General features: G+C 72.7%; 50 protein-coding genes and 1 pseudogene (1 of these 51 cut by a window edge). 21 read left to right on the plus strand and 30 right to left on the minus strand.

The genetic code is table 11. From position 1 onward, the window contains the following. Positions 1-252: 252 nt before the first annotated feature. The gene (locus ACFYR0_RS06800; protein ID WP_389322621.1) at positions 253-750 is read left to right on the plus strand and encodes a hypothetical protein; all 498 of its coding nucleotides are present in this window, start codon (positions 253-255) and stop codon (positions 748-750) included. A 53-nt stretch (positions 751-803) separates the two neighbouring features. Here the strand turns inward: ACFYR0_RS06800 and ACFYR0_RS06805 are convergent, their stop codons facing one another. Then, positions 804-2,789, minus strand: a complete 1,986-nt coding sequence (locus tag ACFYR0_RS06805) for an N-acetylmuramoyl-L-alanine amidase (protein ID WP_389322623.1) — start codon at positions 2,787-2,789, stop codon at positions 804-806. Between the two features lie 289 nt (positions 2,790-3,078). After that, the gene (locus ACFYR0_RS06810; protein WP_389322625.1) at positions 3,079-4,257 is read right to left on the minus strand and encodes an aminoglycoside phosphotransferase family protein; all 1,179 of its coding nucleotides are present in this window, start codon (positions 4,255-4,257) and stop codon (positions 3,079-3,081) included. Between the two features lie 243 nt (positions 4,258-4,500). On the opposite strand from ACFYR0_RS06810, the gene ACFYR0_RS06815 reads away from it, so the two are divergent. Then, a complete protein-coding gene (locus ACFYR0_RS06815) occupies positions 4,501-5,997 on the plus strand; it encodes a hypothetical protein (protein WP_389322627.1) in 1,497 nt (498 codons plus the stop codon). Between the two features lie 125 nt (positions 5,998-6,122). Here ACFYR0_RS06815 and ACFYR0_RS06820 read toward each other — a convergent pair whose 3' ends face one another. Beyond that, positions 6,123-7,544 (minus strand): PP2C family protein-serine/threonine phosphatase, encoded by a 1,422-nt coding sequence (locus ACFYR0_RS06820; RefSeq protein ID WP_389322629.1) that lies wholly within the window; start codon positions 7,542-7,544, stop codon positions 6,123-6,125. Positions 7,545-7,952: 408 nt separating this feature from the next. On the opposite strand from ACFYR0_RS06820, the gene ACFYR0_RS06825 reads away from it, so the two are divergent. Next, positions 7,953-8,366: an SsgA family sporulation/cell division regulator gene (locus ACFYR0_RS06825; protein WP_389322631.1), complete on the plus strand. Its 414-nt coding sequence runs from the start codon at positions 7,953-7,955 to the stop codon at positions 8,364-8,366. Between the two features lie 28 nt (positions 8,367-8,394). Here ACFYR0_RS06825 and ACFYR0_RS06830 read toward each other — a convergent pair whose 3' ends face one another. From ACFYR0_RS06830 to ACFYR0_RS06840, 3 genes are all read right to left on the minus strand, one after another. Further along, positions 8,395-9,408, minus strand: a complete 1,014-nt coding sequence (locus tag ACFYR0_RS06830) for a Gfo/Idh/MocA family protein (protein WP_389322633.1) — start codon at positions 9,406-9,408, stop codon at positions 8,395-8,397. A gap of 94 nt (positions 9,409-9,502) precedes the next feature. Further along, the gene (locus ACFYR0_RS06835; RefSeq protein WP_389322635.1) at positions 9,503-10,597 is read right to left on the minus strand and encodes a chemotaxis protein; all 1,095 of its coding nucleotides are present in this window, start codon (positions 10,595-10,597) and stop codon (positions 9,503-9,505) included. Between the two features lie 76 nt (positions 10,598-10,673). Next, positions 10,674-12,281 (minus strand): alpha/beta hydrolase, encoded by a 1,608-nt coding sequence (locus ACFYR0_RS06840; RefSeq protein WP_389322637.1) that lies wholly within the window; start codon positions 12,279-12,281, stop codon positions 10,674-10,676. 354 nt (positions 12,282-12,635) lie between these two features. On the opposite strand from ACFYR0_RS06840, the gene ACFYR0_RS06845 reads away from it, so the two are divergent. Together ACFYR0_RS06845 and ACFYR0_RS06850 are read left to right on the plus strand one after the other, a co-directional pair. Then, positions 12,636-13,310: a chaplin family protein gene (locus ACFYR0_RS06845; RefSeq protein WP_389322640.1), complete on the plus strand. Its 675-nt coding sequence runs from the start codon at positions 12,636-12,638 to the stop codon at positions 13,308-13,310. 123 nt (positions 13,311-13,433) lie between these two features. Beyond that, complete coding sequence (locus ACFYR0_RS06850) at positions 13,434-15,332, plus strand: glycoside hydrolase family 15 protein (RefSeq protein ID WP_389322642.1); 1,899 nt, start codon at positions 13,434-13,436, stop codon at positions 15,330-15,332. Here ACFYR0_RS06850 and ACFYR0_RS06855 read toward each other — a convergent pair. The 5 genes and pseudogenes from ACFYR0_RS06855 to ACFYR0_RS06875 all read right to left on the minus strand — a co-directional run bounded on the left by ACFYR0_RS06855 (position 15,292) and on the right by ACFYR0_RS06875 (position 23,255). Next, on the minus strand, positions 15,292-16,038 hold the full coding sequence (locus ACFYR0_RS06855; protein WP_389322644.1) for a class I SAM-dependent methyltransferase: 747 nt from the start codon (positions 16,036-16,038) through the stop codon (positions 15,292-15,294). The genes ACFYR0_RS06850 and ACFYR0_RS06855 overlap by 41 nt on opposite strands. Positions 16,039-16,107: 69 nt before the next feature. Then, a complete protein-coding gene (locus ACFYR0_RS06860; protein ID WP_389322646.1) occupies positions 16,108-20,625 on the minus strand; it encodes an aminotransferase class I/II-fold pyridoxal phosphate-dependent enzyme in 4,518 nt (1,505 codons plus the stop codon). Positions 20,626-20,794: 169 nt separating this feature from the next. Then, positions 20,795-21,886 carry a UDP-glucose 4-epimerase GalE gene (galE, locus tag ACFYR0_RS06865; protein WP_389322648.1) on the minus strand — a complete coding sequence of 364 codons (1,092 nt, stop codon included), beginning with the start codon at positions 21,884-21,886 and terminating at the stop codon, positions 20,795-20,797. A gap of 299 nt (positions 21,887-22,185) precedes the next feature. Beyond that, a pseudogene (locus ACFYR0_RS06870) lies at positions 22,186-22,697 on the minus strand (nucleoside deaminase). Between the two features lie 117 nt (positions 22,698-22,814). After that, a complete protein-coding gene (locus tag ACFYR0_RS06875; protein ID WP_389322650.1) occupies positions 22,815-23,255 on the minus strand; it encodes an SPW repeat protein in 441 nt (146 codons plus the stop codon). Positions 23,256-23,509: 254 nt separating this feature from the next. Between ACFYR0_RS06875 and ACFYR0_RS06880 the strand changes: the two genes are divergently transcribed. Continuing rightward, positions 23,510-23,677 (plus strand): hypothetical protein, encoded by a 168-nt coding sequence (locus ACFYR0_RS06880; protein WP_389322652.1) that lies wholly within the window; start codon positions 23,510-23,512, stop codon positions 23,675-23,677. A 36-nt stretch (positions 23,678-23,713) separates the two neighbouring features. Here the strand turns inward: ACFYR0_RS06880 and urtE are convergent, their stop codons facing one another. From urtE to ACFYR0_RS06910, 6 genes are all read right to left on the minus strand, one after another. After that, positions 23,714-24,406 (minus strand): urea ABC transporter ATP-binding subunit UrtE, encoded by a 693-nt coding sequence (gene urtE, locus ACFYR0_RS06885; protein ID WP_389322654.1) that lies wholly within the window; start codon positions 24,404-24,406, stop codon positions 23,714-23,716. Next, positions 24,406-25,200: an urea ABC transporter ATP-binding protein UrtD gene (gene urtD / locus ACFYR0_RS06890; RefSeq protein ID WP_389322656.1), complete on the minus strand. Its 795-nt coding sequence runs from the start codon at positions 25,198-25,200 to the stop codon at positions 24,406-24,408. Before urtD ends, urtE begins: the two co-directional genes overlap by 1 nt. After that, positions 25,197-26,297: an urea ABC transporter permease subunit UrtC gene (urtC, locus tag ACFYR0_RS06895; RefSeq protein WP_389322658.1), complete on the minus strand. Its 1,101-nt coding sequence runs from the start codon at positions 26,295-26,297 to the stop codon at positions 25,197-25,199. The genes urtD and urtC overlap by 4 nt, the downstream gene beginning before the upstream one ends. After that, positions 26,294-27,190, minus strand: a complete 897-nt coding sequence (gene urtB, locus ACFYR0_RS06900) for an urea ABC transporter permease subunit UrtB (RefSeq protein WP_389322660.1) — start codon at positions 27,188-27,190, stop codon at positions 26,294-26,296. The genes urtC and urtB overlap by 4 nt, the downstream gene beginning before the upstream one ends. A gap of 14 nt (positions 27,191-27,204) precedes the next feature. Further along, complete coding sequence (urtA, locus tag ACFYR0_RS06905; RefSeq protein WP_389322801.1) at positions 27,205-28,461, minus strand: urea ABC transporter substrate-binding protein; 1,257 nt, start codon at positions 28,459-28,461, stop codon at positions 27,205-27,207. Between the two features lie 236 nt (positions 28,462-28,697). Continuing rightward, positions 28,698-29,813, minus strand: coding sequence for a substrate-binding domain-containing protein (locus tag ACFYR0_RS06910; protein WP_389322662.1), 1,116 nt, complete (start codon positions 29,811-29,813; stop codon positions 28,698-28,700). Between the two features lie 100 nt (positions 29,814-29,913). On the opposite strand from ACFYR0_RS06910, the gene ACFYR0_RS06915 reads away from it, so the two are divergent. Further along, positions 29,914-30,366: a MarR family winged helix-turn-helix transcriptional regulator gene (locus ACFYR0_RS06915; protein ID WP_389322663.1), complete on the plus strand. Its 453-nt coding sequence runs from the start codon at positions 29,914-29,916 to the stop codon at positions 30,364-30,366. 61 nt (positions 30,367-30,427) lie between these two features. Here the strand turns inward: ACFYR0_RS06915 and sph are convergent, their stop codons facing one another. After that, on the minus strand, positions 30,428-31,414 hold the full coding sequence (gene sph / locus ACFYR0_RS06920; protein ID WP_389322664.1) for a sphingomyelin phosphodiesterase: 987 nt from the start codon (positions 31,412-31,414) through the stop codon (positions 30,428-30,430). Positions 31,415-31,919: 505 nt separating this feature from the next. On the opposite strand from sph, the gene ACFYR0_RS06925 reads away from it, so the two are divergent. Both ACFYR0_RS06925 and ACFYR0_RS06930 read left to right on the plus strand, forming a co-directional pair. Beyond that, entirely contained in the window at positions 31,920-32,312 is a 393-nt protein-coding gene (locus tag ACFYR0_RS06925; protein WP_389322665.1) for a VOC family protein, read from the plus strand. Positions 32,313-32,480: 168 nt separating this feature from the next. Then, positions 32,481-33,545 (plus strand): adenosine deaminase, encoded by a 1,065-nt coding sequence (locus ACFYR0_RS06930; RefSeq protein WP_389322666.1) that lies wholly within the window; start codon positions 32,481-32,483, stop codon positions 33,543-33,545. A gap of 87 nt (positions 33,546-33,632) precedes the next feature. On the opposite strand, the gene ACFYR0_RS06935 is transcribed toward ACFYR0_RS06930, so the two are convergent. Together ACFYR0_RS06935 and ACFYR0_RS06940 are read right to left on the minus strand one after the other, a co-directional pair. Next, positions 33,633-34,142, minus strand: coding sequence for a DinB family protein (locus ACFYR0_RS06935; RefSeq protein ID WP_389322668.1), 510 nt, complete (start codon positions 34,140-34,142; stop codon positions 33,633-33,635). Positions 34,143-34,159: 17 nt separating this feature from the next. Next, positions 34,160-35,071 (minus strand): LysR family transcriptional regulator, encoded by a 912-nt coding sequence (locus ACFYR0_RS06940; protein WP_389322670.1) that lies wholly within the window; start codon positions 35,069-35,071, stop codon positions 34,160-34,162. A 120-nt stretch (positions 35,072-35,191) separates the two neighbouring features. Here ACFYR0_RS06940 and mgrA point away from each other — a divergent pair, with 120 nt between their 5' ends. After that, positions 35,192-36,184 carry an L-glyceraldehyde 3-phosphate reductase gene (mgrA, locus tag ACFYR0_RS06945; RefSeq protein WP_389322672.1) on the plus strand — a complete coding sequence of 331 codons (993 nt, stop codon included), beginning with the start codon at positions 35,192-35,194 and terminating at the stop codon, positions 36,182-36,184. Between the two features lie 9 nt (positions 36,185-36,193). On the opposite strand, the gene ACFYR0_RS06950 is transcribed toward mgrA, so the two are convergent. Further along, on the minus strand, positions 36,194-36,481 hold the full coding sequence (locus ACFYR0_RS06950; protein ID WP_389322674.1) for a DUF1905 domain-containing protein: 288 nt from the start codon (positions 36,479-36,481) through the stop codon (positions 36,194-36,196). Positions 36,482-36,658: 177 nt separating this feature from the next. Further along, on the minus strand, positions 36,659-37,042 hold the full coding sequence (locus tag ACFYR0_RS06955) for a nuclear transport factor 2 family protein (RefSeq protein ID WP_389322676.1): 384 nt from the start codon (positions 37,040-37,042) through the stop codon (positions 36,659-36,661). A 342-nt stretch (positions 37,043-37,384) separates the two neighbouring features. Here ACFYR0_RS06955 and ACFYR0_RS06960 point away from each other — a divergent pair, with 342 nt between their 5' ends. The 4 genes from ACFYR0_RS06960 (at position 37,385) to ACFYR0_RS06975 (ending at position 41,774) form a co-directional block, all read left to right on the plus strand. Further along, positions 37,385-37,795 carry a hypothetical protein gene (locus ACFYR0_RS06960; RefSeq protein WP_389322678.1) on the plus strand — a complete coding sequence of 137 codons (411 nt, stop codon included), beginning with the start codon at positions 37,385-37,387 and terminating at the stop codon, positions 37,793-37,795. A 105-nt stretch (positions 37,796-37,900) separates the two neighbouring features. Next, a complete protein-coding gene (locus ACFYR0_RS06965; RefSeq protein WP_389322680.1) occupies positions 37,901-40,255 on the plus strand; it encodes an FHA domain-containing protein in 2,355 nt (784 codons plus the stop codon). Between the two features lie 6 nt (positions 40,256-40,261). Next, on the plus strand, positions 40,262-40,807 hold the full coding sequence (locus ACFYR0_RS06970) for a hypothetical protein (protein ID WP_389322682.1): 546 nt from the start codon (positions 40,262-40,264) through the stop codon (positions 40,805-40,807). Further along, a complete protein-coding gene (locus tag ACFYR0_RS06975) occupies positions 40,797-41,774 on the plus strand; it encodes a serine/threonine-protein kinase (protein WP_389322684.1) in 978 nt (325 codons plus the stop codon). The genes ACFYR0_RS06970 and ACFYR0_RS06975 overlap by 11 nt, the downstream gene beginning before the upstream one ends. Positions 41,775-41,832: 58 nt before the next feature. Here the strand turns inward: ACFYR0_RS06975 and ACFYR0_RS06980 are convergent, their stop codons facing one another. Further along, positions 41,833-43,098, minus strand: coding sequence for a streptophobe family protein (locus ACFYR0_RS06980; RefSeq protein ID WP_389322686.1), 1,266 nt, complete (start codon positions 43,096-43,098; stop codon positions 41,833-41,835). 171 nt (positions 43,099-43,269) lie between these two features. On the opposite strand from ACFYR0_RS06980, the gene ACFYR0_RS06985 reads away from it, so the two are divergent. The 3 genes from ACFYR0_RS06985 (at position 43,270) to ACFYR0_RS06995 (ending at position 45,520) form a co-directional block, all read left to right on the plus strand. Beyond that, positions 43,270-44,499 (plus strand): DUF6777 domain-containing protein, encoded by a 1,230-nt coding sequence (locus tag ACFYR0_RS06985; protein WP_389322688.1) that lies wholly within the window; start codon positions 43,270-43,272, stop codon positions 44,497-44,499. 86 nt (positions 44,500-44,585) lie between these two features. Then, positions 44,586-45,059 carry an ATP-binding protein gene (locus ACFYR0_RS06990; RefSeq protein ID WP_389322690.1) on the plus strand — a complete coding sequence of 158 codons (474 nt, stop codon included), beginning with the start codon at positions 44,586-44,588 and terminating at the stop codon, positions 45,057-45,059. 86 nt (positions 45,060-45,145) lie between these two features. Beyond that, positions 45,146-45,520: a helix-turn-helix domain-containing protein gene (locus tag ACFYR0_RS06995; RefSeq protein ID WP_389322692.1), complete on the plus strand. Its 375-nt coding sequence runs from the start codon at positions 45,146-45,148 to the stop codon at positions 45,518-45,520. 7 nt (positions 45,521-45,527) lie between these two features. On the opposite strand, the gene ACFYR0_RS07000 is transcribed toward ACFYR0_RS06995, so the two are convergent. Beyond that, positions 45,528-46,130, minus strand: coding sequence for a ClpP family protease (locus tag ACFYR0_RS07000; protein ID WP_386379940.1), 603 nt, complete (start codon positions 46,128-46,130; stop codon positions 45,528-45,530). A gap of 2 nt (positions 46,131-46,132) precedes the next feature. Beyond that, positions 46,133-46,771, minus strand: a complete 639-nt coding sequence (locus ACFYR0_RS07005) for an ATP-dependent Clp protease proteolytic subunit (RefSeq protein ID WP_389322694.1) — start codon at positions 46,769-46,771, stop codon at positions 46,133-46,135. A 212-nt stretch (positions 46,772-46,983) separates the two neighbouring features. On the opposite strand from ACFYR0_RS07005, the gene ACFYR0_RS07010 reads away from it, so the two are divergent. Beyond that, positions 46,984-47,466: a VOC family protein gene (locus ACFYR0_RS07010; protein ID WP_389322696.1), complete on the plus strand. Its 483-nt coding sequence runs from the start codon at positions 46,984-46,986 to the stop codon at positions 47,464-47,466. A 7-nt stretch (positions 47,467-47,473) separates the two neighbouring features. Here the strand turns inward: ACFYR0_RS07010 and ACFYR0_RS07015 are convergent, their stop codons facing one another. After that, on the minus strand, positions 47,474-48,379 hold the full coding sequence (locus tag ACFYR0_RS07015; RefSeq protein ID WP_389322698.1) for an SGNH/GDSL hydrolase family protein: 906 nt from the start codon (positions 48,377-48,379) through the stop codon (positions 47,474-47,476). 166 nt (positions 48,380-48,545) lie between these two features. Between ACFYR0_RS07015 and ACFYR0_RS07020 the strand changes: the two genes are divergently transcribed. Continuing rightward, the gene (locus tag ACFYR0_RS07020; protein ID WP_389322700.1) at positions 48,546-49,745 is read left to right on the plus strand and encodes an esterase-like activity of phytase family protein; all 1,200 of its coding nucleotides are present in this window, start codon (positions 48,546-48,548) and stop codon (positions 49,743-49,745) included. A 10-nt stretch (positions 49,746-49,755) separates the two neighbouring features. Here the strand turns inward: ACFYR0_RS07020 and ACFYR0_RS07025 are convergent, their stop codons facing one another. From ACFYR0_RS07025 to ACFYR0_RS07035, 3 genes are all read right to left on the minus strand, one after another. Further along, complete coding sequence (locus ACFYR0_RS07025; protein ID WP_389322702.1) at positions 49,756-50,628, minus strand: geranyl diphosphate 2-C-methyltransferase; 873 nt, start codon at positions 50,626-50,628, stop codon at positions 49,756-49,758. A 62-nt stretch (positions 50,629-50,690) separates the two neighbouring features. Continuing rightward, complete coding sequence (locus tag ACFYR0_RS07030; RefSeq protein ID WP_389322803.1) at positions 50,691-51,710, minus strand: family 2 encapsulin nanocompartment cargo protein terpene cyclase; 1,020 nt, start codon at positions 51,708-51,710, stop codon at positions 50,691-50,693. Positions 51,711-52,239: 529 nt separating this feature from the next. After that, a complete protein-coding gene (locus ACFYR0_RS07035) occupies positions 52,240-53,676 on the minus strand; it encodes a family 2B encapsulin nanocompartment shell protein (protein WP_389322704.1) in 1,437 nt (478 codons plus the stop codon). Between the two features lie 607 nt (positions 53,677-54,283). Between ACFYR0_RS07035 and ACFYR0_RS07040 the strand changes: the two genes are divergently transcribed. Together ACFYR0_RS07040 and ACFYR0_RS07045 are read left to right on the plus strand one after the other, a co-directional pair. Next, the gene (locus ACFYR0_RS07040) at positions 54,284-55,081 is read left to right on the plus strand and encodes a VOC family protein (protein ID WP_389322706.1); all 798 of its coding nucleotides are present in this window, start codon (positions 54,284-54,286) and stop codon (positions 55,079-55,081) included. A gap of 87 nt (positions 55,082-55,168) precedes the next feature. Then, on the plus strand, positions 55,169-55,888 hold the full coding sequence (locus ACFYR0_RS07045) for a ribonuclease H (protein ID WP_389322708.1): 720 nt from the start codon (positions 55,169-55,171) through the stop codon (positions 55,886-55,888). Positions 55,889-55,912: 24 nt separating this feature from the next. Here ACFYR0_RS07045 and ACFYR0_RS07050 read toward each other — a convergent pair whose 3' ends face one another. After that, positions 55,913-56,206: the 3' end of a tyrosinase family protein gene (locus tag ACFYR0_RS07050; protein WP_389322710.1), read on the minus strand. Its footprint extends 531 nt past the window's final position; the window shows 294 of its 825 coding nt (coding positions 532-825); the start codon falls outside the window, past its right edge — the gene reads right to left on this strand; its stop codon occupies positions 55,913-55,915.

Consider the following 56,206-nt stretch of genomic DNA (forward strand, 5'->3'; position numbering starts at 1 on the left):
CCGTCGCCGCCCGCCCGCGCAGTTCCCCGCGCCCCGTGGGGGCGTCCGTGGCACCCCTTCGCCCAGTCCCAGGGCTCCCGAGCAATCGGCCGAGCAGCACAGGGCCCACCCGAAGGGGCGCGTGGCTGTGTTCGATGTGCGGCTGCCGCCGCGCGGGCGCGAGCGACCACGGGCGAGCCGCGGCCGAAAGGCGGCACAGGCCAAGCCCTCTCCTCGGCTGAACCGCCGGACGGCAAGCCGTACCATGGCGACATGTCGTTCCTCCGCCGCCGCAGCGCCACCCCCGCCGGGCCCGACTTCGACGTACTGGCCATGGACCCGGGCGACTGGCCCGGCAACCTCGGCGCCGGGCTGCTGCCCGCCCCCGACGGCTCCTGCCAGGGCGTCTTCCTGCGCTACGACCTGTTCGGCGGCCGCGGCCCCGCGATGATCATCGGCAACCTCCCCCAGGGCTCCCCGGCCCGCGAGGTCACCGAGGACCAGATCCCCTTCGAGGTGGCCCAGCTCCTCGTCGCCCTGGAGAACGACGAGGAGGTCACCGTCACCGGCGTCGAGGACGTGCCGGTCATGCAGGGCGACAACCTCCTCATCGTGCGCCGCCTCAAGCTCTCCGAGAGCCGTATCGCCTGTGTGCAGTTCGACCGCAGCGACAACGTCCTGGTGACCATCGCCGCCTGGGACCGCCCCATCACAGACGACCTGTACGCACTGCTGAAGCCGCTCCCCGCGGAGCTGTTCCAGCAGGGCTGAAGCCCGCGAGGGGCCAGGCCGGGCCGCCAGCACGGCGACCCGGCCCGTCCCTGTCAGGACGTCGACGGCCCCACGTTCACATCGGCCGACCGGACGAACGCCACCCGGTGGCCGAACTGGATCTCGTAGTAGAGGTCCTTGCCCCGCACCACACGATGGGACGTGGTGTCGAAGGTGACGGCGTAGTAGTACTCGCCCGCCACCAGATCGCCCGCCACGTACTTCTGCCCCGCGAGCAGCTTGTACGGCAGCGGGGACACGGCCTGCGCCGGGACCCCGGCCGGGTACGCGGCCGCCTCCGGGTAGGCACGGCCGTAGACCGGGACGCTCTCCAGGCCGGCCTTGGGCGTGATCACCAGCCCCTTGGCGGACACGGCCGTCGGCTTCCGCGCCGGGTTCTCGAACCAGGCCTTCTGGCCCAGGTACCAGATCGCCGTCCAGTCGCCCTCACGGCCCGCCACCGCGTACTGCTGGCCCGTGGACACCCGCGACCCGATGTCGTTGACGTCGATCGTGGAGTCCTGGCCGCCCGGCCGCAGCCCGATGTCCTTGACCAGCGGATACGTCGCCCCCGGCCCGGTGTGCAGCCGTACCGCGCTCGAGCCGTGGACCGCGCACGGCTCACCGGAGGCGGCGCACCCCGTGTAGACGGGCCGGTTCCCGGCGTAGTCGGGCCGGATGGTCACCAGCCCGCCGTCCGGACCCGCGGTCGGCTCCAGGGGCCGACCCAGGAGCTGGAAGTAGTGCGCCCAGTCCCAGTACGGGCCCGGGTCGGTGTGCATACCGCGGACCGTCGCCGTGGTCGGCCCCGGCACGGTGTCGTGGCCGAGGATGTGCTGCCGGTCCAGCGGGATGTCGTACCTGCGCGCCAGATAGCGCACCAGCCGGGCCGAGGAACGGTACATCGCCTCCGTGTACCAGGAGTCCGGGTAGGCCAGGAAGCCCTCGTGCTCCAGGCCCACCGACTTGGCGTTGACGTACCAGTTGCCCGCGTGCCAGGCCACGTCCTTCGCCTTGACGTGCTGGGCGATGTGCCCGTCCGTGGAACGCAGCGAGTAGTTCCAGGACACGTACGTCGGGTCCTGCACCAGCCTCAGGACGCCCTCCCAGCCGCCCTCCGTGTCGTGCACGACGATGTACCGGATGCGCTGCGAGGCCGGCCGGTCGGCGAGGTCGTGGTTGCCGTAGTCGTTGTCGCCGAACGTCTCGTACGGAGCCGGGATCCACTCGCAGGACACGTTCGAGGGGCACTCCGTGCCCGCGGCCGAGGCCTCGCGCAGACCGGTGCGGGCCAGCTGGGAGGTGTCGGGGGCCAGGTCCGGGCGGGCCGCGAGGGCGACGCGCTGCCCGGCGTCGGTGAACCGCTCGGCGCCGGTGCGCAGCACGTCGTACACGTCGTTCGCGTACGCGGCGGCCGTCGACGTGTCGTCTGCGCCCGAGAAGCGCGCCACCGCGCCGTACCAGTCCGCCGGGTCAGCGCTCAGTGGTTCGCCCAGGTCCCGCTGCGCGGCCGCGAGCAGCGCCGCGCCGCCCGCCACGTTCGCGGCCGGGTCGGTGCGCAGGGCCTCGGGGCTCAGCCCGGTCAGGGCAGCGGCCTCGGGCAGTGTGCGCAGCCGGGCCGGGAGCCGTGCCGGGTCCGGCGGTGCCGCCTCGGGCAGCAGGGCGGGACGGGCGCTGTCGCCCCGGGCGTCCTCGGTGCCCTCGCCGTGGTGCGGCGCGTTCGCCAGAGCCGTACGCGCGTCCGTCAGGTGCATCGGGCCGTAGCCGCCGGTCACGCTCGGGGACCCGGCGTGCGCGTCCCAGCGGGACTGGAGGTAGGACACCGCCAGCAGCACGCTCTGCGGCACCCGGTGTTCTGCGGCCGCCGAGGCGAAGGCCAGCTGGAGACGGTCCGCGGACCCCGCCTCCGCCGGTGTCCCGGAGGGCGCCGCGCCCAGCAGGGGCAGCAGCAGCGCGGCGGTCGCGAGGGTGCCCGTCGCGGCCCTTCGCCTCCGTCCGGGTCCTGCGGCGGTACGGGGATCGGTGACGGGTCGTCGCAAAGCAGCCTCCTGGGACGGTCGGGCGCGATGAGCCGTGCGGGGTCGGTACCGGTGACGGCCCCTGTGACAGGGGCGTGTCAGTGGTATCGGCTCTCCGACGATCCGTCAATCATGCCCACAGAAGGGCGATTTCCCATGTCAGCGTGGTCTGCGCGGAGTTTCGCGGCGGCGGCCGACGGGCCTGCGCGGCGTCAGTGGGCTACACCTATGGTCCCGGTTGCGGGCCCGCACACGGTGAGGTCCGTGGTGCCCCGCCCGTCCTCGGGCGCACCACGGACCACCGTCCCCGTCAGCGAGTGCCGACCGCCGCGCGGACGGCCCGGCGGGCCATCTGGCAGTCGTCGTGCAGCCGCCTGAGCAGCAGCCGCTGTTCCTCGCCGGACGGCGCGGCAGCCGGGGGAGCCGTACCCGGTGCCGCCGGGGTCGTGTCCTGCATCGCTCGCTGCACGGCCGTCTCGTAGGTCCGGATCTCCCGCGTGAGGACGAGCATCAGGTTCACCAGGAAGGCGTCGCGCGAGGCCGGGCCCGCCGACTGCGCGATCTGGCTGATCTGCCGCCGGGCCACGGGCGCGTCGCCGAGCACCGACCACAGGGTGGCGAGGTCGTAGCCGGGCAGGTACCAGCCCGCGTGCTCCCAGTCGACCAGCACCGGACCGGCCGGGGACAGCAGCACGTTGTTCAGCAGCGCGTCACCGTGGCAGAACTGGCCCATGCCCTGCCGGCCCGCGCTGGCGGCGATGCCGTGCAGCAGCTTCTGGAGGTCGCCCATGTCCCGGTCGGTGAGCAGCCCCAGTTCATGGAACCGGGAGATGCGGGCCGCGTAGTCCAGGGGGGCGTCGAAGGTGCCCGCGGGCGGCCGCCAGGAGTTGAGCCGGCAGATCGCGCCCAGCGCCGCCCGGATGTCGGCGCGTGGCGGGGTCTCGGCGGGGTGGCGCTGAAGGGCCGCCACCCGGCCCGGCGTCCGCTCGACGACCAGGGTGCAGTTGTCCGGGTCCGCCGCGATCAGCCGGGGCACCCGCACGGGCGGGCGGTGCCGGACGAACGAGCGGTAAGCAGCTATTTCGTGCCGGATGCGCTCGGCCCAGGCGGGCGAGTGGTCCAGTAAACACTTGGCGACGGCGGTGCTGCGACCGGTCGTGCCGACCAGGAGCACCGCCCGGCTGTTGCGGCGCAGCACCTGCACCGGAGTGAACTCCGGGCAGATCCGGTGCACCGCGGCGATCGCCGCGCGCAGCTGGGCGCCCTGGGGGCCGGACAAGTCGAGTCTCCCGCTGAGCGGTTGGCCGCCCGGTCCCGCGCCACGCCGCGCCCTGCCCGCGCCGAGCACGGGGGCGGCCGATCGCTGGGGGGCGAGGTAGGGGCCGCCGCCCGGCAGGGGGACTTCCCCCACTCGGGCCGTGCCCGGCGTCTGGGGACGCGGACGGAGCGACCGGGGCGGGGCGGACACGGAGGACGATGCTGCGTACATGGGCGATACAGATCCCTTCGTGAGCCCTACGACAACGCGCTGCCCGACCCGGTCGCGCGGGTGCACCCTGGGGAGTGCACCAGTTCCGGGGAACCGGCGACCGGGTCGGGGTGGCGCGTTCCTACCCGACACCCGGCGGCCCGTGGCACACCATCTGGCGCACCCTGGCGAACCCTGGCGAATAGTCGCCCGGCAACTCTCCAAGGGCTACGGTCAACTCAGCCGAGAACCTGGGGGCTTGACGTGAGCGGACAACCCAACACCCGCCTTTCGGACCTGTTCGGCCTGGCCGGCTGGTCCAAAGGCGAACTCGCGAGGCTGGTGAACCGGCAGGCGGTGGCCATGGGCCACCCGCAGCTGTCGACCGACACTTCGCGAGTGCGGCGGTGGATCGACATGGGAGAGATCCCGCGCGATCCCGTACCGCGGGTGCTGGCGGCCCTGTTCACCGAGCGTCTCGGCCGTGTCGTGACCATCGAGGACCTCGGTCTGGTCAGGCACGGGCGCGCGGGGAAACGGCAGGGCGGCGGGATTCAGGAACATCCCGACGGTGTGCCGTGGGCGCCCGAGCGAACCGCCGCGGTCCTCACCGAATTCACGGGAATGGACCTCATGCTCAACCGACGCGGCTTGGTGGGCGCGGGTGCCGCGCTCGCCGCGGGATCCGCCCTCAGCAGCGCCATGCACAACTGGCTGCACACCGATCCGGCCCTGTCCGCCGACGCTCCCGTCCTCGACAACCCCCTGCACGCCGACCCCGCCGGGTTCGACCGCTACGAGGCAGCCCCCATCGGGTCGCAGGAGATCGAGGAGCTCGAGCGCTCGGTGGAGGTGTTCCGGGCCTGGGACGCCGCCCGCGGTGGCGGGCTTCAGCGCAAGGCGGTGGTGGGCCAGCTCAACGAGGTGGGCGGCATGCTCGCCTACCACCACCCTCCTCATCTCCAGCGGCGCCTGTGGGGCGTCGCCGCCAACCTGGCCGTCCTCGCGGGCTGGATGTCCCACGACGTCGGCCTCGAACCCACGGCCCAGAAGTACTTCGTCATCGCCGCCCACGCCGCGCGCGAGGGCGGAGACCGACCCCGGGCCGGCGAGGCGCTCTCCCGGGCGGCCCGTCAGATGGTGCACCTGGGCCGGCCGGGCGACGCGCTCGATCTGATGAAGCTGGCCCAGTCCGGCTCCGGCGAGCGGGTGCTGCCGCGCACCAAGGCCATGTTCCACACCATCGAGGCCTGGGCGCAGGCGTCGATGGGCAAGGGACAGGCGATGCGGCGCACCCTCGGCCGGGCGGAGGACCTCTTCGTCTCCGACAAGGCCGACGAGGCACCGCCGTCCTGGATGCAGTTGTTCAACGAGGCCGACCTGTACGGCATGCAGGCCCTGGCCTACCGGACGCTGGCGGAGTTCGAACCGGAGGCCGCCGTCCACGCCCGGCACTACGCGGACAAGGCGCTGGCCCTGCGGGTCGACGCACAGGAGCGCTCGAAGATCTTCGACTTCCTCTCCATGGCCTCGGCCTGCTTCATCGCCGACGACCCCGAGCAGGCGGACAGCTTCGCCCGGCTCGCCCTGGTGTCGATGGGGCAGAACTCCTCCCGCCGCACCTGGGACCGGCTGCGCCAGATGTACCGGCTCACCGCCGAGTACGCCGAGTACCCGAAGATCCAGGACCTGCGCGAGGAGATCCGGCTGGCGCTGCCGAGGACGCCCAAGGGCAGGGGAGGCGCCACGGCACCGGTGTAGGGGCCCCGCCGGGGCGTTCCCCGGCCTCTCTCAAGGCTGTTGTACGAGGCGCCGTACGGTCACGCGCCGACGCACGCGGCACGGCTCACCGTGCCGGTCTCACGCGCGGTCCGGCAACTCCGGTGTCACGTCTCGACCTTGGCGAGCAGCACGCAGGCGTCGTCCTCGCGCGCGCCCTCGCCGAACTCCTCCACGACCTCCCGCACACAGTCCTGCGCGGTGGCCGCCGCGTCCAGGCGCGGGGCCAGGCCGAGGAGACGTCGCACGGAGGCGTCCCCGTCCTCGCCCGGCACCAGTCCGGCGGTGTGCAGCAGCAGGACGTCGCCCGGTTCCAGGGTCACCTCGGCCTCGCCGTAGGAGGCACCCGGGGTGGCGCCGAGCAGGACTCCGTCCGGTGCGTCCAGCCGGCGTCCCGTCCCGCCGCGGAACAGCAGCGGGGCGGGGTGTCCGGCCCGCGCCCACACCAGCGTGCGGGTCGCGGGACGGTAGCGGCAGCACACGGCGCTGCCCATGGCGGGCTGCACGGTGGCGTCCAGGAGCTGGTTCAGCCAGGACAGCAGCGGGCCCGGGCCGGTGCCGGCCATCGCCATGCCGCGCACCGCGCCGAGCAGCATCGCCACGCCCGAGGCGGCGGCGACGCCGTGCCCGGTGAGGTCACCGACGCTCAGCAGGGTCTCGCCGTCGGCGAGTTCGAGGGTGTCGTACCAGTCGCCCCCGAGCGGTGTCCGGGCGGCGGGCGGCAGCCGGTGCGCGGCCAGGTCCAGGGCGGGCCGTCCCCGGTGCGGGAGCCGCAGGGCGCCGCGCCACGGGGGGAGCACGGCCTCCTGCAGCTCGACCGCCAGCCGGTGCTCGGTCTGCGCCCGGTGCCGCTGGCGCTGGAGCGAGTCACGGGTCTCGCTCACGGCGCGCTGGCTGCGGCGCAGCGCGCTGACGTCGCGCAGCACGGCCCACATCGAGGCGGTGCCGCCGTCCCCGTCGAGCACCGGCTCGCCCATCATGTGCACCGTCCGGACGTCGCCGTCCGGGCGCACGATCCGGAACTCCCCGTCGATGCGCCGGGCGTCGACCAGGCAGTCCGTGACCATCGTGGTCAGCAGCGGCCGGTCCTCGTCGTGCACCAGGGACGGCAGTTCGTCGAGGGTGAGCGGGGGAGCGGCGGGGTCGCGGCCGAGGATCTCGTACAGCTCGCCGGACCACCTGGCCACGTCCGTCAGGAGGTTCCACTCCGCGCTGCCGACCCGGCTGAGCAGCGAATCGCCCCCCGGTTCGGCGGCGGGCGCCGGCGCGGGCGCGGTCTCCTCGGCGGGGGCCTCGGGTCCGTCGCGCAGTTGCGCGAGATGCTCGTCGAGGTCGTGGAGCTGGTGCAGGGCGAGGTCGTACAGCGCGCGCTGCCAGCGGTCCTCAGGGTCCGATCCGTCACCCGGTACCTCCCGCCGCACCGCGTCCACGTCGCCCCGCAACCGCCGGGTCTGCGTGATCAGCGCATCGACCGTGCCGCGTCCTGGCGGCTGGGCGGCTGGGCGGTCCGCGGAGAGATGGGGTGACATGACGCACTCCGGAAGGGCGGGACGGTACGGCCAGGGCTGTGGGGGAGGGACCGCTACGACTGTTGCACAGCCCGCCACGCCCTGTAAGGGATTTGGCAACACACGGTACGGTGGTGCTTCTGGCATATGCCAGGGTCTACCCGGAGGGGTCCCCGCACGCCTTTCGCCTACCTCGCCCGAAGGGGTAAGTCGTAGGAGACGTACGCGACTTGACGCAGTGTCGGGCGTCCGTCCGAGGGGTCTGTCCATGAGTTCGACGCCCCTTTGTTCTAGGTGGCGGGGATGTCGGGGCGCCTGTGACGCAGGTCACATCAATTCTTCGTGTGAGGGGCGTAATGCAAACGCCCCCTGCGAGGTCGTAACTGCGTGCCGGAACACCGGCCGAGTCCCGCCCGCAGGAGGCCGCCCATGGACATCACCCTCGAACAGCCCGCCCGTGCCCGGCTGATCACCGCCGACGAACTGGAGGTGCCGGTACCCGCCACCCTGCGGTACGACTCGGGCGACCCGCTGGCGGTCCAGATCGACTTCCCGCCCGAGGTGTCCCTGGAGGGCGAGGGCGTCACCTGGACCTTCGCCCGCGCACTGCTGGCCGACGGTCTGGAGGGCCCGGCCGGCAGCGGGGACGTGCACATCTGGCCCTGCGGCCGGGCCCGTACGGTGCTGGAGTTCCACTCGCCCTACGGCATGGCCCTGCTCCAGTTCGACACCGCCGCCCTCGGCCGGTTCCTGGTGCGCACCTACGCGGTCGTGGGCGCGGGGTGCGAGGACCTCGGCACGGCCGTCGACCGCGGCCTGGACGCGCTGTTCGACGAGGTGTGAAGGGCTTTTCGGCGGCCCGCGCGGCCGGTCACCCGTACAGCGCCGGACGCGGGGCCAGGCCGACGGCCACCCGGGTCCCGCTCTCCTGCGCCCGTACCCCGGCCTCGGCGACCACGGAGGCCGCGTAGCCGTCCCAGGCGCTGGGTCCCGTGACCCGGCCCCGCCGGGTGGCGTCCACCCAGGCCTGCACCTCACGGTCGTAGGCGTCGGCGAAGCGCACCAGGTAGTCCTGCGCCACCTCCTCGCGCGCGGTGCCCGCCGAGGTGACCAGCACGCCGTGGCCCTCGCCGATCCGGGCGCTGCCCGCCTCGCACACGGCCTCGCAGCGCACCTGGTAGCCGAAGCCGCAGTTGACGAACACCTCCACGTCCACCAGGGCGCCGCCCTCGGTCTCGAAGAGTACGAACTGCGGGTCCAGCAGCCCCTCGGGAGCACCGGACGAGGGGCGCGGGCGCAGCACGGTCACCGCGGTCAGCTCCTGGCCGAGCAGCCAGCGCGCGGCGTCGATCTCGTGCGTGACGGAGCTGTCGATCAGCATCGCGGAGGTGAAGTCCGGCGGCGATGACACGTTGCGGTGTACACAGTGCAGCATCAGCGGCCGCCCGAGCCGCCCCTCGTCCAGCACGGCCTTGAGCCGCCGGTACTCGGCGTCGTAGCGCCGCATGAACCCGATCTGCACCAGCCGCCGCCCGAGCCGGGCCTCGGCCTCCAGCACCCTGAGCGCGCCCTCGGAGCCCGGCACCATCGGCTTCTCGCAGAGCACCGGCAGCCCGCGCGCGAACGCGGCCAGCAGGGCCTTCTCGTGGGCCTCGCCCGGTGAGGCGATCAGCACCGCCCGCACCCCGGGCGCGTCGAGCGCGGCCTCGGCCTCCGCGTGGACCTCGGCCCCGGAGATGCCCGCGAGGGCCTGTTCGGCGCGGTCCACGTCCGGGTCGGCCACCGCGGCGACCCTGGCGCCGCTCACCACCCGGTCCAGGCGTCGTATGTGGTCGGCTCCCATGTGTCCGGCGCCCAGTACCGCCACACCCAGCAGGTCACTCACGTCCGCACTCCCTCGTCGCAGCCCGTCCCGCCGTAGCGTAGGCCGCGGCGGGACGGGCGGGGGGCGAGGGTCCGCCCGAGGGCGGGATGGGCGGTCAGTAGCGCAGCACGCCGGCGATACCGCCGGCCTCGCCGAGGGTGCCGTCCGGGACGAAGCGGACCTCGGCGCCGGTCTCCAGGCACTGCTCGACGATCTCGTCGACGATGTCCTCGCGGGCGTCCAGGTCGCCGCTGAGCGCCGGGATCAGGTGGTCGCCGTCGTCGCGCACGGTGATCCGGTAGTTCTCCTCGACCGCGAGGAGCCGGACACGGGCCTCCCGGGCGTTCTGCCAGAGCTCGTCGACACCGGCCGCGAACTCCCTGCGCCCGCGCGCCGATTCCAGTTCCCCGGCGATCCGGTCGGTGCCGCGCTTGGCCTCCTCCTCGAGCACCGGGTGCAGTGCCTGCCAGACCGCCTCCGCGCCGGCGTGCGCAAGGCCGCCGCGCGGGACCTGGACGGCGTCGCGGGTGTGCAGGCCCATCTCGTCGAGCGCGGACAGCGCCGCCGGCTCGCCGGTGACGTAGACCGGGCGCGGGGCCGCGCGCAGGATCGCGCCGAGGGCCGTGTCCGCGTCGCGCAGGAAGCGCCGGGTGGCCTCGTCGCGGAAGGTGCTCGGATGGTCGCCGATGCGCTCGCGGCGCTCGGGGTCGAAGTTCTCCTCCGCCCGGACGAGCGGGAAGCCTCCGGCGTGCTCCTCGACGACCCGGTCGGCCCCGCCGTTCCACAGCGTGACGCGGTCGGCGGCGACGGACAGCGCCCAGAAGGGCTGTTCGGCCGCCTTCGCGGAGACCAGGTTGCGGGTGAGGAAGGTGTCGGAGAGCACCACGCGTTCGGGCACCTCCCGGGCGAGCGACCACACCTGGTGCTCTCCCGGAGCCGCGAAGATCACCAGGCCGTCCTCGGCGTGGGCGAGGTCGACCTCGGCGAGGGCCCGGTCGAGATGGGCCACCACGTCGTTGCGGCGCTCCCGGGTGACCGAGGGATCGGCCTCCAGCTGGCGCTTGGCCTCGGCCACCACGTTGCGCAGCCGGACCGGGTCCTGGGCGTTCTCGGGCTCGCGGCGATGCGTCGGGGTGAGCACCGACACCGCGGGGTAGGGGCGCGGGCGCCGCAGTTCGCTGAGGATCGTGGGGGTGAGTGCGTGCTCCATGACAGCACCATAGGTCCAATTCTCTTGTCGGGCATTCGGGGCAATCCGCCTACGCTGTCACGGCTGTTGCGGCCACTCAGCGGTCCTCGTCGGAGCCGCAGGAGCTGCCGTCGGCCGGCAGGGAGCCGTGGAGCAGGAAGTCGTCGACCTTGCGGTGCACGCAGGTGGAGGAGCCGTAGCCGGTGTGCCCCTCGGAGCGGTTGTCGAGCACCACCGCCGAGGAGCCGAGCCGTTCGGCGGTCTCCACCGTCCAGCGGTACGGCGTCGCGGGATCGCCGCGCGTGCCCACCAGCAGCATCTTGGGCGTGTCGACGTCCTTGACCTGCTCGCGGATGAAGTCGGTGCCCTTGGGGCGGCCGTGGCACATCAGCACCTGGGTGAGCCGGTAGGTGCCGAAGACCGGTGAGGCACGCTCGTAGTCGGCGCGCAGCCGGGCCAGGTCACGGGTGACCTGCTCGGCCGTCGGGCGGTCGGGATCGTCCGCGCAATTGACCGCCATCAGCGCCGCGGGGAGGTTGTCCAACGGGATGTCCTCCTCGTTCACGAGCGTGCCCTCGGTCCCCTCCCCGGCCCCGGAGCGCACCGGCGGCGGCAGGGCGAAGCCGCCGCCCCCGAAGCTCTCGATCGCACGTGTGTCGCCGTCCTCCACCAACGAGGCCAGAGCCCGCTCCAGCGACGGCCACAGGTCCTCGCTGTACAGCCCCTGCCCGAGCGCCCCGACCAGGTCCTGGCCGCTGAACGGCCCGCCGAAGGCGGTGGGCACCGGGTCCTCGTCGAGCGAGCGCACCAGGCTCACCACGTCCTCACGGGCGGTACGCGCGTCCTGCCCGAACGGGCAGGCGATGTCCCGCACACACCAGTCGAGGAACGACTCCAGCGCCGTCTGCTGCCCCTTGGCCCCGGCGATCCCCTGCTCGGCCAGCGGCTCGGTCAGCGTGTCCACGCCGTCCAGGACCAGCCGGCCGACCTTGTCCGGGAACTGCGCCGCGTACACCGCGCCGAGCCGGGTCCCGTAGGAGAAGCCCAGGTAGTTCAGCTTCTTGTCGCCCAGGGCCTGGCGGATGACGTCGAGGTCGCGCGCGACGTTCACCGTGCCGATGTGCGGCAGGACCGGGCCCGAGTGCTCGGCGCAGTCCGCCGCGATCTGCCGCAACTCCCTCAGCACCGCCTGCGGATCACCGAGCGGGTCGCTCCCGGTCTCCTCCTCCGGCGCCTCGAAGTCTCCGTCGCCGCAGCTCACCGGCGAGGACCGGCCGACTCCGCGCGGATCGAAGGAGACTATGTCGTAGCCCTCGGCGAGGTCCATGAACTCCTCGCCTCCATAGGCGAGTTCCTGCACACCGGAGCCGCCGGGGCCGCCGAAGTTCAGCACCACCGAACCGTGTGAGTCGCCGGTGGCCCGGTAGCGGGCGAGCGCCAGCTCCAGGGTGCCGGCGCGCGGGTGGGCGTAGTCCAGGGGGACGGTGACCTTGCCGCACTGGAGGGGCTCCGGCCGGTCCCCGGGCTCGCTCCCGCACGCCTTCGCCGACCAGGAGATCCTCTGGTCGTAGAAGCGCGCCAGGCCGGCGTCGTCCTCGTCGGCCGCCGCGGCCGGGAGGCCCGCGCACAGCAGGGCGAGTCCCGCGGCGCCGGAGAACGCCCGGCGAAGGAGCGAGGCCCGCCGGTCGGACAGCTTGGTCGGCATCGGTCCCTCCTGCCAGGGACGGGAGCGGGGCCCGCAGGGCCCTGCGGACGGCCCCTCGGGCCCGTCCGGCGGATTCCCGCCTGCCGTCCGACACCTGGCAGGCAGGCTCTAGCTCACGATAAGCGGCCCCGCGCGAAGCCGCCTGCGGGCGGGCGGGGCGCGGCGGGCGGCCGGGAGCGGCCCGCCGTGTGTTCCTCTTCGCCGCGTGCGACGGCTGTTCGATCTTCTCCTTCCGTCCGGTGTTCATGGCACTCGATCGGGTGAAAGGGCGTTCGGCCATAACCCCACTGGTCCGCCCGCGTTCTACCGGGTGCGGGTGAGTGCCCGTGTCCATGTCTGGAAGGCAGGGAACCTATGAGACGGGTTACCCGAAACGGTGTCATCGCCGTCGTCGCCGCCTCCGGCGCGATGGCCGCGGCGGGAGCCGCGCACGCCGACTCCGCGGCCGACGGGACCGCGGCCGGCTCGCCCGGCGGGGTCTCCGGCAACAGCATCCGGCTCCCGGTGCACATCCCGGTCAACGCCTGCGGCAACACCGTGAACGTGGCGGGACTGCTCAACCCGGCCGCGGGCAACGCCTGCGCCAACGCCTCCGGCCCCGCGCACCCGGACGGCCCGCCCCCCGGCGCCGCCGCGGGCGGCGAGACCGAGGGCTCACCCGGCGTGATCTCCGGCAACGGCGTCCAGCTGCCGGTCGACCTGCCCGTCAACCTCAGCGGGAACTCGCTGAACGCGGCCGGCATCGGCAACCCGGCCCTCGGCAACGAGTCCGTGAACACCCCAGGCCAGCCGCAGCCCCCGGCGAAGCCCGAGCAGCCGGTGGAGCCCGAGCGCCCCACCGAGACGGAGAGGCCCAGCCCGCCGAGGTCCCACCGGGGCACCCCGCCGGCCCCCGGGCACGACAGCGCCGGGAACAGCGCCCTGGCCCACACCGGCACCGACGCGACCCTGTCCGCCGCCGCGGCCGGCGCCCTGCTGCTCGGCGGTCTCGCCCTGCACCGCGGATTCCGCCGCCGGACGACGGACTGACCGAGCGCCCGACCGAAGACCCCACCGGCCCCCGCCCGGTGGGGCTCCGCACACCGTGCGCCGCGCCGGGCACCGGCGTACGCTCGTAGATGCGGCTAGGTGTACGACGGCGTGGTCCCGATCATGAGCAGTCTCATCGAGGATTACGCCCTCCTCAGCGACCTGGAGACCGCCGCGATGCTCGGCGGCGACGGCTCGGTCGACTGGCTCTGTCTGCCACGCTTCGACTCGCCCGCCTGTCTGGCGGCCCTGGTGGGCACGGCCGGCAACGGGTTCTGGCGTGTCGCCCCACGCGGCAGCCGAGGCCACTGCACCCGCCGCTCCTACCGGCCCGACACCCTGGTGCTGGACACCGAGTGGGAGACCGTCTCCGGCAGCGTGCGGGTCACCGACTTCATGCCGCCGCGCGCCCAGGACCCCTGCCTCGTCCGCGTCGTCGAGGGCCTCACCGGCACCGTGACCGTACGCAGCGAACTGCGGCTCCGTTTCAACCAGGGCCGCGTCCTGCCCTGGACCCGCGGCGAGAGCGGCCGCTGCCGGGTCGCGGTCGCCGGACCCGACGCGGTCTGGCTGGGCACCGACGGCCCCGGTGACCCGGGGCCCGGCGGCGGCGAGGTCCCGCCGCGCGCCGAGGGACCGGGCGCCATGTGGCAGGCGACCGACGAGGCCGGCGCGAAGTGGCCCACCGCCGAGGGCACGTTCCCGGACCGCGGCGAGGACGGCTCCACCGTCACCGACCTCGTCGTCCCCGCGGGCCGCCGCGTCGCCCTGACCCTGGCCTGGACGCCCTCGCACCGCACGACCGCGCCCGGCGTGCTCTGCGTCCCCGCCGACACCGCCCTGAAGGAGACCGCCGACTTCTGGCGGCACTGGGCCGCGCGATGCCGCTACCAGGGCCCGTGGCGCGAGGCCGTCGTCCGCTCGCTGATCACCCTCAAGGCCCTGACCCACGCCCCCGCCGGCGGCATCGTCGGAGCTCCCACCACCTCACTGCCCGAGCGCCTCGGCGGCGACGGCAACTGGGACGACCGCCTGTGCCGCCTGAACGGCTCCTCCTTCACGCTGTCCTGCCTGCTGCGCAGCGGCTACCGCGAGGAGGCGGCCGCCTGGCTCGGCTGGCTGGTCCGCGCCGTCGCCGGGGACCCGGCCCACCTCCAGAACGTCTACGGCGTCGCCGGGCAGCGCCTGCTGTCCGAGACCGAGGCCCCCTGGCTGTCCGGCTACGAGGACTCGACGCCCGTACGCTTCGGCACCGCCGCCACGGGCCGGCACCGGCTCGACGCCTACGGCGAGGTCCTGGACGCCTTCTGGCAGTCGCTGCGGGCCGGCATCGACCTGCCCCCGCACACCTGGAGCCTGGTCAGGGCACTGATGGACGACGTCGCCGCGCACTGGCGCGAACCCGACCGGGGCCGGGGGCACGGCCCCGCACGGCAGTCCGTCCACTCCAAGGCCATGGCCTGGGTGGCCGCCGACCGGGCCGTCGCGCTCGGGCCGATGCTAGGCGCCGAGGTGCCGGACGCCTGGCGCGTCCTGCGCGACCAGGTGCGCGCCCAGGTGCTCGGCGAGGGCCACCGCCCCGGCCCGCGCTCCTTCGTGCAGACCTACGGCAGCGACCGGCTGGACGCCTCCTCGCTGCTGCTGCCGGCGCTGGGCTTCCTGTCCGCCCGCGACCCCCGGATGCGCGACACCGTCCGGGCCCTGGGCGCCCTGGAGCACGGCGGTTTCCTGCGCGAGCGGACGCCGGAGACCCCGTCCGGCGCGAACTCCCGGGCCGACGGCCGCGCGGCGCCCTCGGTGGCCTGCACGCTGTGGTACGCCGCCGCCCTCGCCGAGCTCGGCGAGACCGGCCGGGCCCACGACACCTTCGAACGGGTCCTGGCGGCCCGCAACGACCTCGGACTGCTCGCCGCCCGCTGGGACCCCGACGCCCGCCGCCAGCTCGGCAACGCCCCGTCCGCGGTCAGCCATGTCGCGCTGGTCAGGACCGCGTTCGCACTGCGCGACGCGCCCGTGCCGTGAGCAGCACCATCCCGGTGTCGCCGTAGTCGGGCAGCGTCGGGTCGGCGTCGATCCGGGTCACCGCCAGCTCCTCGGTCAGCGGCGCGAACACCTCGGCGACCGAGTCGGGGTCGACCGGGCAGCCAGGCCAGCGCGTGGCCGGCCCGATCCGGTAGGTGGGCATGTTCTCCATGAACGCCGCCACCAGATAACCGCCCGGCGCCACACTCCGAACGAACAGCCCGCAGAACGCGGCGAACTCGGCGTAGTCCTCCGTGGCGCCCTCCGCCACGAAGTGCATCGACGCCAGCCCGTACCGCCCCGGCTCCAGGTCCCGGACGTCCGTGTGGACCACGCTCACCCCGGCCAGCGAGGCCGCCAGCGTCGGCGGGATCTGCGGGTTCAGCTCCCGGCACAGCGCGTGGAAGGGCAGCCAGCTCGCCTCCGGCGCGCACAGCAGCTGCCGCTCCAGATAGGCCACGTTGCTCGCCCCCGTCTCCACCGCGTCGATCCGGCGGCAGGCGCCCGAGGCGAGGATCAGCGGATACAGGTTCGGCCCCGCGCCGAACTCCACGGCGTGCGCCACGCCCCCGCGCGGCAGACGGCGGTAGAAGGCCGAGTGGTGCGCGATGACCGCGGCGTCCGAGGGATGCAGGTCCCGGTAGTTCTCGGCGAGGTAGTCCGCAACCGGCCAGCTGTCCCAGTCCACGTCGTCGTTGTGCGTCATGTCGCTCACCCAGGTCGTCCGGCTCGCGCGCCCGGTGCGTGTGCGGTACGTCGCCATCGCCCTGCCCCCTCACCCTCGGGCCGTCGTCCGCAGCGGGAAGCGTTCCGCCAGCCGGGTCAGAGTCCCGTTCAGCCGCTCGATGTCGCTGTCCGAGTTCAGAGCGGTGACCTGGATGCGGAACCCCACCCGGTCCCGCGGTACCAGCGGATAGGCCGCCAGCGTCACATAGATGCCCGACTGCCACAGGAAGACGCCGACGTCGTCGAGGTCGTCCGGCTCGGCCAGCGGCACCTCGATGATCGGCAGCCGGTCGCGGTTCAGGGTGGCCACCCCGAGCGCCTCCAGATGCTCCAGCACCCGTGCCGTCTTGCGGTACAGATCGGCCCGGATCACATCGCCCCGCCGGTCGTTGACGTCCAGCCCGGCCAGCGCGGTGGCCAGCGAGGCCGTGGGCGAGGGACCCGAGTACAGATACGGCCCGGCCGCGACCTTCAGCCGCTCCTTCAGGTCCGTGGGCAGCGCCAGGAACGCCAGCAGCGACGAGTACGCCTTCGAGAAGCCGCCGACCAGGACGAGCCCGTCGTAGGACTCGTCGGTGTGCCGCACCACGCTGTTGCCGCGCGCTCCGTAGGGGCACAGCTCCGCCGGATCGCGCTCGCCGATCACACCGAAGCCGTGGGCGTCGTCGACGTAGAGCGTGGCGTCGTACGCCCGGCATACCTCGGCGAGCGCGGGCAGGCCGGGGATGTTGCCGCTCATGCTGTTGACGCCGTCCAGGCACACCAGGCGCGGTGCGTCGGTCCGGGCGGCGGCCAGCATCCCGGCCAGCTCGTCGATCCGCTCGCCGTGGAAGCGGCGCAGGGCGGCGCCCTGGGAACGGGCCGCGACACAGCCGTCGTAGATGGTCTTGTGCGCGGTCGCCTCCACGAAGACGGTGCCCTGCTCGGCCAGGACCGGGATCACCGAGGAGTGGATGAGCGTGATGGTCGGCAGCAGCAGGGTGTCCGGAGCGCCCAGCAGATCGGTCAGCCGCTCCTCGATCTGCGGGTACAGCAGCGGGCTGCCCAGCAGCCGGGACCAGCTCGGGTGGGTGCCCCAGGCGCGTACCGCCGGTTCGACCGCGGCGATGATCTCCGGTTCCCAGTCGAAGCCGAGGTAGTTGCAGGAGGCGTAGTCGATCAGCCAGTGGTCGCCGCTGCGGATGTGCCGGCCGCGCACCTCGTCGAGCACCGCGTCGCTCATCGGGCTGGTGCGCCGCAGATGCTCCAGGCCCGACACCCGGACCAGGGGGTGCGGCGCGGGCGGGTCGGCCTGCGGCACGAGGCGGGGAGGACGGGTGTCGGGGGCGGGGGTGTCCGGGGTCGGCGTTTCCGGGGCGGGAGTGTCCGGGGTGGGGGTGCCGTCGCCCGCGGCGCGGGAGTCGTCCGGGGTGCGGGGGCCGGGGCTCGGGCCGGAGGCGGCGGCGAGGGCGGAACCGGAACCGGCCTTCGAGCCGGGGACGGAATCGGAAGCGGAGTCTGGGGCGGAGGCCGGGCCGGAGGCGCCGACGGCCCGGCCGCTGGTGTCGAGCAGCACCCGTTCGCTCTGCTCGACCGTCATCGGCCGCGCGAACAGGAACCCCTGACCGAACCGGCAGCCCATGCCCGCCAGCAGATCCCGCTGCCCCGGATCCTCGATGCCCTCGGCGATCACCTGCAGGCCCAGGGTGTCGGCGATCCGCACGATGCCCTCGACCAGGGCGACCTGCTGGGCGTCATGGGTGATGTCGTCGATGAAGGACTTGTCGATCTTCAGCACGTCGATCGGGAAGTCCCGCAGATAGCGCAGCGAGGAGAAGCCGGTGCCGAAGTCGTCGACCGCGATGTGCACGCCCAGTTCCTTCAGCGAGGACAGCACCGACTGGATCTGCGCGTCGTGCCGCAGCAGCACCGTCTCGGTCAGCTCCAGCTGGAGCGTGCCGGGCGCGAGACCGGGCGTGCGCAGCGCCTGCGCCACCTGGTCCAGGAAGCCGATGTCCCGGAACTGCCGGGCGGAGACGTTGACACTGACGTACGGCGGGTCGCCGGGCCCGGGCAGCTGCTGGAGCGCGGCGATGTCGTGGACCGCGTTCTGCAGCACCCAGGAGCCCAGCACCGCGATATGGCCGGTCTCCTCCGCGATCTCGATGAACTGCTCCGGCGCCACCGGCCTGCGGCTGCCGTTGGGCCAGCGCACCAGGGCCTCGAAGCCGACCACCTCGCCCCCGGTGATGTCCACCACCGGCTGGTAGCGCAGTGCGAACTCCCGCCCCGCGACGGCCTGCGCCAGCCGGCTCTGCAGGTCGTGCCGCTCGACCATGCGGGTGTGCAGCATCGGCTGGAACCGCCGCCACTGCCGTTTGCCGGCCGCCTTCGCCGCGTACAGCGCCAGGTCGGCGTGGCCGAGCAGCTCCTCGGCGTCGGTGCTGTCGCGGGCGGTGGCCACGCCCACGCTGGCGGACACGGTGACCTTCTCGTCGGCGAGGTCGAAGGGCCTGCTGAGCGTCTGCACCACCTGCGCGGCGAGCAGTTCGGCGTCCAGCGGGCGGCGGGCGTCCTCCATCAGCACCGCGAACTCGTCACCGCCGAGGCGTGCCGCGGTGTCGCTGCGGCGCAGCATCGCGGAGAGCCGGCCGGCCACGGCGATCAGCAGATGGTCGCCCGCCGAGTGCCCCATCGTGTCGTTGACCAGTTTGAAGTCGTCCAGGTCGATGAAGAGCAGACAGGTCAGCGAGCCCTCGCGGCGGCTGCGCAGCAGGGCGCGCTCGATGCGCTCCATCAGCAGGGTGCGGTTGGGCAGGCCGGTCAGCGAGTCGTGGAAGGCGCGCTGCGTCAGCTCGTGCTCCAGCCGCCGCTGCTCGGTGACGTCCCGCAGGGTGATCACCAGTCCGGCGACGGTGCGTTCGTCGCGGAAGTCGCTGCACCGGACCTCCACCTCGACCCGGTCCTCGCCGCGCCGCACCCACCAGTGGTCGTGGGCGTTGCGCGGCCCGTTCTCCCGGACCGAGGTGAGTTCCCGCGCCGCCCGCCGCCGGTCGCGCGGGTCCAGCAGGTCGGGCAGCGGGCGGCCGGCGAGGTCGGCCGTACCGAAGACGGACGACGCGGACGGGCTGGCGTATCTGATCCGGTCGTCGTCCTCCAGGATCAGGATGACGTCGGAGGCGTTGCGCACCAGGGTGCGGAAGTAGGCCTCGCTCTCCCGGCGCACGACCTCCTGACGCAGCACGACCCGCTCCAGGGCCAGGCCCGCGTGCGAGGCGAGGATCTCCAGCGACCGCCGGGTCTCGGTGAGCCGCCGGGCCGGGCCCGCCACCAGCAGGACCCCGCGCGCCTGCTCGGCGGCCCGCTCCCGCGGGGTCAGCGGGCACACCAGCGCCGCCTCCAGGCCGCCGACCTCGTCGGCGAGGTCCTGGCCCGGCCCGATGTGGTCCGGCCGCAGCAGCCGCGGGGCGTGCAGCCCCAGCTCGACGGCCCGGTCCGCGGGCAGCAGCACCGTGCGGTGCGTCACGTCCGGACCGAGCAGGGTGTCCACCGCGCCCTCGCAGGACCGTGCGACCTCCTCGGGCCGGACCGCGGACACCAGCGAGGCGGCCGCCCCGCGCAGGGCGTGCTCGCGGTCCACGGCCCTGCGATGGGCCACCACCATGACCGCGAGCCGCAGGAACACCAGCAGGAAGAGCACGCCGGAGAAGGCGGCGATGACCGGCGCGTGCCCGGTCGTCCCCGTCAGGCCCTCGCTGAGCAGGATGGCCGGGGCTATCAGGGTGGCCAGGGCGAGCAGCACCAGCCGGCGCGGCAGCGGGAGCAGCGACTCCCTGCGGGGCACCGGCGCCGTCAGCTCGACCATGGACGGGTGCAGCGCCGCCAGGCCCCAGGCCGTGTAGAAGATGATCCACCCGGCATCCAGCGCCGTGCCCGTCTGCCAGCTGGAGTTCAGCTGGACCAGGCCGTAGAGGATGTCGAAGCCGAGCAGCGTGGCCGTGCCGAGGACCAGCAGCTGCACCGAGCGGTTGGGCCCGGTCAGCGGGCCGCGGATGACCAGATGGGCCAGCAGCGCGAGGACGAGCACGTCGCCGAGCGGATAGGCGACGCTGATCGCCTTCTGCTGCCAGGTCAGGCCCTCCAGCTCCGACTGCGGCTGGACGAGGTACAGCCACACGGGCAGCGCCAGCCCCGCGGTGACGATCAGCGAGTCGAGCAGGCCGGCCAGGTCGTGCCCGGAGGAGCGGTAGCGCACCAGCCCGGACAGTCCGATCGCGAACAGCGGATACGTGACCAGGTAGCAGGCGTCGGCGGGGGAGGGGAACGGGTTGGAGGCGCCGAAGTACTCCTCGACCGTGTTGTAGTACGTGTCGCCCGTGATGAAGATCAGCAGGCCGGCGGCGAGCACCCACCAGGGCCAGCTGTGGGCGGGGCGGTGGATCAGGGTCCCGGTGGCGACGGCGGCCGCCCCGGCCAGCCCGATCGTCCCGTACACGATGACGAAGGAACTGGGCACCGTCAGATAGACGATCGTCAGGATCACGATCAGCGTGACGTAGGCGGCCATGAGCCGCTGGGGCGGCAGCAAGGGCGGTCGCCTCCTCGTGGGGGCGGGCGCCGGGCCGTCTTGCCTGGTCCGGGCGGATCTCGATCGTAGGCATCGCGGGCGCGCGCCTGCATCTCGTGGGGATCAGGGGCCGCCGCCGGGCGCGGCCGCGAGGACGGCGTGCACGCCGGGGAACGCGCACGTCAGGGGCTCACTCCTGGGTGTTCGCGCGCCGCGCGGAACCGGCGTAGCCGCGTGGGTTGAGCTGCTGGAAGTGCCAGGCGTCGCGGCACATCGTGAAGAGGTCCCGGGTCGGGCGCCAGCCCCAGGCGCGTTCGACCGCGCCGGCGTCCGCGACCAGTTCGGCGACGTCCCCGGGGCGCCTGTCCACGATCTCGTACGGGATCGCCCGGCCGGAGGCCGATCCGAAGGCGGCGGCCACGTCGAGCACCGAACTGCCGGTGCCGGTGCCGATGTTGAAGACCTGCATGCCGGGTGTGTCGTTGAGGTGGTCCAGGGCCACCCGGTGTGCCTCCACGGTGTCCATGACGTGCAGATAGTCGCGGATCGCGGTGCCGTCGGGGGTCGGGTAGTCGCCGCCGAACACCTGGAGCCGCTCCCGGCGCCCCACGGCGACCTGGGCGATGTAGGGCATCAGGTTGTCGGGCGTGCCGCCGGGGTCCTCGCCGAGCAGGCCGCTGGGGTGGGCGCCGACCGGGTTGAAGTACCGCAGGCTGAGTACGACGAACTCCGGCCAGTGCCGGCACACGTCCGCCAGGATCTGCTCGCACAGCCACTTGGAGCGCGCGTAGGGGTTGGTGGGGCGGGCCGGTGTCGACTCGTCGAGAGGGCCGCCGCCGGCCTCGCCGTAGAGCGAGCAGGACGAGGAGAACACCAGCCGGCGGACGTCGTGCTCCAGCATCGCGGTGAGCAGGGCGGTGGTGCCGCCGACGTTGACGTCGTAGTACGGGACGGGCATCCGGGTCGACGCGCCGACGGCCTTGTGCGCGGCGAAGTGCACGACGGCGTCCACGGAGTGTCGGTCGAAGACGGCCGAGAGGGCGCGCCGATCACGGATGTCCAACTCGTAGACGGCGCCGACGAAACGGCCGGCGATCCGTTCCACCCGGGTCAGGACCTGGGGGGAGCTGTTGGTGTAGTCGTCGACCACGATCACCTCGTAGCCGTGGTCGAGCAGTTCGACGCAGGCGTGGCTGCCGATGAAACCGGCGCCGCCGGTGACCAGGACCGTCGAGGGGGTGTCGTTCGCCCCCCTGCGGTCGTAGGACCTCCGGTTGTCCATCGCGCTCACCGGCCCCGGGGCGCCGCCGCGTGCCGCGGCCGTCCCCGGGCCGGGCACGCGGCGGTCGGGGAGGGCTCCGCGGGGGCGCCGGTCACGGCGGACGCGAACGGCAGAGCGGGGATCGCGAGGCCGGAGCCGACCCGGCGCCCCCGCGGAGCGGGAGATGGCTCAGTGCGCGTCATGACGGACGCTCCTGCACGTGGCGCTGTACGCTGACGGGGTATGTTTACGACGTATATATACGACTGTGCGCCCCTTTGAGGCCTACGTCAAGCCGTACGCCGGCCGGAGCGTCCGGATCACCTGGATCGTCCGGATCGGTCCGTCAGGCCGCCCTCGCGCCCGAAACGGCGGTTCATCGGCGTCCGCACCTCGGGCACCAGCTCCGGGACGGGCCCACCACCGTCACGCCGGGTGCCACCTCGTCGATCGGCAGCGTGCGCACCGGGGGCGCCGGGGCGCCCAGCCCGCTCAGCCAGTCGCCGATCTGCGCCGAGGACGCCACGTGGACGATCCTGCCGAGACCCACCCAGGCGTGCGCCGCCGCGCACATCGGGCAGTGCTCGCCCGAGGTGTACACCGTCGCCGCCGCGCGCTCACCGGGGGTCATGTGCTCCGCCGCCCAGCGGGCGAGCGCGAACTCCGGATGCCGGGTGCGGTCGCCGTCGGCCACCCGGTTGCGGTCCTCGGCCGGAACCCTGCCGTCCGCGCCCACCAGCACCGACCCGAACGGCTCGTCGCCGGCCTCCACGGCCTCGGCCGCGAGCTCCACACGCCGCCGCAGATGAGCCGGCTCACCATCCACCACCATGCTCCGCCTCTCCTCCCCCCGAGATCGCCCCACCCGCGCACGTCCGCGCCCGGGTGAGGGGCCGGTCCGCCTCGTGCGGACCGGCCCCTCACCCTTCGCCCCACTCCTCCTTGCGGTCTACGGCTGAGGCGTGCTCTTGGCCGCCGTGGCGGCGCAGAGCATCCCCAGCACCAGGGCCAGGCCGCCGATGATGACGTTGTTCAGGATCACGCCCGCGTCGGGGCTGTCGCCGACGATCCACGGCGAGGCGATCATCCACGCACCGAGCGCGCACATGGCCCAGCTGAGGCCGTACATGCGTTCGGGGGCCCGGGTGAAGCCCAGGGCCAGCACCGCGATGGCGAGGCCCAGGATCAGGTTGTGGACCACCAGGTCGGGCTGGCTGGTGGTGTAGTGGACGATCCACGGCGATACGGCGCAGTACAGGCCGAGCAGGAACACCGGCCCGTCCACGAGCGCCACATCACGACCGCCGAGCATGCGGGCGTACCTGGCCCGCATTTCGGAGACATCGGGGTGAGTCGTCATGTCACCCCTGGGATGCGAGACGTTGGCCATGACTCGTCTCCTTTGACTCGCAGGCCGACCGCGTCTGAGGCGGTATGCGGACAACAGTCGCGTATCCGCATTCTGCGCTTATATCACCTTTATGTGTAGAGGTGCGGCAGTGCGGGCCGCTTCCCGTCACCGCTCCGGACGGCGGGGCGCGGTGACCTCGGACGAGGCGTGCGACAGGGTGGCGTGTCCGCGGCAATCCGGGGCATGCGCATGGCAGGAGGGTGTCCGTCTCCGACCGGGAGGTGTCCGCGGCTGTGAGCACGAAGGTACTGGAACGGTTTCCCGCGGGAGCGCCGCGCGGATCGTGGCCGGCCGAGGAGTACGCGGCCCGGCTGCGTGCCGAGGGCGAGCCCGCCACCGTGGTGATGGATCTGGAGTCCGACTCCTTTCTCGTCGTGGTCGCCACCGGCGAGCGGGTCTGAGAGCGGCGGCGGCCCGGCGACGGCCGGGCCCCCCGCTCATACGCTGAGCGCCTCCCGCACCCGGTCGGCGGCCTGTTCGCCGCCCGCGCCCGAGGAGGTCACGCGGCCGGCCTCCAGGACGTAGTAGCGCTCGGCCGCCCGCATGGCGAAGCCGATGTGCTGCTCGACCAGGAGCACCGACAGGCCGCCGCGACCGGCGAGGGCGAGGATCGTCGACTCGATCTCGGCCACCACCGACGGCTGGATGCCCTCGGTCGGCTCGTCGAGCAGCAGCAGCCGCGGCTCGGTCACCAGGGCGCGGGCGACGGCCAGCTGCTGCCGCTGGCCGCCCGAGAGCAGCCCGGCACGCCGTCCCGACAGCGCCCGCAGCGCCGGGAACAGGTCCAGCGCCTCGGCCACGGCGGCCCGGCCGCGGCTGCGGCCGTCGGCGACGAGCCGGAGGTTCTCGGCGGTCGTCAGCTGCGGGAAGCACTGCTGGCCCTGCGGGACGTACGCCATGCCCCGCGCCACCCGCTCGTGCGGTCTGCGGCGGGTGATGTCCTCGCCGTCCAGCATCACCCGGCCCCCGAGCGGCGTGAGCAGGCCCATCGCGGCGCGCAGCAGGGTGGTCTTGCCCGCGCCGTTGTGCCCGAGGACGGCCGCCACACCGTCCTTCGGCACCTCGACGCGGACGCCGTGGACGACGGTGCCGCGGTGGTAGCCCACCCGGATGTCCTCGATGACCAGCATCACGCCTCCCGCACCGCCGCGTCGACCGGCGCCTGGCCGGAGGTGGCCCGCGGTGGTGGCTCGGCGGCGGACGCCTGGCCGAGGTAGACCTGCTGCACCTTCGGATCGGCCTGCACCTCGGCCACCGTCCCCTCACTGAGCACCCGGCCCGCGTGCAGCACGCTGACGCTGCGCGCGAAGGACCGCATGAAGTCCATGTCGTGCTCGATGACCACGACCGTCCGTTCCTCGCTGATGCGCCGCAGCAGTTCGCCGGTCGCCAGCCGTTCGTCGTGGCTCATGCCGGCCACCGGCTCGTCCAGGAGCAGCAGCCGCACGTCCTGCACCAGCAGCATGCCGATCTCCAGCCACTGCTTCTGGCCGTGCGCCAGGGTCCCGGCCGGGGAGTCCGCCAGTGCGGTGAGCCCGACGGTCGTCAGGGCTCGCGCTACGGGTTCGGGCACGCCACGGCGCCGGCGCAGCATCGTCCACACGCCCCGGCCGGCGCCCGCGGCGATGTCGAGGTTCTGAAGAACCGTCAGTTCCTCGAACACGGTGGCTGTCTGGAAGGTGCGGCCGACTCCCGAGCGGGCGATCCGGTGCACACTGCGGCCCAGCAGCTGCTCGCCGCCGAACCGCACCGAGCCCTGTGCGCGCACGAGTCCGGTGACCGCGTCGACGAGGGTGGTCTTGCCCGCGCCGTTCGGCCCGATCAGGAACCGCAGGTCACCGGCGCGCACATCGAGATCCACCCCGTCGACGGCCGTGAACCCGTCGAAGGACACCCGCAGTCCGCGTATCTCCAGCTCGCTCATGCCGCTTCTCCCACTGGGGCGGCGGAAACCGTCCCGCGGGCGGTCCTGCGCCGTACGAGCACCGTGAGCGAGGCGATGCCACCGGGCAGGAACGCCAGCGCCACGATGAACAGCAGTCCCTGGAAGTACGTCCAGGCCGCCGGGAACTCCTCCGACAGCGCGGTGCGCGCCCAGGCGACGGCGAGCGCGCCCAGCACCGCGCCGACCAGGCTGGCCCGGCCGCCGACCGCGGCGCCGATCACGAACTCGATGGAGGGCACGATCCCGATCAGCGCGGGCGAGATGATGCCGACCGCCGGCACGAACAGGGCGCCCGCCAGGCCCGCCATGCCCGCCGCGACGACATAGGCGACGAGTTTGACGTTGGCCGGGTCGTAGCCCAGGAAGCGCACACGCTCCTCCGAGTCCCTCACGGCGACCAGGAGTTCGCCGTAGCGGCTGTGGATCAGCTGACGGGTGAGCGCGACCGTCAGCAGCAGGGCGGCGGCGATGACGAAGTACACCATCCGCTGGTTGACCGGGTCCTGGAGGTCGTAGCCGAAGAACCCGCGGATGTCGGTGAGGCCGTTGGTGCCGCCGGTGGTGGCCTGCTGCCCGATGAGCCACAGCGCGAACGCGGCGGCCAGGGCCTGGCTGAGGATCGCGAAGTAGGCGCCCTTGACCCGCCGCCGGAAGACGAACGAGCCGAGCAGCGCGGCGACCGCCATCGGCAGCAGCACGGTCGCCGCGAGCGCGAACACCGGGTTGCCGAACGGCCGCCACCACCAGGGTAGTTCGCTCGCGGAGCCGTAGAGCTGCATGAAGTCGGGCAGGTTGCCGGGACCGGCGTCGGCGATCTTCAGATGCATCGCCATGGCGTAGCCGCCGAGCCCGAAGAACACCCCCTGCCCGAGGGTGAGCAGCCCGCCGCGCCCCCAGGCCAGGCAGATGCCGACCGCGACCAGGGCCGTGCACAGGTACTTGGCGAGCAGCCCGAGGCGGAAGTCGGACAGCGCGAGCGGCGCGACGGCGAACAGCGCGACGGCGGCGCCCGCGAAACCGGCCCACGCCCTCAGGCGCCCGGTGCGCGGGGTCGTGGAGGGGACGTCACGGGTCATACGAGACTCCTCGTGCGCAGCGTGTACAGCCCCTGGGGGCGCCACTGGAGGAAGGCGACGATGGCGACGAGGACCAGCACCTTCGCCACGCTGACGGTGGTGGAGTACTCCAGCACGGACTGGAGCACCCCGAGTGCGAACGCGACGATCACGGTGCCCCGCAGCTGCCCGATCCCGCCGACCACGATCACCAGGAAGGCGTCGATGATCACGTTGGTGCCCATCGTCGGCCCGATCGGACCGATCAGGGTGAGCGCGACCCCCGCGACCCCGGCGAGGCCGGAGCCCAGGAGGAAGGCCGTGCGGTCGATCCGCCCGGTGGCGATGCCGGACACCTCGGCGAGGTCCCGGTTCTGCACCACGGCCCGGATCCTGCGGCCGAGCGGTGTCGTCCGCAGGATCAGCGACAGCGCGATCACCGCGGTGAGCGCCAGCCCCAGGATGAACAGCCGGCTGGTGGCGACGGTGAGCGGGTCGTCGCCGCCGATCACGGTGACGTTGCCGGTGAGCCAGTCGGGCGCCCGGGTCTGCACGTTGGGCGCGCCGAAGACGTCCCGGGCGAGTTGCTGGAGCATCAGTGAGACGCCCCAGGTGACCAGAAGCGTGTCCAGCGGCCGCAGATACAGGCGGCGGATGAGCAGCATCTCGAGCAGCACGCCGAGCAGCCCGGAGACGAGAAAGGCGACGGGCAGCGCGACCAGCAGCGAGACTCCCGCGCTGGAAACGGACTTCTGGAGGACATAGGTCGTGTAGGCGCCGGCCATGATGAACTCGCCGTGTGCCATGTTGATGACGTTCATCTGGCCGAAGGTGAGGGACAGTCCGAGCGCGATGAGCAGCAGGACCGCACCGATGGACACGCCGGTGAAGGTCTGACCCAGGATCACGGTCATGCGGGTGCCTCCCCTCAGGACAGGCCGGCGGCCCAGGCGTAGCCCTTGAGATACGGGTCCGGCTCGACGGGCTTGCCGGAGTTCCACACCTCCTCGATCAGGCCGTCGGAGCCGATCCTGCCGATCCGGGCCGTCTTGGCGATGTGCTGGGTGGCGCCGTCCACGGTGACCGTGCCCTCGGGGGCGCCGAAGACGATGCCGTCGGAGGCGGCCTTGACCTTCTCCGGGTCGAACGAGCCCGCCTTCTCCACCATGGCCTTCCACAGATAGACCGAGGTGTAGGCGGCCTCCATCGGGTCGCTGGTCGGCTTGTCCCGGCCGTACTTCGCCTTGTACGCCTTCACGAACTTCTCGTTCGCCGCGCCCGTGGTGGTCTGGTAGTAGTTCCAGGCCGTCAACTGGCCCGCCAGGTACTGCGTGCCGATCGACTTGACCTCCTCCTCGGCGATCGACACCGAGACCACGGGCAGGGATGCCGCCGTCAGCCCGGCCGACTTGTACTCCTTGAAGAAGGCCACGTTGGAGTCGCCGTTGAGGGTGTTGAACACGGCGTCGGCCTTCGAGGCCTTCACCTTGTTCGCGATCGTGCTGAACTCGGTTGCGCCGAGGGGGGCGTAGTCCTCGCCGAGCACCGTCATGCCGTTGGCCTCCGCGTACGCCTTGATGATCTTGTTGGCGGTGCGCGGGAAGACGTAGTCGCTGCCGACCAGGTACAGCTTCTTCAGACCTTTGCCCTTCAGATAGTCCAGTGCCGGGACGATCTGCTGATTGGTGGTCGCGCCGGTGTAGAAGATGTACGGGGACTGCTCCAGGCCCTCGTACTGCACGGGGTAGAACAGCAGCGACCTGTTCTTCTCGAACACCGGCTTCACGGCCTTGCGGCTGGCGGAGGTCCAGCAGCCGAAGGTGGCGGCGACACCGTCGTCCTGGATCAGCTTCTGCGCCTTCTCGGCGAACGTGGGCCAGTCGGAGGCGCCGTCCTCGCCGACCGGCCGGATCTTCTTGCCGAGCACTCCACCGGACGCGTTGATCTCGTCGATCGCCAGGCGCAGCGCGTCCCGCACGGTGACCTCGCTGATCGCCATCGTCCCGGACAGCGAGTTGAGCAGACCGACCTTCACCGTGTCACCGCTGACGTCGATCTCGGCGGCCTTGTCGGAGGGCGCCGCGCCCGAGTCGGTCTTGGCGCCGCAGGCGGACAGTACGGCGACCGTGGTGAGCGCCGCGCCCGCGGCCAGGAGACGACGCCGGGGAATGGATGAGCCGCTGATCAAAAGAACCCCCTCGGGTAGGGAGGAAGGGAATCCTCCCGAAGCGGTCCACAGCCTCAAGTCACCCTGTTTCCACGGCGTTTCGCGGGACTTTCCCCGAGGCAACAAAAAACGCCCCGACCTGCTGCGGAGTGGCTTTCGAGGCCCTTCACGCAATTCGCCCGAGGCATTCTAATAATTCCTGCGGGAAGTATCTGGAAGGGGTGACCGGCTGTCAAGAGGTCTGTATCCACCGCCTACTTGGCGCACCAGCTCCGCAGATCCAGTTCGGTGAGCACGTCGAAGTCCAGCCCGTCCGCGCGCGCCAGATAGATGCGCTGGCGCACATGGCGGTCCCGCAGCCGCAGCAACCCGCGCGGGCCCTCGTACGACACCGTCTCCGCCGCCGCCCCGACCGCCGCGACATCCGTCGTCCCGGCCTTCCTCAGCAGCGCCGCGAGCAACAACACGCCCTCGTAGCAGGATTCGCCGAGGCTGCCGAGGGCGGGGGCGTCGAGGCCGTAGCGGTCCGCGTAGCTGCCGTGGAAGTCGAGGGTGTCGCGGTTGGCCAGGGAGGCGAAGAAACCCGCGGTGCTGTAGAGCCGGCCGGTGGCCGAGGGGCCGCTCGCCAGCAGCATGTTCTCGTCCATCAGCGTGCTCAGCCGCAGACAGCGCGCGTCCAGCCCGGCGGCGGCGAAGGCCCGGTTGAAGCGCACCGCGTCGCCGCCCACCAGCAGCATCAGCACCCCGTCCGCGTCCGACCGCTCGATGCGGCGCAGCACGGGCCCGAAGTCGTGGGTGCCGAGCGGGAGATAGACCTCGCCGCCGATACCGGACCCCGTCGCGCGGGCATAGCCGTGCGCCGCCCGCGCGGTGCGCCGGGGCCAGACGTAGTCGTTGCCGACCACGAACCAGCGCCGCACCAGGTGCTCGCGGCTCAACAGCGCCATGGCCGGGCGCAGTTGGTCATGTGGTGTCTCGCTGGTGAGGAACACGCCCTCGGTGTGCTCCCCGCCCTCGTACAGGGCGGTGTAGACGTACGGCACCCGCTGGGCGATCCTCGGCACCAGGGCCTGCCGTACCGAGGAGATGTGCCAGCCGGTGACCCCCTGCACGACGCCCAGGTCCACCAACGCCCCGACCTGGTCCGCCACCTGACGCGGCGGCGCGCCGCCGTCGACCGGGATCAGCCGCAGCTCGCGGCCGAGGACACCGCCCTCGTCGTTGACCCGTTCCGCCGCGAGCTGGGCGCAGTTCTCACAGGTCGGCCCGAACATGCCCGCCGGACCCTGGAGCGGGAACACCAGCGCCACCCCGAGCACGGAGCCGTCGGCTGTGAACCACTCGGGCGCGGGCGTCTCGTGCCGGAACATGGCGTCATGATTTCGGGTACCAGCGGTGAACTCCAGTGTGTCTCATACGATGTACGCACCTCGTGACCCAGGACTCCCGAAGCCAGTCCCTAGGAGCAGGATGGCCCCCTCGTCGCCGCGCCGGCCGAACGAACTGACCCAGCTGCTCACCCGGGCGGAGCGGGCCGCGTCCCGTCGGCTCCAGGCCGCCCTGGACGCCGAGGGCTGCTCCGTGGAGACCTGGCGGGTGCTCGCCCTGCTCTCCGACGGTGCCGGGCACCGGATGACCGAGGTGGCGCGGGCGGCCTTCCTGCCGGCCCCGAGCCTGACGAAGCTCGTCGACCACCTCGTCGAGCAGAACCTGGTCCACCGCCGCGTCGACCCCCTCGACCGGCGCCGCGTCCTCGCCCGTCTGACCCCGCGCGGCCAGGAGTACTGGCGGCGCGTCGACCGCGCGGTACGGGCCGGCTGGCCCGGCCTCGACCCCGGCGAGGAGGATCTGCTGCGGGCCCTGCTGGGCCGGCTCGTGGTGACGCTGGAGGAGCGGGCCGTGCCCCGCTCGGCGCAGGTGTGACACACGGCGCCGTCGCGCCCCCCTTCGGGACGGGGCGCGACGGCGGTCGGGAGCCGCGACGTCAGCCCGCGAACCCGGTCACCGGGTAGTGGTCCGACAGGTTGGTGTACGTGTACGACGTGCCCCAGCTGGAGACCGTCCAGGGCGCGCTCTGCTCCTTGGCGACGTCGTTCTTCCACACCGCCGGGCGCGTGTGCCCGGCGCGGTGCAGGACGTAGTCGAGGTCCTCGCGCGGGTCGGTCGGGTAGCGGTCCCGGGCTATGGAGTTGTCCCGCGTGTCGAAGGAGTACGGGTGCCCGGTGCGCGCGTCGGCGCCGGCCAGGCCGCCGTCGGCGAGCATGGAGGCGTACTCCGGGGTGCGCGAGTCGACGTTGAAGTCGCCCGCGACCATGACCTGTTCGTTCGCGGGGATGTTCTTGGCGTCGAGGAACGCGTCGACCGCCTTGAACTGACGGCTGCGCACGGCCGCCGCCTCGCCCGCGTCGCAGCCGGGGTCCGTCGACTGGGCGTGCGTGCCGAGCACGTGCACCTTGGTGCCGTTCACGTTCAGCACGACGTAGGCGAAGCCCTTGTTGGACCACCAGTCGGCGCCGCAGGCGTCCTTGAAGACGTACTGCTCCTTGCGCACGATCGGCCACTTGCTGAGGATCGTGACGCCGCCGTCCTCGGGGGTCGTCGCGGAGTACGAGCCGCCCGTGGCGTCCCAGCCCGACTTGCTGCGGCCCACCACGGGGGTCTGATAGGGGTACTCGCCCGCGGTGGCGTTCTTCAGCGCGTCCGAGGAGGAGTTGTCGAACGCCTCCTGGAGCACGACGACGTCGTTGCCGCGGACGAACGGGGCCTTCGCGATCTCCGCGGCCCGGTGGTCCTGGCCCCAGTTGGGGTACAGGCTCTTGCTGAAGAGAAAGACGTTGTACGTCAGCACCCTCAGCCGCGGTGTCTCGTCGGCGGCCGACGCCGCGGGTGCCGCGCCGGCCAGTCCGGCTACCGCGAGCGAGAGGGCGAGCACGGCCGAGCCCTGTGCACGGCGCTGTGCGAAAAGCGTCACTGGATCTCCCTGTGGTCTAAAGGGGGTTGAGTGGCGCCGCACATCAAACCATCAGGGATTACCCTTGGGTAACACCTTGGGGGGAATCGGATGGCGCGGGAAGGGCCAGACAGGGAACCTGTCTAGACAAGTGGGACACCTTCGCGCATCACGTACCGCTGGGGCGGTTCACGCGCCTCGTGCCAGGCGTGCACCGTGACCGGCCGAACCCGGAACCATGCGCAGCGCGCCCGGCCGGCCCTCGGGTCCCAGTCGTACTTCGCGGTGAAGGTCCCGGTGGCGGCGGGCCGGGGGCCTGTGGCGGAGCCGGAGCCGGAGCCTGGGCCGAGGTCAGGGGCCGCGGGAGTCGCGCCCCTCGTCCTCTGCGCCGCCCCGTCCCCACACCCCCGCGACCTCCCCCGCAACGCCCCCGCCCAAGGACTGGCGTGCGTTACGTTTTACGTATAACCTCATCCGTCACCATCACCTCCCGGTGGCCCCCGGCCCTCCGTTCCGAAAGGTCTCGATGCAGCGCGTCGCCCTGGTCACCCTCGTCGTGGACGACTACGACGAGGCCATCCGCTTCTACACCGAGGCCCTCGGGTTCCGGCTCGCCGAGGACGCCCCGCGTCCCGACGGCTCCCGCTGGGTCGTCGTCGAGCCCGACGGGGGAGCGCCCGGTACGGGGCTGCTGCTCGCCCGCGCCAAGGGTGAGGAGCAGCGGGCCCGGGTGGGCGACCAGACCGGCGGACGCGTCGGCTTCTTCCTGCACACCGACGACTTCGCCCGCGACCACGCCCGGATGCTGGCCGCCGGGGTGACCTTCCTGGAGGAGCCGCGCCACGAGCCCTACGGCTCGGTCGCCGTCTTCCGGGACCTCTACGGCAACCGCTGGGACCTGCTCCAGCCCGCCGGATGATCCACGGCACTCGCATCGGGTCCGGCTGAACCGCGGGACGTCAGCAGCGCCACCGGGCAGCCGAGCCCGCCCCGACACACCCGCCCCGGACCCCCCGGCCGAGCCCTCCCGGGCGCTCGGCCCGCCATCCCCACCCTTCCGAAACGCACCGCCAAGGAAAGCCCCGCCATGACTGCTACGCGCGTAGACGCCGATGTGATCCGCCGCCTCCCCAAGGCCGTCCTGCACGACCACCTCGACGGCGGCCTGCGCCCCGCCACGGTCGTCGAGCTCGCCGCGGCGGTCGGGCACACCCTGCCCACCACCGACCCGGACGAGCTCGCCGCCTGGTACTTCGAGGCCGCGAACTCCGGCGACCTGGTCCGCTACATCGCCACCTTCGAGCACACCCTCGCCGTGATGCAGTCCCGCGAGGGCCTGCTGCGGGTGGCCGAGGAGTACGTGCTGGACCTGGCCGCGGACGGCGTCGTCTACGCGGAGGTCCGCTACGCCCCCGAGCTGAACACCAACGGCGGGCTGACCCTCGCCGAGGTCGTGGAGACGGTCCAGGAGGGCCTCGCCGCGGGCATGGAGAAGGCGGCCGCGGCCGGTACCCCGGTCCGGGTCGGCACGCTGCTGTGCGGCATGCGGATGTTCGACCGGGTGCGCGAGGCCGCCGACCAGGCCGTGGCCTTCCGGGACGCGGGCGTCGTCGGCTTCGACATCGCCGGTGCCGAGGCCGGCTTCCCGGCCGCCGACCACCTGGAGGCCTTCGAGCACCTGCGCCGCGAGAGCGTGCCCTTCACCATCCACGCCGGTGAGGCCGACGGCCTGTCCAGCATCCACCAGGCGCTCCAGATCTGCGGCGCGCAGCGCCTCGGCCACGGTGTGCGCATCACGGACGACATCGTCGACGGCAAGCTGGGCCGGCTGGCCGGCTGGGTCCGCGACCGCCGGATCGCGCTGGAGATGTGCCCCACCTCCAACCTCCAGACCGGCGCCGCGACCTCGATCGCCGAGCACCCCATCACCGCGCTGAAGGACCTCGGCTTCCGCGTCACCCTCAACACCGACAACCGACTCGTCTCCGGTACGACGATGACCCGAGAGATGTCGCTGCTCGTCGAGGAGGCGGGCTGGGGCCTGGAGGACCTGCGCACGGTGACGGTCAACGCCCTCAAGAGCGCGTTCATCCCGTTCGACGAGCGCAGGGCCCTCATCGAGAACGTCGTCCTGCCGGGCTACGAGCTCTGACCCGGACCGTCCGAGGCGGAACCCGAGGGCCAACGGGCGCTCCGGTTCACCGGCTCACCGCCCACGGGCGTCGGCAGGGCGGCGGTCCTACCCGCCCAGCACCACCCCGCGGACGTACGCGGCCTGTCCGACGTGCTGAAGGTCGTCGGACAGGACGCTCACCAGCCGTACGCCGAGCGTGACCGGCGGGTCCCAGCGCTCGTCCACGACGCGCTCCAGATCGGCCGCCGTCAGCGCGCGCAGGCACTCCAGCGACCGGGCGTGCACGGCGTCGTAGTACCCGGTCAGCAGCTCCGCCGAGTCGACCCGCACCCGGGCGACCTGCGCGGAGCTGTGGCCGTACCCGGTGTCGCGCGGCGGCAGGCCGAGGCCGAACCTCTCGTGCCAGTCCTCGGTGAGCCACACCTGGTCCAGGCCGAAGGCGTCGGCGACATGGTCGTCCTGGACGCGGGTGAGATGCCAGACCAGCCAGGCGACGGAGTTGGCGTCGGCGGCGGGGCGGGCGCTCAGCGCGTCGGGGCCGAGGCCCTCGACGGCGGCGTGGACCTCTTCCCGGACACGGCTGTAGCCGTCGATGAGGATGTCCTTCGCATGCATGGCTCCACCTTCGCGCATCACCCGCCGTCGTGCGCCCCGCCCGCCCCGTTCCGGGTGTTGTCCAGGAGGTCCATCAGCGCCCGGGCCCCCGGGCTGGTGGCCGCCTCGGGCGGCAGCAGGGCGACCGTCTCGTAGACGGCCTCGCCGGTGTCCTTCAGCGGTACGGCGGCCAGGGACACACGCTTGTGCCGGAAGTGCGCCGGGACGACGGCGACCCCGAGGTTCTCGTCCACCAGGTCCAGCAGGCTGTGCACGTCGTTCACCTCCAGGGCGACCGTGCGGTGCGCGCCCGCGGCGGCGAACGCGGCGTCGGTGGCCCGGCGCGGTCCCCAGTCCGGGTGAAAGTCCACGAACACCTCGTCCGCCAGATCCCGCGGAGACGGCACCGGCCCGGCCCCGGCGAGCGGATGCCCCGGGTGGCACAGCAGGGTCATCGGCTCGCCCGCCAGCGACACCGAGCGCAGCTGGTCGGAGTCGTCCCGGGTGCGATAGGCGAAGGCCAGGTCCAGCCGGCCCGCCGCGACGTCCTCGGCGAGCGCCTGCGAACCGGACTGCCGCAGCCGGATCTCCACGTCCGGGTGACGCCGCCGGAACGCGGCCAGCAGCCCCGCCACGTTCACCCCGGCGATGCACTGCTCGTTGCCCAGCGCCAGCGTGCCGCGCAGCACGCCCTGCACCGCCGCCACGGCCTCGTGCGCGGCCCGTACCTGCGCCAGGATGCGCTCCGCCTCGCCCAGCAGCGCCCGCCCGGCCTCGGTCAGCGTCACCCGGCGGGTGGTCCGTACGAACAGCGGCGCCCTCAGCTCCCGCTCCAGCGCCCGGATCGACGCCGACAGACCGGACTGGGACACCATGAGCCGTTCGGCGGCCCGGGTGAAGTGCTGGTCCTCGGCGACCGCGACGAAGTGCTGGAGATGGCGCAGTTCCATGATTGAGAAGACTATCCGCTCAATTCCATCGGATTCTTCTGTTGGACCGCTGAGGACTGTCCGGGGAAGAGTGGATACGGCCCGGTCCACGGGTCCCACCCCTCATGTCATGGAGTCGCGTTGTACACCGCACACCCCGACCGCTACGCCGAGATGCCCTACCGGCGCGCCGGACGCAGCGGGCTGAAGCTTCCCGCGCTGTCGCTGGGCCTGTGGCACAACTTCGGTCCGGACCGCCCGGCCGAGACCCAGCGCGCGATCCTGCGCCGCGCCTTCGACCTCGGGATCACCCACTTCGACCTGGCCAACAACTACGGCCCGCCGCCCGGCGCCGCCGAGACCGCGCTCGGCGAGTTCCTGCGGACGGACTTCGCGGCCTACCGCGACGAGCTGATCGTCTCCACCAAGGCCGGCTACCTGATGTGGCCGGGTCCGTACGGCGAGTGGGGCTCGCGCAAGTACCTGCTCTCCTCGCTCGACCAGAGCCTGAAGCGGCTGGGCCTGGACCACGTCGACGTCTTCTACTCGCACCGCTTCGACCCGGACACTCCGCTGGAGGAGACGATGGGGGCCCTGCACTCCGCGGTGCGGCAGGGCAAGGCGCTCTACGTCGGCGTCTCGAACTACTCGGCCGAGCAGACCCGCGACGCCGCCCGGATCCTGGCGGACCTGGGCACCCCGCTGCTGATCCACCAGCCGCGCTACTCCATGCTCGACCGCCGCCCGGAGGACGAGGGTCTGCTGGACGCCCTCGACGAGCTCCAGGTCGGCTCCATCGCCTACTCCCCGCTGGAGCAGGGCCTGCTCACCGGCCGCTACCTCGACGGCATCCCGGAGGACTCGCGGGCCGCGAGCGACAGCCCCTTCCTCAACCGGGACGCCGTCACCGAGGACCTGGTCGCCCGGCTGCGCGCCCTGGACGACGTCGCCAAGTCCCGCGGACAGACGCTGGCCCAGCTCGCGCTGGCCTGGGTGCTGCGCGGCGGGCGGGTGACCTCGGCACTGGTCGGCGCGAGCAGCGCGCGTCAGGTGGAGGACAGCGTGGCGGCCGTCGCCGGCCTGGACTTCGAAGCGGGGGAACTGGCCCGCATCGACGAGATCGTCCGCCCCTGAGCCGGGGGCTCAGGACTCCAGCCGCTCCTGGAGGCGCACGGTGACGGTGTCGCCCTCCCCCTTTCCGACGGCCCGGCGCAGCCGGGCCTTCACGGGGAGCTTGTGGGTGCCGTCGCCGAGCGCCATGAAGGAGCTCTGAAAGGCCTGTCCGTCGACGGTCCCGCGGACCTTGACCAGTCCCCGGGTCCCGAAGAATTCGACGGACTCCGGCCAGATCACATAGGTCCAGCCGCCCGTCGCGGAACTCTTCCGCAACACCGCGGTGAATTCCGCGATCACTTCTTGATCCTTGGCCATGGCTTACTCCGTCCGTGACGGTCGGGAAGGCTCCGAAGGCGTTGAAGCCGTCCGCGCCCTCTATTCGTGGTCCCAGTGCTCCGACCGTCACGGGCGGGAAAACTCATCGCGGATCGCGGATCGCGGATCGCGGATCGCGGATCGCGTCTTGCGGATCGCGGAGGGGGAACCGGGCGCTCAGGCCGCGTCGGGGATCCGGTCGAAGAACCCGTAGACGGCCGTGATCCGGTCCTCGGCGTCCAGGGTGATCACATCGGACCCGGCGACCGGCGCCGAACCCTCGCTCTCATGGACCAGCTCCCACGAGAAGCGCGCGGTGTCGTGGTGTCCGTCGGCCTCGCCGACCAGCCGGAAGACGAACCCGGGGAACTGCTCCTGCGTCCCCGCGATCATGGCCGTGATCTGGTCGTGCCCGCGCACGTCGGACACGGGGTCGGTGTAGGTGCCGTCCGCGGTCCACACGTCCGCGACCGCCTTCGCCAGCGCGACGGCCCCGGTGGTGTTCCACGCTTCGAGGTAGCGGGTGACGACGTCCTGGTGACGGGTGGTGTTCGCAGACATGGGCAAGGGCCTCCGCCGGTCGTGGATGCGGTTCGAGTGCGCTGGTCGGGCGACGGATCGCGGTGTTCTCCGGTCCGTGGTGACCACCCTGCCCCGAACGCGCGCGATGGTCGATTACCTCTTGGGTAATAGCGCGGCAACATCGCGCGCAATAGGGATTCCTCACCCCTGTCGGCTTTCGGCCAGACCCGTCGGTGAATATGCCAGGAGAGTGGCTGGAAAGACGTGGTGACAGTGGTTCAAGAGTGAAGATACTCGACGTCAGGGGGCGGTTCACCGCCCTCTGAGCCGCACGAAAGCGAGGCCCGACGGCAAGGGATTGACGCAACGGGGGAGTGGATCGTGCACGACGAATTCCTGTGCCACGTGACGGCGTACGGCACCTGCGACGGCAGACGCATCGGCGTCCCGCTCGGCACCTACCGGGCACCCACCCTGGCCCTGGCCCTGTGGTGGTTACGGGACCGGGCGTCCTGGATCGCCGAACGCCTCGACCCGAGCCCCGAGGCCGAGCACTTCCCGCCGAGCGCGCTGGTACCGGTCGCGGAGACCGTGCCCGACGTGCCCGGCCTGCTGCGTTCCTGGTGCGCGGACCCCGGCCAACAGGAGCTGGTGGCGGACGAGTTGGCCACCGGACGCATGGTCCGCATCGCCACCCGCGACGAGACCACCGAGTACGAACTGCTGGCCGAGTCCGTGGACGCCCTGCGTATGCAGCGCACCGTCCCGGCGCTGGTCGTCCCCGTCGCCTAGGACCCTTCCCCCGCGGGGCCCCGCCGGACGGTCCGACCCTGCGGTGGCCGGAGCGCGTCGGCACCGGCCGGGCGACCCAGGGGACAGATCGGTAGAATTCTGGGCATGACGGAGCGGCCGGTCGCATCGACTGCGCCCGAGCTCGTGCTGGAGACCGACTGGGGCTCCACGGTGATGAGTCCGGGCCGTGACTACCACGTGGGCCGCGACCCACTCAGCGACGTCGTCATCGACGACGCCCGCGTCTCCTGGCACCACGCGGTCCTGCACCCCGACGGGGACCACTGGACGATCGAGGACGAGGGCAGTACCAACGGCACCTGGACCGACGGCCTGCGCGTCCACGAGTGCGAGATCGGCCCGGGGACGGAGATCCGGTTCGGCAGCCCCAGCGACGGCCCCCGCGCCCTCCTCGTCGGCCGCACCCCGCCCGCCCCCGCACCGGCCCGCGCCTCCGTGATCGACGCCGTGTCCCTCCCCGGCGCCACCGGCACCTTCCGGCAGCCCACCAACGTCCGGCCGCTGCCCGCCCGCACCGTGCGCATCGGGCGTGCCGAGGACAACGACCTGGTCATCGACGACCTGGTCGTCTCCCGCCACCACGCCGAACTGCGCGCGCTGCCCGACGGCAGCCACGAGATCGCCGACCTCGGCAGCCACAACGGCACCTACCTCAACGGCAGCCCCGTCACCGCCGCCCTCGTCGGCCCCGGCGACGTCATCGGCATCGGCCACATCGCGTACTGCCTGGTCGGCGACCTGCTCCAGGAGTACGTCGACACCGGCGAGGTGTCCCTCGACGTCCAGGAGCTCACGGTCGCCGTCGACCGCGGACGCAAGACCCTCCTCGACCACGTCTCCTTCCCGGTCGGCGAGAAGTGCCTGCTCGCCGTCGTCGGCCCGAGCGGCGCGGGCAAGTCCACCCTGCTCAACGCCCTCACCGGACAGCGCCCCGCCGACCACGGCACCGTCCTGTACGACGGCCGAGACCTCTACCGCGACTACGCCGAGCTGCGCCAGCGCATCGGCCTCGTCCCGCAGGACGACATCCTGCACGCCCAGCTCACCGTCCGCAGCGCCCTGTCCTACGCCGCCGAGCTGCGCTTCCCGCAGGACACCGCCAAGGCCGAGCGCCGGGCCCGGGTCGACGAGGTGATCCGCGAACTCGGCCTGGAACAACGCGCCCGGCAGCCCGTGCACAGCCTCTCCGGCGGGCAGCGCAAGCGCGTCAGCGTCGCCCTGGAACTGCTCACCAAGCCCTCGCTGCTCTTCCTCGACGAACCGACCTCCGGACTCGACCCCGGCATGGACCGCTCGGTGATGCACATGCTGCGCGGCCTCGCCGACGACGGGCGCACCGTCATCGTCGTCACCCACAGCGTCCTCAGCCTCGACGTCTGCGACCGCCTCCTGGTGCTCGCCCCCGGCGGCCGGATCGCCTACTACGGCCCGCCCGAGGAGGCCCTCGGCTACTTCGGCCACGAGCAGTGGCCCGAGGCCTTCGAGTCCTTCGAGCACGATCAGGGCCGCGACTGGGCCGGCGCCTACCTGGCCTCACCCCAGCACCGCCGCTACGTCGCCGACGCCACCGCCCAGCCCAGGGTGGCCCGCGAGGGCCCGGTGATCATCGCCCCGCCGCCCCGGCCGCGCAGCTGGGGCGCCCAACTGGGCACCCTGGTACGCCGGTACACCACGGCCCTGAGCGCCGACCGCACCTTCCTCGCCATCATGATCGCGCTGCCCTTCGTGATGGGGGCCATGGCACGGGCCCTCGCGGGCGGCGAACTCACCCGCGACACCGCGATGAACGCGCTGCTGATCCTCTGCGTCGGCGGCGTCCTGACCGGCGCCGCCAACGCCGTGCGCGAACTGGTCAAGGAACGGGTGATCTACCGGCGCGAGCGCGCCGTCGGCCTCTCCAGATCCGCCTATCTGATGTCCAAGGTGATCGTCCTCGGCACGATCACCGTCCTCCAGGCCGTCGTGCTCACCCTCGTCGCCCTGCTCGGCGTGGACCTCAACGCCCCGCGCGACGAAGGCGTGCTGCTGCCCCCGCTGGCCGAGATCACCATCGCGGTCGCCCTGCTGGCGTTCACCGCGATGATGCTCGGCCTGGTCGTCTCCGCGCTGGTGCGCAAGGAGGAGGTGACGATGCCGCTGCTGGTGCTGCTCGCCATCGTCCAGGTCGTCTTCTGCGGAGCCCTGCTGAAGCTGGACGGCGTCCCCGGCCTGGAACAGCTGTCCTGGCTGGTGCCCTCTCGATGGGCCCTGGGCGCGATGGCCGGCACCATCGGACTGGCCCGGATCGTGCCCGGCGACCTCACCTCCGACCCCCTGTTCCGGCACTCGGCCGGAGTGTGGCTGCTGAACATCGGCATGCTGCTCGTGCTGTCGGCGCTCTTCGGCCTCGTCGTCTCCCGGCTGCTGCGCCGGCAGGAACCCGTCGTGATGCGGAAGTAGGCGCCGATGACGACCCCCGGCTTCCTGCCCACGCACGTCGTCCCCGGCGGCGGCATGCCCGCCTGGGAGACCCCCGACCCGGGCCGGCCCACCGTGCCCCTGGACCCGCTGCTGCCCGTCCAGCTGCTGGAGCTGCGCGGCGACTGGGGGCATGTGCTGTGCGCCAACGGCTGGTCCGCCTGGGTCGACGGCCGCCTCCTGGTCGCCGTACCGCGCGACCCGCCGCCCGCCGGGCCGCCGGACGCCACCGCCGACCCGCGCCCGCTGCTCGCCCGCGCCGAGCGGGCCCTCGCCCGCTACCGGGCCGCCGTCGAGGAGCGGGCCGCCGGTTCGCTGGACGGCGAGACCTTCACGGCCCGCACCCGGGGCCTGCGCCTGGGCGTCGTGGTGGACGGCGACGCCGTCTGGCTGTACGACGCCGAGCACGAGCGGTGGGTGTACGGGGAGGGCGTACGCGAAGCCGTCTACACCACCGACGAGGAGCCGCGGCGGCCCGCCGCCCAGGACCCCTTCCACGCGCCGACCCAGGTCGTGACACCCGATGGGCCATGACACCAGCCTGTTCTCCGGACGGCCCTCCGAGCTGATCGGCCGGCAGGTCGCGGGCTACCGCATCGAACGGGAGATCGGCCGTGGCGGCATGGCCGTCGTCTACCAGGCCCGCGACCTGCGCCTGGACCGCACGGTCGCGCTGAAGCTGCTGGCCCCGGAGCTGGCCCGCAACGACACCTTCCGCCGCCGCTTCACCCATGAGTCGAGGGTGGCCGCCGCCCTCGACCATCCGCACATCGTGCCGGTCTTCGAGGCGGGCGAGACCGACGGCGTGCTGTACATCGCCATGCGCTACGTCCCCGGCAGCGATCTGCGCCATCTGCTCGACCGCCAGGGCCCCCTGCCGCTGCCGGCCGCGCTGCGCATCGCCGCACAGGTCGCCTCTGCGCTGGACGCGGCCCATGAGCACGGGCTCGTGCACCGGGACGTCAAGCCCGGCAACGTCCTCGTCGCCCGCGGCACCGACAGCGACCACCCCGAGCACGTCTACCTCACCGACTTCGGCCTGACGAAGAAGTCCCTGTCGCTGACCGGCTTCACCTCGGTCGGACAGTTCGTCGGCACCCTGGACTACGTCGCCCCGGAGCAGATCTCCGGCCGCCCGGTCGACAGCCGCTGCGACGTCTACGGCTTCGCCTGTGTGGTCTACGAGGTGCTCACCGGCCGCCCGCCGTTCCGCCGCGACGACGACATGGCCCTGCTGTGGGCCCATCAGTACGACGACCCGCCGCCGCCCAGCTCGGTCCGGCCAGGACTCCCCGCGGCGGTCGACCCGGTCCTCGCCAAGGCCCTGGCGAAGAGCCCCGACGACCGGCACGACTCCTGCCTCGCCTTCGTCGCGGACCTGCGCGCCGCCACCGCCGCCGCCCGGACGGACCATCCGCCGACCCAGGTCGTCGGCCTGGCGGCCATGACCAGGCCGCCGAAACGGCCGCCGGCCTGGGCCGCGCCCGTCTTCAGGCGCTAGGGCCCTTCTGGTGGATCTCCGCGGCGTCGCGACGCCGCGGAGATCCACCAGAAGGGCCCTAGGTCTCCAGCTCGCCCCGTCTGCGCACCCCGTGGGCCATCAGGGCGCCCAGGAAGCCCGTCACCAGGCCCCACAGCAGGGCGAGGCCGAGAGCGGACCAGAGAACCGGGCGCAGGAAGATGTCACCGCCCAGACCGCCGCCGAGATCGCCGATGCCGAGGACCGACAGCCCGTAGTGCGCGGAGATCCGGCCCACCAGACAGATCATGAGCACGGTGAGGGCCAGCGCGACGGCCATGTGCACCGCGTGCTGCCAGGCACGGACCCGGGCGGGGGAGCGCGCCGCCATCACGAACGCGGCCGCCAGCAGCAGAACGGCGTCGACCGCCACCAGCCACCACACCCGGCCGTCGTACTCGGCGAGCGAGGACAGGTTGAGGTCGGTGGTCTCCTCGCCGCGCAGCACCTGGTCCAGCACATGCGGCATCGGCAGCCCGAACGGGCCGTCCACCTTGCCCTCCCAGGTGGCGCCCAGCCCGAGGGTCAGGCACAGCCACATCAGGTTCGGCAGCCCGAGCAGGATCACCGCGAAGGTCTCGGCGGCGTTCCCCCGGGTGGCCGCCACCACCAGGGCGATGACCAGACCGAGACCGACGTACGCCAGGAGCAGCAGGACCATGGCGTGGGCCGCCGGGCGCACGGACGTCTGGAAGCGCAGCAGCCGGCCCGGCAGGGGGGCCCCGCGCGAGACCAGCAGCGCGAGAACGAGTACGCCGGCCAGCCACAGCAGGCCGAAGAACAGGGTCGGCGGCAGGTCGGTCTCGAAGCCCACCTCGGGCGAGATGCCGAAGACGTCGCCGAGGTCGGCCACCGCCGAGTCGCCGAGCGGGATCGAGAAGGTCTGGCGGGCGCCGAGGGACAGACCGAGCAGCGCGGCCAGCCACAGCACGGCGACCCGGGCGGCCCATCCGGCCAGCTCGGGCGCTCCCGCCACGGCCCGGTGCCGCAGCGGACGCAGAAAGCCCGCGGCGAGCACCAGGGCGCCCACCAGGGTGACGGACAGCGGGACCACGGTCAGCCCGGCCGAGGACTCGGCCAGCCCGCCCGCGTTCCCGGACAGCTCGATGGTGCCGCCGACCGCCGTGACGACGGTCGCCGCGGTCACCCGGGGAAAGGCCCCGTCGGGCAGATCGGCGGCACCGGCCGCCCACAGACCCAGGGCGGCGACGATCCCCATGGCGAGCACGGCGGCCAGTACCGCCGCGCCGGCCTGCACCCAGCCGTGGCGGGCGACTGCCTGGTCGGAAGGGGTGTGCGGGCTCACCCTTGCCACGCTAAGCAGCCCGCGCCCGGCCCGCCCGCCGGGAAGGGCCGTCCGCGTCCGCTTGCGGGCCGTACGGGACAGGCACAGACAATGAGGTCTGCACACCGAAATGGGTTGAAAGCGGTACAAGGCGGTGACGTGCTCCGCGGTCGCCGTCGGGAAGAAGGCCCCGTGAGTGTCGAACCGCCGTCGAACGGCCGCCCCACGGGCCCGCCCTCCGGCCCGCTCTCCGGCCCCAACCGGCCGCCCTCCGGCCACGGCGGGCCGCCGCCCGCCGGACCGCCCTCCCAGCCGCCCTCGGGCCCACCCTCGGGTCCCGGGGAGCCGCCGTCCGGTCCGCCCTCCCAGCCCTCCGGCGGCGGTACCCCGCCCGGACCCCACCCGCCGTGGTGGCGGTCCGTGCCCCGGGTCGCGGCGCTCGCGGCCGTGGTGGTCGCCGCGGTGTTCGTGACGGTGGTGCTCACCCGCCCCGACGGCGGCTCCTCCGCCGGCTCCGGCGGCGAGGTCTTCCTCCAGGCCGCCGGCACCTCCGGCCCCGACCCGTTCACCGAGTCCACCGCGACCGACAGCACCGCGCCCACCGCCACCCCCTCCCCGGCCCCCGACGCGACACCCACCCGCGCGGTGCGCGGCGTCGACGGCGGCGCGCCCGGCCTGTACGGCGGCACCCGCAACGTCGCCACCTGCGACGTGGAGAAGCAGGTCAAGGCGCTGCAGGCCGCCCCGGCCAAGAACAAGGCCTTCGCCTCCGTCGCCGACGTGCAGCCCGACGGCGTCCCCGGCTATCTGCGCTCGCTGACCCCCGTACAGCTGCGCATGGACACCCGGGTCACCAACCACGGCTTCCGCGACGGCGCCGCCACGCCCTACCAGGCCGTGCTCCAGACCGGCACCGCCGTCCTCGTCGACGACCGGGGCGTGCCCCGGGTCCGCTGCGCCTGCGGCAACCCGCTGACGCCGCCCGTCGCGCAGCAGGTCGCCCCGCGGAGCACCGGCGAACCCTGGCCCGGGTACCAGCCCACGAAGGTGGTCGTGGTGACCCCCGCACCAGTCGTGATCAACGTGTTCGTGCTCTACGACCCCGACAAAGGCGAGTGGATCCACCGCGAGCAGGGCGACACCGGCGGTCACGACAAGCCGACCGCCCCGCCCACCGAAACCCCCCCGCCCACCACCACCGCGCCGACCTCGCCGTCCCCGAGCTCCCCGTCCCCGAGCTCCCCGTCCCCGAGCTCGCCGTCCCCCTCCACCGAGAGCCCGAGCCCGCCCACCACTCCGACGACGCCGAGCACGGGGCCCTCGTCGCCGGGGCCGCAGTCCGAGCCCGCCCCGCCGGACTCGCAGACCTCCGAGGCGACCGTCACCGCGGAGAGCGCGTCCTCACCGGCGGCGCAGTCGTGACCCGGCGCCGGGACTGGCGAGCCGCTCACTGGGTACGAGCCTCTGTACGGCAGCGATCTGCCGCGCGGCCTCGGAAAGAGAAACGGATGATCGAACACCGGGACGACACAGCGACGCCCACCACCTTCGACGTGCCGGTCGAACCCCTGCGCCGGACGACCCACTACACCGGCGAGCCGGGATGCATAGCCGAGGCGCGGTCCTTCGCCGCGCGCTTCGTCGAACGGCTCAGGACCGAATGGTGCGCGGCGATCGACGAACGCGCCGAGGGCGCCGTCCTCCTCGTCGTCAGCGAGCTGATCACCAACGCGGACCGGCACAGCAACGGCCCGTACATCCTGGAACTGGAGGGCACCGACGACGCCGTGACGGTGTGCGTCACCGACAGCAGCCACGCGCTGCCGCTGCGCTTCCCCCGCGACCCCGGCCGGATCGGCCGGCACGGCCTGGAGATCGTGCACGCCCTCGCGGCCGAGGTCACCGCCGAACGCGTCCCCGTCGGCAAGCGGGTACGGGCCACGCTGGACCTGGCCGGCGAGCGGGCGACGGCTCCCGGCTGACCGGCCCCCGAATCCCCGCCTCCGGTTCCACCCAGGGCGCAACGCCGCCCCCTTCCCCGCGCGCCCAGGACTCCTAGGCTGGGCAGGTGACCAACCGAGCGCCGAACGAAGCCCGTGTCATCCCGCTGCGACCCGCCGCCGAGCCCGCGCCCAGAGAACCCCTGTGGCGCGACCTGGTCGGAGACGTGCTGCGCCGGGAACGCCTCGCCCAGGAACGCACCCTCAAGGACGTGGCCGAGGCCGCCCGGATCTCCATGCCCTACCTCTCCGAGGTGGAGCGCGGCCGCAAGGAGGCCTCCTCCGAGGTCCTCGCGGCCGCCGCGCACGCCCTCGGACTCGGCCTCGGCGACCTGCTGGACCGGGCCCGGGGCGAGCTGATCCGCCTGGCCGACCGCCGCGGCCCCGCCCGCGGCGCCGCCCCCGCGTCCTCGTCCCACAACGGGCTGTGCCTGGTCGCCTGACGCCGGCTCAGACGCGGACGAGGCGCCGGCCGAGCACCTCGTCCGCGAGGCCGTACGCCACGGCCTCCTCGGCGGTGAACACCTTGTCGCGGTCCATGTCCGCGCGCAGGGTGGCGAGTTCGTGCCGGGTGTGCCGGGCGAGCACCTCCTCCACTTGAGCGCGGATCCGTACCATCTCCTTGGCCTGGAGGGCGAGATCGGACACCGTGCCCTGGCGGCCGCCGGAGGCGGGCTGGCCGAGCAGCACGCGCGAGTGCTCCAGCACGAACCGCCGCCCGGGGTCCCCGCCCGCCAGCAGCACCGCCGCGGTGGAGGCCGCCTGCCCCACGCAGAAGGTGGAGATGGGCGCCGACACGAACGTCATGGTGTCGTAGATCGCCATCAGCGAGGTGAACGAGCCGCCGGGCGAGTTGATGTAGATCGCGATCTCGTTCTCGGGCGCCGCCGACTCCAGATGGAGGAGTTGGGCGATGACGACGTTGGCGACACCGTCGTCGATCTCGGTGCCGAGAAAGATGATCCGCTCGTTCAGCAGCCGGCTGAACACGTCGAAGGACCGCTCGCCCTGCGGGGTGCGCTCGATGACGTTCGGAATCGTGTAGCCGCCCATGGTCACAGTCCCATCCGTCGCTTCGTCGCGGCCGGCCGCACATCGGCGAACGACTCCACGACCTGGTCCACCAGTCCGTACTCCCGGGCCTCCTCGGCCGTGAACCAGCGGTCGCGGTCACCGTCCCGGGAGATCGTCTCCGGGCTCTGCCCGGTGTGCTCGGCGGTGATCCGCTCGATCGTCCGCTTGGTGTACTCCAGGTTGTCCGCCTGGATCTCGATGTCCGCGGTGGTGCCGCCGATGCCCGCCGACGGCTGGTGCATCATGATCCGCGCGTTGGGCAGCGCGTACCGCTTGCCGGCCGTGCCCACGCCGAGCAGGAACTGGCCCATGCTGGCGGCGAAGCCCATCGCGAGCGTGGAGACGTCGTTGGGGATCAGCCGCATGGTGTCGTAGATGGCGAGGCCCGCGTGCACCGAGCCCCCGGGGCTGTTCACGAACAGGCTGATGTCGGTGTGCGGGTCCTCCGCCGACAGGATCAGCAGCTGGGCGCACACCCGGTTGGCCGACACCTCGTCGACCTGGGTGCCCAGCAGCACGATCCGCTGCCCGAGCAGTTGGGCGGCGAGATGGTCGTCGAACCGGGTGGGCGCTGTGTCGCCCTCCTCGGCCCGCGGGGCGAGCATGGTGAACGGAGTCATCGGTCCTCCTCGTGCGGTCGTGGACGCCGTCGCCTCCACTGTTGCCCCACCACCGCGCCCACCGGGGGTTTCTCTGCCCGCGGCAGATCTGCCGAGGGCAGAGCGCGGGCCTTCCCCGGGCGCGCGGGGGACTTCTCGGGCGAGGAGCGATGAGTTCCGCGCGCCGCCCCGGTCTCTACTCGCGACCGGGTTTCCCACCCCAGGAGGACGACATGACCGCCGACGGTTTCACCACGTGCCTGTGGTTCGACGACCAGGCCGAGGAGGCCGCGCAGTACTACGTCTCGATCTTCAAGAACTCCAGCGTCGACAGCGTCTCCCACTACCCCGAGGGCTCCATGCGCCCCGCCGGTACCGTCCTGACGGTCGAGTTCACGGCCAACGGCCACAGGTTCTGCGCCCTCAACGGCGGCCCGGAGTTCAGGTTCAACGAGGCGATCTCCTTCCAGATCTTCTGTGCGGACCAGGCGGAGATCGACCACTACTGGACCAAGCTCACCGAGAACGGCGGCGAGGAGGGCCCCTGCGGCTGGCTCAAGGACCGCTTCGGCGTCTCCTGGCAGGTCGTCCCGGACCGGCTCGCCGAGTGGACGACCGACGCGGACCCGCAGAAGGCGTCCCGGGCCACCCAGGCCATGCTGGGCATGAAGAAGCTCGACATCGCCGCCCTGGAGAAGGCGCACGCGGGCGAGTGAGCGCCGGTCAGTGTCCGGTGCGCTCCGCGACCGCCCGGGTGATCTCCCGGGCGAGCCGCAGGATGCCGGGGGAGCGCACCGGGCACGGCTTCGGCGTACTCGTCGTGGGGGCCAGACAGAAATGCAGATGGTCGTCGTCGCGGTGCAGCGCGGTGCGGCCCCGCCCCGGCTCGGTGCAGTAGCCGGGGTGCGCGCGCTCGTACGCCGTGCAGGGCAGATGCCGGGTCCAGGTGTAGCGGTCCGAGGCGAGGCTGACCGCGCGGCCCGCGTCGGCCACGGCGTCCTTCGACGCCGCGGCCTGTTCCTCGTACACCCGGTTCACCAGCCGCACCCGCTCCGGGGTCATCGGGTCCGGGCCCTGGAGCACCCACACGATCGCCGGCCGCCTGGCGCCGCCCGCCGCGGCGATCTGCTCGGTCAGCCGCCGCGCGTCGGCGGTGTAGCGCTCCAGATAACGCTCGCGGGACCCGGCGTAGGTGATGCCGTCCATGCAGGGCGTGTAGCCCCAGGAGTTCCCCCAGAACTGGAGCACCACGACGTCCGGACGCAGTCCGCGCACCAGTGCCGCCGCCTTGTCCGTGTCCGGCACCAGCGACCGTTCGCCCGTGCCCTCGAGGTAGTCGCACAGCGTGGTGCCCGAGTAGGGGGCGCTCGTGTACCGGGCGCGCAGGTCGCGGCGGAGTTCCTGGCCGAGGACGTTCTGGTTCTCCATGGCCAGGGAGTCCCCGAGATACAGCACGACCGGAGCCGTCGTGGGCGGGGGCGAGGGCGCGGCCGTGGGGGAGGCGGCGGCCCGTTGGTGGGTGGTCTCCGGCAGGGGAGCGGCCACGTCCCGCCCGGACGCCGGGTCGCCGCACCCGGCGAGCAGCAGCGCACCGGTCAGCAGTGCTCCCACGAACCACGGTCTGCGCATTCGCCGACTCCCGCCCCGGACAGAGGAGTTCCCCAGGCAAGCACATCCCGCGCGGGGGCGGTAGTCACCCCCCGGACAAGGGAGGCGTCCGGTGCGGCGCAACTGTGTGTGGTTTCTTGGCGCGGAGTTGGGGTGCGCGTCACACGCCGTCCCTACGGTGCGCGGCATGAGAAAGCCTTATCTCCTGCTCGGCGCCGCCGTCCTCACGCTCGCCCTGGCCTCGCCGGCCACGGCCGGGAACCCGCCCCGCCCCGGGGACTTCGGCCGTGCCACGCTCACCGGATTCGCGTCCCTGCCCGCCGAGACCTTCGTACCGGACAGTGAACCGTCCGGCGCGTTCATCGGCGCGGGCCCGTTCAACGGCATCGCCGCCCCGTTCGCCGGCCAGCCGGTGCAGGGCTTCAGCGGCATCGTGAACCGGCACGACGGCACCTTCGACGTGCTCTCCGACAACGGCTACGGCGCCAAGGCCAACAGCGCCGACTTCCTGCTGCGTGTGCACCGCATCGCACCCGACACCAGGACCGGCGAGGTCAGTGTGCTCGGCGGCTTCGGCCTCAGCGACCCCGACGGGCTGGTGCCGTTCCCGCTCACCCGCGCCGACCGCCGGCTGACCGGCGCCGACTTCGACGTCGAGTCGATCGTGCGGTCGGCGGACGGCACCTACTGGATGGGCGACGAGTTCGGCCCGTACCTGCTGCACTTCTCCGCCCGCGGCCGGCTGCTCCGGGCGCCGGTCGCGCTGGACGGGGTCCGGGCTCCGGAGACCGCCGCCCGGACCGGGGAGCAGGCCACCATAGGCTCCAGCAAGGGCTTCGAAGGGCTGGTCCGGTCCGTCGACGGCCGGCGCCTGTACCCGCTGCTGGAGGGCTCGGTCACCGGTGACACGCCCGGTGACCTGCGTTTCAGCGAGTTCGACCCGCGCCGCGGCGCCTACACCGGCAAGCGGTTCGTCTACCGTCTGGAGTCGTCGGCCCACGCCATCGGCGACGCCGTCGCGGTCGACCGCCACCGCTTCCTCGTCATCGAGCGCGACGGCGGCCAGGGTGACGCCGCCAAGTTCAAGCGGATCTACCTGGCCGACACCCGCGACCGCGACGAGGACGGCCTGCTCGACAAGACCCTGGTGGCCGACCTGCTGGACATCGCCAACCCCAGGGGCGTCGGCGGCTTCGGGGAGACCTTCCGGTTCCCCTTCACCACCATCGAGGACGTCGTCCTGCTCGACGACCGCACCCTGGCCGTGCTGAACGACAACAACTTCCCCTTCTCGTCGGGCCGTACGCCCGGCGAGGCGGACGACAACGAGTTCATCACCGTCCGTCTCGCCGAGCGACTGCACGCCGACCCGCGCGCCTTCCGCTAGACCCGGTGCGTCAGACCCGGTCCGCCGCGATGAGCAGGTACTGGAAGCTGCCGTTGCGGTAGGCGTCGAGGAACGTGTCCTCGATCCCGGTGACCAGGTGGTCGGCCTGGCGGCGCAACTCCCAGTAGGGGATGGCCGCTTCCGTCAGGTCGGCCACATGCACCGGCACCAGCCGGTTGCGGGCCATCGCCCGGAAGTACTCCGAGCGCGGGTGGATGTCGCAGATGTAGTGGGCGTTGATCAGCGACACCTCGCGCGAGGCCCGGCCGTAGGTGTCGTTGTAGCAGCCGGTGATCGTCACATAGCGCCCGCCGCGGCGCAGCAGCCGGGAGTGCTCGGCGAACAGCAGGTCCAGCTCGACGTACATGGTCGACTCGTTGTTCCAGGACGCCGCGTACGCGCCGGTCTCGAAGCCGGTGTCGAGCATGTTGCGGTGGTGGTAGCGCACCTTGTCGTCGATGCCGCGTTTGCGGGCCTGCGCGCCCGCGAACTCCGCCTGCTTGGCGGAGATGGTCACGCCGTCGGCGTGGCAGCCGTACCGCAGATGCGCCGTCACGCTGCCGCCGCCGCGTCCGCAGCCCGCGTCGAACACCCGGTCCTGCGGGGTGAGCCGGCCCAGGTACCCGGCGAGCAGTTCCGCCTGGGCGTGTTCGAGCCGGTGCAGCTCGGCGGTGAGGCGCGCCCTGCGCAGTTCGGGGTCGTCCTCCTGGAGCACGGTCCAGTCGGCCTCCCCGATGCCGTAGTGGTGGTGGTACAGGTCGTCGACCCGTCCGAGTTCGAGGTTGACCGGGTTCTCCTCGGCGTTCCAGTAGTCCGCGACGCGGTTCTGGTACGTGGACTGGGTGGGCAGCGTCGCGGTGCGGGTGTCGGGGGCGAAGGTCAACGGAACTCCTTGTTCTTCGGACGTATGACGGTGGATCGGGGCCGGCTCCGGGGAGGGCCGGGTCACCAGTAGTCGGGCAGGTGGTAGCGGTGGCTGTTGGTGGCGTGCCACTCGTGGTTGCCGGCCACCCAGTCCGACAGCCCCTGGGCGTAGCGGGCGAGGACGGGTGAACCGGCCGACAGCAGCGCGGACTCGGTCTCGAAGGACTCCATGACCCGGTTGTGGATCTCCACGCTGCGGAGGTAGGCGGCCTTCAGCCCGCACCGCTCGTTCGCGGCGACCACCACGGGCAGATTGAGGTGCGCCGGATCGCCCAGTTCCTTGGTGAAGGAGTAGAGGTCGTTCACGATCGTGGTGGCGTTGCAGGCCAGCGCGGTGATGCGCTGGACCTCGGGCCGCGAGTACAGCGCCTCGGGCAGCTCGTAGCCGTCCACGGCGTCCACGATCGACAGACAGGGGCGGAAGTTGTTGAACTGGCGCATCACCAGGTACTCCCAGACCCGCGGCCGGTACCCGGTCTCCGCCCAGCCGGCCTCGCCGAGATAGCCCAGGTGCAGCCGGGCCATGTCGTGCACATAGCGGGTGGCCTGGCTGGGAGTGGCGAGCGCGGCGAAGTCCTTCATGGCCCAGAAGTACGACCGCAGCGGCCCGTCGGTGTGCATGCCCTGGCGCCACTCCTCCTCCAGCTCCGGTGTGCCGTGGTAGGGGTCGAGCGCGGACTGCGCCAGCACCAGCCGGCCGCCCAGGCCCCGGTGGGAGGCGCCCCGCCCCTCGTCCTCCTCGCAGTAGCAGCTGTCGACGAGGTTCTCGGCCAGCAGCAGCTTCCCGGCGGCCGTGAGCCGGTCCAGATCGGCGGCGCCCGGATGCTGGAGCACCACGGCCCGGCCGAACTGGAAGCCAGAGAAGTCCCCCGACCAGGTCTCCGGGAACAGGTCCAGCCCGCGTGCCCAGTCCTCCAGCCTGCGGTCCACCTCGCTCGCCCGGCCGGCGTCGGCGGGGGCGACCGGACGGTGCCGGAGTCCGGGGACGGCTCCGCTGCGCCGGGTGCGCGGCCCGGCGACGGCACCCGGTGGGCCGGGCAGGGCGAACGCGGTGCGCCCGGGGGCGGGGTCGGGTGGCGGGGGTGGCCCGGGTGCGGTCGCGCCGGGGACCGGTGGGTCCGGCGGGCCGAGGGGGGCGGGGGAGGGCCAGTGCGGTCGCAGGGCCGCGGCGATGTCCGGGGGACCGGGCAGCGGAAGACGGATCGGTGCCGGCGGTTCGGGAGGTGCCGCCGGGACCGGGTCCGCCGGTTCGGGCGGAGGGACCGGTGCCGGTGCCGTTGCCGGTGGTTCGGGCAGCGGGGAGCGGGCCGGTCCGGGCGCCGGCGGCAGGGCGGGTCCCGGCGGGGCGGGCCGCTCCGGTACGTCGGCCCCGGCGCGGCGGGCGCGCAACTCGGCGGCGAGGTTCGGCGGGCCGGGCAGCGGGCGCGGCGCGGCGGGCTCCGGCGGGCTCACGGGCGGTGCGGTGGACGCCGCCGGGGTCCGCGGCTGCGGGGCGGACGCGGGGGGATCGGGCAGCGCGGGCGCTGCCGGGGGCGGTGCGGACGTGGTCATGTGTGCGTGCTCCACGCGGTCAGTCGGCGGTCCGGCCGATCTGGACGTTCTCCAGGGCTCCGGCCGCGTCGGGGACGAGGATGGCCAGCGAGTAGTAGGCGGTCACGAGGTAGTTGAGGATCGCGGCGGTGTCGATGCCCGTGAACCGCACGTTCAGGCCCGGCTGGAACTCCTCCGGGATGCCCGTCCGGTACAGGCCGACCACGCCCTGGTCGGCCTCGCCCGTGCGCAGCGCGAGGATGCTGGTGGTGTGCTGCGGGGTGACCGGGATCTTGCCGCAGGGGAAGACGGGCACCCCGCGCCAGGCGGGCACCTCGTGTCCGTTCACGGTGGCCGTGCCCGGCACCAGACCGCGCCGGTTGCACTGCCGGAAGAACGCCGCGATGGCCTTCGGGTGGGCGAGGAACAGCTTCGTCCCGCGCCGCATGGAGAGGAGCTCGTCCATGTCGTCCGGCGTCGGCGGTCCGGTGTGCGTACTGACGCGCTGTCCGTGGTCGACGTTGTGCAGCAGCCCGAACTCCCGGTTGTTCACCAGCTCCCACTCCTGGCGATCGCGGATCTCCTCGATGGCCAGGCGGAGTTGCTGCTGGGTCTGGTCCATCGGCTCGCTGTAGAGGTCGGCGACCCTGGTGTGCACCCGCAGCACGGTCTGGGCCAGCGACAACTCGTACTCACGCGGGGTGAGTTCGTAGTCGACGAAGCCGCCCGGCAGCGTGGGCTCACCGCTGTGGCCGGCCTGCAGCGGCACCTCGGCCTCACCCTTGCGGTTCACCGGCAGCCGCTGCCGTTCGCCGTACGCCGTGAGGTGCGCGGCCAGTGAGGGGACCCGGTCGGTGAACTCGCGGACCACCTCCCGGGGCAGCACCAGCACCGTGCCGGCCGTGTCGGCGCGCACGGAGGTCGGCCAGAGCGGGTCCGGCCGGCCGATCGCCTCGTCGCCGAGCGGGTCGCCGTCGGTGACGGTGCCGACGGTCTGCTCCTCGCCGTACTTACCGGCCGTGTAGCGGGTGAAGCGGCCGTGCACGACGAGGTAGTTCTCGGTGACCGGCTGCCCCGCCTCGTACAGGACCTGTCCGGCGCGCACCTCTCGTACCCGGAAGCGGGCGGCGATCTCCCTGAGGACGTCGGGATCGTCGTAGCCGCGCAGGGCGGGGAGCTCGGTGAGGGTCTCCGGGACGACCCGGATGTCGTCGGCGCCGTTGTGCTCGAAGTGCACCCGGCCCCCGCCGGGGCGCAGGCTGAGCCGCCGGTTGACACGGTAGGCGCCGCCCCTGACGTCCACCCACGGCAGGGCCTTCAGCAGCCATCGGGAGGAGATGCCCCGCATCTGGGGCACGGACTTGGTGGTGGTCGCGAGATTGCGTGCGGCCTGGGTGCCGAGACTGGTGAGCTGACCGTCGGATGCGGGGGCCGGGCCGTCGGTGACGGCCTCGGCGGTGCTGTCCGGCGTGGACACATTCCCTCCCGGGAGATGAACGGGCACATGATCGTCGGTGGGCGAGCGGGTCAGGCTCGATGACTGGTGCTGTGGCCGGAGAGGTTTGCCGGAAAGCTCGCCGCGTCCGGTGCGGTGCGTCGCAAGGCGGAGCATCGTCCGCGTACCGGATGCACTCGGGTGATGCGACAACGCGGCGAGGTGCCGTGCCGGGCGTTGCGATCCGGTGAACCCCTCTGGTCACAGCACCAGCGAAACAGGAGTGACGCGAGGCGGGTACGGCGTGAAGGGGGCGGCTTCGCGCGTCTGCGGTGGCAAACATTCCGGTTGAGGCGGACGGCGCCGGGTGCCCGTGCCGCACGCCGCCCCACGCGCCCCGCGCCCCAGGGGGCGCGCGCTCCCGAGTGGATCACCCTCCGTGATCCACTCGGGCCGCCGCGCCCTCCCGCCGCGCCAGGGCACGCGTGCCCGGACCGGCGCGGCGTTCGGGCCCGCCCGCTCCCGTGTCCGCGCCCCGGCCCGTCCCGCTCCCGGCCCCGTAGCGGAACGGAACGTTCGGCGCGCGGCCGGGGCGCGGGATGGATAGCGTGGGATTCCGGACATGTCCCCGAATCCGAGAGGGCCGACCATGGCCGCACGACCTGAGGGAACCCCCTGCTGGGTGGACGCGATGTTCACCGATCTGGAAGAGGCCAAGAGCTTCTACGGTGACGTCCTCGGCTGGACCTTCGGCGAGCCCTCGTCGGAGTACGGCAACTACACCCAGGCCTACGCCGACGGCAAGGCGGTCGCGGCCGTCGTGCCGCCGATGCCGGGTCAGGAGGGCGTCTCGCAGTGGTGCCTCTACATCGCCTCGCCGGACGCGGCGGCGACCGCGACGAAGGTCCGCGACAACGGCGGTGAGGTGCTGATGGAGCCGATGCAGGTCGGCGACTTCGGCACCATGTGCCTGGCGCGCGACCCAAGCGGTGTCGTCTTCGGCGTCTGGCAGGCCGGCGCGCACGAAGGCTTCGAGGCCCCGCCCGAGCAGGCCGGCGCGTACTGCTGGGCCGAGGTGTTCACCCGGGAGCCGGAGAAGTCCGACACCTTTCTGCCGGCCGTCTTCGGCTACAGCTCGAAGCAACTGCAGGACGACAACGTCGACTTCCGCATGTACGACCTCGGCGAGGACACCGTGCTCGGCCGGATGCGGATGACGGAGGAGTTCCCGCCCGAGGTGCCGCCGTACGTCAACGTCTACTTCTCGGTGCCGGACTGCGACGCGGCGGTGGCGAAGGCCACCGAGCGCGGTGGTGTGCTGCGCTTCGGCCCGATGAACTCGCCGTTCGGCAGGTTCGCCGCGATCAGCGATCCGCAGGGCGCCAACTTCTCGGTGATCGACCTCACGACGACCGAGGGCGAGATGCCGAAGAGCACCGACGTCTGAGGCGGAGCGCCTGGGGGTGGCTCCCCGGAGACAGGGCGTCCGCGGCAGGGCGCCCGGGCACGACAGGACGGCGCGCCGGCCCATGGCATGATCGGACGCATGCGTGAACGTGTGGTGGCCGCGTGCGACGGGGCTTCTAAGGGAAACCCCGGACCGGCGGGCTGGGCCTGGGTCGTCTCCGACGCGTCGGAGACGCCCGACCGCTGGGAGGCCGGCCCGCTCGGCACGGCCACCAACAACGTCGCGGAGCTCACCGCGCTGGAGCGCCTGCTCGCCTCGACGGACCCGGCCGTGCCGATCGAGATCCGGATGGACTCGCAGTACGCCATGAAGGCGGTCACCGCCTGGCTGCCCAACTGGAAGCGCAACGGCTGGAAGACGGCCGCCGGCAAGCCGGTCGCCAACCAGGAGCTCGTGGTCCGCATCGACGAACTGCTCGGGGGCCGCGAGGTCGAGTTCCGCTACGTCCCCGCGCACCAGGTCGACGGCGACCGGCTCAACGACTTCGCCGACCGGGCCGCCAGCCAGGCGGCGACCGTCCAGGAGAGCGCGGGCAGTGCCCTCGGCTCACCCGAGCCGCCGGCCGCGCCGGACGTCCCGGCCAAGGCCCCGCGTCGCAAGCCCGCCGCCCGGGGCGCGCGCAGCGGCGGGAGCGGTGGGAGCGGCGGCGCGGGGTCCTCGCGCACGCTCAAGGCGAAGTTCCCCGGGCGCTGCGGGGTGTGCGGCCGTTCCTACGCGGCGGGCGAGCAGATCGCCAAGAACGCCTCCGGCTGGGGCCATCCGGAGTGCCGCACGGCCGGCGCCTGACGGTCACCGGGCCCTGAGGTCCCCTCAGGCCGCGTCGAAGGTGTAGTGCGCCGTGTGGTCCAGCAGATCGGCCGGGCGCACGTCGTTCCAGGGCGTCATCGTGTCCTGGAGGTCGACGACGTTCGCGGTTGCGGCGGCCGGGAGATAGCCGGAGCCGGGGTGACGGCGCTGCCAGTCGGCCCAGAGCTTGTCGATGTAGGCGTGGTGCAGCCAGAACACCGGGTCGTTGGGGGAGACCCCGGTGGCCATCTGCCCGCCGACCCAGACATGGACGCGGTTGTGCAGGTTCACGCCGCGCCAGCCCTCCAGGTGGTTGCG

The organism is Streptomyces sp. NPDC005017 (assembly GCF_042873115.1).
GTDB lineage: Bacteria > Actinomycetota > Actinomycetes > Streptomycetales > Streptomycetaceae > Streptomyces.

Bases quoted from the DNA above. Each gene is read 5' to 3' on its own strand.
- ACFYR0_RS06800 (WP_389322621.1), top strand. From the start codon at position 253: ATGTCGTTCCTCCGCCGCCGCAGCGCCACCCCCGCCGGGCCCGACTTC.
- ACFYR0_RS06810 (WP_389322625.1), bottom strand. From the start codon at position 4,257: ATGTACGCAGCATCGTCCTCCGTGTCCGCCCCGCCCCGGTCGCTCCGT.
- ACFYR0_RS06820 (WP_389322629.1), bottom strand. From the start codon at position 7,544: ATGTCACCCCATCTCTCCGCGGACCGCCCAGCCGCCCAGCCGCCAGGA.
- ACFYR0_RS06825 (WP_389322631.1), top strand. From the start codon at position 7,953: ATGGACATCACCCTCGAACAGCCCGCCCGTGCCCGGCTGATCACCGCC.
- ACFYR0_RS06835 (WP_389322635.1), bottom strand. From the start codon at position 10,597: ATGGAGCACGCACTCACCCCCACGATCCTCAGCGAACTGCGGCGCCCG.
- ACFYR0_RS06840 (WP_389322637.1), bottom strand. From the start codon at position 12,281: ATGCCGACCAAGCTGTCCGACCGGCGGGCCTCGCTCCTTCGCCGGGCG.
- ACFYR0_RS06845 (WP_389322640.1), top strand. From the start codon at position 12,636: ATGAGACGGGTTACCCGAAACGGTGTCATCGCCGTCGTCGCCGCCTCC.
- ACFYR0_RS06850 (WP_389322642.1), top strand. From the start codon at position 13,434: ATGAGCAGTCTCATCGAGGATTACGCCCTCCTCAGCGACCTGGAGACC.
- ACFYR0_RS06855 (WP_389322644.1), bottom strand. From the start codon at position 16,038: ATGACGCACAACGACGACGTGGACTGGGACAGCTGGCCGGTTGCGGAC.
- galE (WP_389322648.1), bottom strand. From the start codon at position 21,886: ATGGACAACCGGAGGTCCTACGACCGCAGGGGGGCGAACGACACCCCC.
- ACFYR0_RS06875 (WP_389322650.1), bottom strand. From the start codon at position 23,255: ATGGCCAACGTCTCGCATCCCAGGGGTGACATGACGACTCACCCCGAT.
- urtE (WP_389322654.1), bottom strand. From the start codon at position 24,406: ATGCTGGTCATCGAGGACATCCGGGTGGGCTACCACCGCGGCACCGTC.
- urtD (WP_389322656.1), bottom strand. From the start codon at position 25,200: ATGAGCGAGCTGGAGATACGCGGACTGCGGGTGTCCTTCGACGGGTTC.
- urtC (WP_389322658.1), bottom strand. From the start codon at position 26,297: ATGACCCGTGACGTCCCCTCCACGACCCCGCGCACCGGGCGCCTGAGG.
- urtB (WP_389322660.1), bottom strand. From the start codon at position 27,190: ATGACCGTGATCCTGGGTCAGACCTTCACCGGCGTGTCCATCGGTGCG.
- ACFYR0_RS06910 (WP_389322662.1), bottom strand. From the start codon at position 29,813: ATGTTCCGGCACGAGACGCCCGCGCCCGAGTGGTTCACAGCCGACGGC.
- ACFYR0_RS06915 (WP_389322663.1), top strand. From the start codon at position 29,914: ATGGCCCCCTCGTCGCCGCGCCGGCCGAACGAACTGACCCAGCTGCTC.
- ACFYR0_RS06925 (WP_389322665.1), top strand. From the start codon at position 31,920: ATGCAGCGCGTCGCCCTGGTCACCCTCGTCGTGGACGACTACGACGAG.
- ACFYR0_RS06930 (WP_389322666.1), top strand. From the start codon at position 32,481: ATGACTGCTACGCGCGTAGACGCCGATGTGATCCGCCGCCTCCCCAAG.
- ACFYR0_RS06935 (WP_389322668.1), bottom strand. From the start codon at position 34,142: ATGCATGCGAAGGACATCCTCATCGACGGCTACAGCCGTGTCCGGGAA.
- ACFYR0_RS06940 (WP_389322670.1), bottom strand. From the start codon at position 35,071: ATGGAACTGCGCCATCTCCAGCACTTCGTCGCGGTCGCCGAGGACCAG.
- ACFYR0_RS06950 (WP_389322674.1), bottom strand. From the start codon at position 36,481: ATGGCCAAGGATCAAGAAGTGATCGCGGAATTCACCGCGGTGTTGCGG.
- ACFYR0_RS06955 (WP_389322676.1), bottom strand. From the start codon at position 37,042: ATGTCTGCGAACACCACCCGTCACCAGGACGTCGTCACCCGCTACCTC.
- ACFYR0_RS06965 (WP_389322680.1), top strand. From the start codon at position 37,901: ATGACGGAGCGGCCGGTCGCATCGACTGCGCCCGAGCTCGTGCTGGAG.
- ACFYR0_RS06970 (WP_389322682.1), top strand. From the start codon at position 40,262: ATGACGACCCCCGGCTTCCTGCCCACGCACGTCGTCCCCGGCGGCGGC.
- ACFYR0_RS06975 (WP_389322684.1), top strand. From the start codon at position 40,797: ATGGGCCATGACACCAGCCTGTTCTCCGGACGGCCCTCCGAGCTGATC.
- ACFYR0_RS06990 (WP_389322690.1), top strand. From the start codon at position 44,586: ATGATCGAACACCGGGACGACACAGCGACGCCCACCACCTTCGACGTG.
- ACFYR0_RS07000 (WP_386379940.1), bottom strand. From the start codon at position 46,130: ATGGGCGGCTACACGATTCCGAACGTCATCGAGCGCACCCCGCAGGGC.
- ACFYR0_RS07005 (WP_389322694.1), bottom strand. From the start codon at position 46,771: ATGACTCCGTTCACCATGCTCGCCCCGCGGGCCGAGGAGGGCGACACA.
- ACFYR0_RS07010 (WP_389322696.1), top strand. From the start codon at position 46,984: ATGACCGCCGACGGTTTCACCACGTGCCTGTGGTTCGACGACCAGGCC.
- ACFYR0_RS07015 (WP_389322698.1), bottom strand. From the start codon at position 48,379: ATGCGCAGACCGTGGTTCGTGGGAGCACTGCTGACCGGTGCGCTGCTG.
- ACFYR0_RS07020 (WP_389322700.1), top strand. From the start codon at position 48,546: ATGAGAAAGCCTTATCTCCTGCTCGGCGCCGCCGTCCTCACGCTCGCC.
- ACFYR0_RS07040 (WP_389322706.1), top strand. From the start codon at position 54,284: ATGGCCGCACGACCTGAGGGAACCCCCTGCTGGGTGGACGCGATGTTC.
- ACFYR0_RS07045 (WP_389322708.1), top strand. From the start codon at position 55,169: ATGATCGGACGCATGCGTGAACGTGTGGTGGCCGCGTGCGACGGGGCT.